This is a genomic window from Streptomyces acidiscabies, from assembly GCF_020010905.1.
GTDB lineage: Bacteria > Actinomycetota > Actinomycetes > Streptomycetales > Streptomycetaceae > Streptomyces > Streptomyces acidiscabies.
The window spans coordinates 1322494-1380164 of the sequence record NZ_JAGJBY010000002.1; the positions used below are offsets into that span (position 1 = coordinate 1322494).

Sequence of the window (57671 nt, forward strand, 5' to 3'; positions counted from 1 at the left end):
GCTCGCCCAGGAGGGCAAGGCCAGGAAGGCCCGGGACGCCGCGCTGGCCGCCGAGACCCGCCGCGACACCCTGGTCGCGAAGGCCGAGGCCGCCGAGGCACTGCTCGCCGCCGTCGACGGCACCACCGACGCCATCGAGGCCCGGCAGGCCGCCGTCAAGGCGCGCGGCGCCGCCGACCGGGCGACCGCCGCCGCGACAGCGGCCCGCAGCGCGGCGGACGACGCCACCGAGGCCGCGACCGAGGCGCGAGCCGCCGCCACTCGTGCCGAGGGTGCGCACCGCAGGGCCCAGGCCGCCGCCGACGGAGCCAAGGCCGACGTGGCCGTCACCGGCGCCGCCGTACAGAAGGCCCACGCCGCGGCGGCCGACGCCATCGACGCGGCCGAGGCCGCCAAGTGGAACGCGACCACCGCGAAGGCACAGGCGCAGACCGCCCAGAAGGCGGCCGAGAAGGCCAAGGCCGATGCCGTGGTGGCCCGTTCCGAGGCACGCCTCGCGGGAGCCGACGCCGTCCGTACCGCCGGCCACGCCTACGCCACCGCGCAGGCCGCCGCAGCCGCGCGCGACTCGGCGGCACAGGTCGTCAAACCCGCCAACGACGCCATCGAACTCGGCTCGCCCTACGCGGAGACCGACTCCTCGGCGGGGCTGGCCGTACTGACCGGGCAGGCCGCGAAGACGGCCGCCGAACAGCAGCGGGCACTGGCCCAGGCGAAGGCCGCGCAGGCCGCCAAGGCGGCGGCCGAGGCCAAGGCACTGGCCGCCAAGGCCGACGCCGACGCCAAGGCAGCCGCTCAAGCGGCGGCGGGCGCCGCCGAGTACGCCGCGAACGCGATCCGCTCCGCTGCGGCTGCGCAGACGTCGGCGAACGCGGCCGACACCTCCGCGAAGGCCGCCCAGAAGGCCGAGGCCGACACCGTCGCCCACCACGAGCGGGCCACCGCGGACGCCGCCGCCGCGCAGCAGGCCGCCGACACGGCCGGGGAACACGCCTCCCAGGCGGACGCCTCGGCCACCGAGGCCGAGCGGGACGCGGCCGGCGCCCGCAGCGCCGCCGACGCGGCCGAGAACGACGCCTCCACCGCGCGCGGCGTCGCCGACCGGGCGGAACGGGACGCCACGACCGCCGAGACCGCCGCCGCGAACGCCCGCAATCTCGCCGTCGAAGCCGCCTACGCCGCCGTGCGCGCCGAGCAGGTGGACTTCGAGGCCGCGCAGGAACGGCAGCGCACCGGGGACGGCGGCGGTACCGGAGTCGACGGCGTCGTCATGAAGCCCAGCGACGACACCCGGGTCGACATCGATCCCAAGAGCGACTGCGTGGGGACACACAGCGGCTCCGGGATCGGCTGCGAGATCGACCTCCAGTTCCACATCTACGGCGAGATGGACTTCTACCTGGAGTCCTGCCCCCTGCCGGGCGTGGACCGGGCCAAGTGCGGCAAGGCGCTCCAGCGGGACTACCTGATGAGTTCCCCGCTGGACGTCACCTTCCGCGAGAACGACGTCCACGTCGACGGTCTCGAACTCACCGCCTCCGTCCTCAAGGCCATCGCCACCGGCGCCGTCGCCGACATCGTCGGCTGCTGGAACCGGAAGATCAGCAGCTGCGCGTGGCTGGCGGGGAGCATCATCCTGCCCACGGTGCTGATGAAGGGCGTGCAGGCGGCGTTCGCCGTACGCACCGCGATGCGGGACGGGGCGCGGATCACCACCGCGCTGTGGGGCCTCAAGGGGTCCGGCCTCGTGGCCTCGGCCGTCGCGCGGCTCGAACAGCTCGGTACGCGGGCCCTGTTGGCGCGGTGCTTCCCGGCCGGTACGAAGGTCGCCACCGCCGACGGGGCCAAGCGCATCGAGGACGTCGAGGTCGGCGACCTCGTCTGGTCCCTCGACCAGGCGACCAGCCGCAAGTCCCTCCAGCGGGTCGCGAAACTCTTCGAGCGCACCGTCGACCAGCTGATCCGGGTCCGCACCGACTCCGGCCAGGTCGAGGCCTCCGACACCCACCGCTTCTGGGTGACCGACCGGGGGTGGGTCGAGGCTCGTGACCTCAGGGCGGGCGACACCTTCGAGACCCGAACCGGCACAACGGACCGAGTCCTCGGCACGTCCGTCGTACCGGGCCACGTCAAGGTCTACAACTTCGAGGTCGAGCGGGCCCACACGTACTACGTGTACGCGGGGGACACGCCGGTCCTGGTGCACAACGAGTGCGTCGACGACCTGCTCAGGGACCTGGTGCGGGACGGGGACCACATCGTGCTCGGGGTGAACCCGTTCTCGGACGGCCTCGCCGGTCAACTGAGCGGCTCTGCCCGGACGTTCAACGGAAAGGCATTCGGAGCGGAGTTGACGGAGGACAGAGGAATGGGGGTGCGTGCCCTCTGGACCGTCGGTGTCGAACGTGCGGTGGCCAACCCCAATGTCGAACTGGCGGTGACCCTGGACGGTGTGGAGGGGGCAAGGACGGCGGACGAGGCGCTGGAGGCGCTTCTCCAGCGAGGGGAGAAGATCAAGCCGGGTGACTGGGCGACCGTGCAGTCCAGCGGGTATGGCACGGCGTGGGAGATGACCAAGCTGCGTACGGCAGTGCGGACCGGGGACCGGGAATGGAGCTCGATCACCTGGTACATGAACGACGGGAAAGAGTTCGTGAAGGTCTACCCGCAGAAGTTCCGGCTCCCCAACGGCGAGCCGATACCGGAGTGACGGGAAGAGAGGGCGCAGGCATGACGGATCTTGTCCGCGAGGGTCGGCTGTTTCGTGTCGTGGGATTCAATCCGTCGCACCGGCAGCTCTACCTCGCCAGTGAGGCGCTGGCGATCGACCGGACCACGACGCGGGTCGAGGTGTACATCGGGCATGTCGAGCTGATGCTTCTCAAGCCCTTCTACCGGGACGGCGTTCATGTCCGGCGGGCCTCTCCCGAGGAGTTCGCCGTTCTGCGGGAGCGGCACAGGCTTGAGGCGGCCGACGCCGAGTACACCTGGATGCTGGAGCCCGACGGAGACAGCTTCGTCGTCGGCGGGAGACCGAGCTGGCGGGAGGCCGAGTACGAGGCGATGGGCGATCGGGAGGCTCTGTACGACGCCTCTCTGCCCTGGCCGCCCGAGTTCCCCGCACAGTGGGGGACCGTCGGCTGAAACCGCTGAGGGCGCCCCCTGTCCAACAGGGAGCGCCCTCAGCGTCGTTCAGGCCGGACTCACTCCGTCGAGCCGCCCGCGATGTGGTGGACGCGGAGCATGTTCGTCGTGCCGGGGACGCCGGGAGGGGAGCCCGCCGTGATGATGACCGTGTCGCCGGGGGTGAAGCGGTTGATCTTCGCGATCTCCTGGTCGACCATCTCGACCATTTCGTCGGTGGAGTTGACGAAGGGGACCACGTGGGACTCCACGCCCCAGCTCAGCGTGAGCTGGTTGCGGGTGTTCTCGTCCGTGGTGAAGGCGATGATCGGCTGCTGGGCGCGGTAGCGGGACAGACGGCGCGCCGTGTCGCCGGACTGCGTAAAGGCGACCAGGCCACGGCCACCGAGGAAGTCGGCGATCTCGCAGGCCGCACGGGCGATCGAACCGCCCTGCGTACGCGGCTTCTTGCCGGGGACGAGCGGCTGAAGACCCTTGGAGAGCAGCTCCTGCTCGGCCGCCGTGACGATCTTCGACATCGTCTTGACGGTCTCGATCGGGTACGCGCCGACGGAGGACTCCGCGGACAGCATGACCGCGTCCGCCCCGTCGAGGATCGCGTTGGCGACGTCGGACGCCTCCGCGCGCGTCGGACGGGAGTTGGTGATCATCGACTCCATCATCTGGGTCGCCACGATCACCGGCTTGGCGTTGCGGCGGCACAGCTCGATGAGGCGCTTCTGCACCATCGGGACCTTTTCGAGCGGGTACTCGACGGCCAGGTCGCCGCGGGCCACCATGACGGCGTCGAACGCCATCACGACGTCCTCCATGTTCTCCACCGCCTGCGGCTTCTCCACCTTGGCGATGACGGGGACCCGGCGGCCCTCCTCGTCCATCACGCGGTGGACGTCCTCGACGTCCTTCGCGTCCCGGACGAAGGACAGCGCGACCATGTCGCAGCCCATGCGCAGCGCGAACCGCAGGTCCTCGATGTCCTTCTCGGACAGCGCGGGCACGTTCACCGCGGCGCCCGGCAGGTTGATGCCCTTGTGGTCGGAGATGACGCCGCCCTCGACGACGGTCGTGCGGACCCGGGGCCCGTCCACCGCGAGGACCTTCAGCTCGACGTTGCCGTCGTTGATGAGGATCTGGTCGCCCGGCGCCACGTCACCCGGCAGGCCCTTGTACGTCGTACCGCAGATCGTCTTGTCGCCCGGGACGTCCTCGGCGGTGATGGTGAACTCATCACCGCGCACCAGCTCGACGGGGCCCTCGGCGAAGGTCTCCAGGCGGATCTTGGGGCCCTGGAGGTCGGCGAGGACGCCGATCGCCCGGCCGGCCTCCTTGGAGGCGGCGCGGACCCGGTCGTACCGGCCCTGGTGCTCGGCGTGGGAGCCGTGGCTGAAGTTGAAGCGGGCCACGTTCATGCCGGCCTCGATCAGCGACACCAGCTGGTCGTGGGAGTCGACCGCGGGGCCGAGAGTACAGACGATTTTCGAACGGCGCATGAGTCGATCCTATCGGTTTGTTTCGCTACGGAATATTCCGTCTGGCGGAATGTACAAATGGGCGGGTTCGCGCTCAGTTGTCAGACGCCGGATTTCTCGGACCGGCCCCGACCAGTGCGTACGTCTGGCTCGCTATCTCCAGTTCCTCGTCCGTCGGCACGACGGCCACCGCCACCCGCGCGCCCTCCGGCGAGATCAGCCGCGCCGCACCGCTGCGTACGGCGTTGCGCGCCGGGTCCACCGCGAGGCCGAGCCCCTCCAGGCCCGCCAGCGCCGCTGCCCGCACCTCCGCCGTGTTCTCCCCGACCCCGGCCGTGAACGCGACCGCGTCGACCTTTCCGAGCACCGCGTAATACGCCCCGATGTATTTCCGCAGCCGGTGGACGTAGATCTCGAAGGCGAGTTCCGCCGCCTTGTCGCCCTCGTCGACCCGCCGCCGGATCTCCCGCATGTCGTTGTCGCCGCAGAGCCCGACGAGCCCGCTCCTCTTGTTGAGGAGAGTGTCGATGTCGTCCGTGGACATTCCGCCAACCCGCGCCAAATGGAAGATGACGGCGGGGTCCAGGTCACCGGAACGCGTACCCATCACGAGCCCCTCCAAAGGCGTCAGCCCCATCGAGGTGTCCACGCACCGGCCCCCGCGCACGGCCGACGCCGACGCCCCGTTGCCCAGGTGCAGCACGATCACGTTCACCTCCTCCGGCGCCTTCCCCAGCAGCTCCGCCGTCGCCCGGGACACGTACGCGTGCGACGTGCCGTGGAAGCCGTACCGGCGGATGCGGTACTCGTCCGCCGTCGCCACGTCGATCGCGTACCGGGCCGCCGACTCCGGCATCGTCGTGTGGAACGCTGTGTCGAACACGGCGACCTGCGGGAGGTCGGGGCGCAGCGCCTGGGCCGTGCGGATGCCCGTCAGGTTCGCCGGGTTGTGCAGCGGGGCGACCGGGATGAGGCGCTCGATCTCCGCGAGGACGGCGTCGTCGATCACGGTCGGCTTCGTGAACGTCTGGCCGCCGTGCACCACCCGGTGGCCGATCGCCGCCAGCTCGGGGGAGTCGAGGCCCAGGCCGTCCGCCGCCAGCTCCTCGGCGACGGACTTCAGCGCCGCCCCGTGGTCGGGGATCGGGCCCGTGCGCTCGCGCGTGACGTCGGTCGTCAGGTCCGTGTGCTTCAGGCGGGACGTCTCCTCGCCGATCCGCTCGACCAGGCCCGTCGCGAGACGGCTGCCGTCGGCCATGTCGAGGAGCTGGTACTTGACCGACGACGAGCCGGAGTTGAGGACGAGGACGCGGGTCGCGGTCACTGGGCTGCCTTCTCTGCGAGCGGGGTCTGGGCCTGGATGGCCGTGATGGCGACGGTGTTGACGATGTCCTGGACCAGCGCGCCCCGGGACAGGTCGTTGACCGGCTTGCGCAGCCCCTGGAGGACCGGCCCGACCGCGATCGCGCCGGCCGACCGCTGCACCGCCTTGTACGTGTTGTTCCCGGTGTTGAGGTCCGGGAAGATCAGCACCGTCGCCTGCCCCGCCACCTCCGAGCCGGGCAGCTTGGTCGCCGCGACCGACGGCTCCACCGCCGCGTCGTACTGGATCGGCCCCTCGATCTTCAGGTCGGGACGGCGCGAGCGCACCAGCTCGGTCGCCTCGCGGACCTTGTCGACGTCCGCGCCCGAACCCGACGTCCCCGTCGAGTACGACAGCATCGCGATCCGCGGCTCCACCCCGAACTGGCCCGCCGTCGCCGCTGCCTGGATCGCGATGTCCGCGAGCTGCTCCGCGTCCGGGTCCGGGTTGACCGCGCAGTCGCCGTACACGAGGACCTTGTCGGCGAGGCACATGAAGAACACCGACGACACGATCGAGGCGTCCGGCTTGGTCTTGATGATCTCGAAGGACGGGCGGATCGTCGCCGCCGTGGAGTGGACCGAGCCGGAGACCATGCCGTCGGCCAGGCCCTCCTTCACCATCAGGGTGCCGAAGTAGTTGACGTCCGAGACGACGTCGTACGCCAGCTCGACCGTGACGCCCTTGTGTGCGCGCAGGGACGCGTACGTCTCGGCGAAGGTGTCGCGCAGCTCGCTCGACGCCGGGTCGATCAGCTGGGCGTCGCCGAGGTCGATGCCCAGGTCGGCGGCCTTCTTGCGGATCTGGTCGACCGGGCCGAGGAGCGTCAGGTCGCACACCGAGCGGCGCAGCAGGACCTCCGCCGCGTGCAGGACGCGCGCCTCCGTGCCCTCCGGGAGGACGACGCGGCGGCGGTCCGAGCGGGCCTGCTCCAGGAGCTTGTGCTCGAACATCATCGGCGTGACGCGGTCGCTGCTCGGAGCCGATACGCGGGTGAGCAGGTCGGCGGTGTCGACGTACCGCTCGAACAGGCCCAGCGCCGTCTCCGCCTTGCGCGGGGTCGCCGCGCCCAGCTTGCCCTCCAGGGAGAAGAGTTGCTCGGCGGTCGGGAAGCTGGTGCCCCGCACGGACAGCACCGGCGTCCCGGGCGCGAGGCGGGCGGCCAGCGTGAGGATGTGCTCGTCCGGCACCTCGTCCAGCGTCAGCACCACCCCCGCGATCGGCGGGGTCCCGGCGCTGTGCGCGGCCAGCGCGCCGACGACCAGGTCCGCGCGGTCCCCCGGCGTCACCACCAGGCACCCCGGGGTCAGGGCCGCCAGGAAGTTCGGCAGCATCGCGCCGCCGAAGACGAAACCGAGCGCATCCCGAGCGAGCCCCGAGTCGTCGCCGAGCAGGACCCGCGCGCCCAGCGCGTGCTGCACCTGGGAGACCGTCGGAGCCGAGAGGGCCGGCTCGTCCGGCAGGACGTGACACGGCACCGGGAGCCTGTTCGCGAGGCGGTCCGCTATCTCGTCCCGGTCCTCGCGGGCCACCCGGTTGACGACCATCGCCAGCACGTCGCAGCCCAGGCTGTCGTACGCGCGGAACGCGTTGTGGGTCTCCGCGCGCACCGACTCCGCGGTCTGCCGCCGGCCGCCGACCACCGGGATCACCGACGCCCCGAACTCGTTCGCCAGGCGGGCGTTCAGCGACAGCTCGTCCGGGAACTGGGTGTCCGCGTAGTCCGTGCCGAGGACCAGGACGACGTCGTACTCCCGCGCGACCTTGTGGAAACGGTCGACCAGCGTCGACACCAGCTCGTCCGTGCCCCGCTCGGCCTGGAGCGTCGACGCCTCGTGGTAGTCCATGCCGTACACCGACGACGCGTCCTGCGCCAGGCGGTAGCGGGCGCGCAGGAGCTCGAAGAGGCGGTCCGGGCCGTCGTGGACCAGCGGGCGGAAGACGCCCACGCGGTCGACCTGGCGGGTCAGCAGCTCCATGACCCCCAACTCGACGACCTGGCGGCCGTCGCCGCGGTCGATCCCGGTCACGTACACGCTGCGCGTCACCCGTCGTCTCCGTTTCCTGTCGATCTCGTGCTGTTGTGAGGGGATCGTTCCGAGCGGCCCGATCGGTTCACGAAGAGTCACCCACACAGGTGAGCAGAACCCTCTTGACAATACCCTCGGGCCTGGATAAGGCGCCCGCCAGTCCCTGGAGGGACACAGCGGCATGAAAGAATCGAAGAAGGCTCACACACCCCGACAGCGAGCAGGAGACACAGCACGATGCGCATCGGAGTTCTCACAGCGGGCGGCGACTGCCCCGGCCTGAACGCAGTGATCCGGTCGGTCGTGCACCGGGCGATCGACAACTACGGCGACGAGGTCATCGGCTTCGAGGACGGCTACTCCGGCCTCCTCGACGGCCGCTACCGCGCCCTCGACCTGGAGTCCGTCAGCGGCATCCTCGCGCTCGGCGGCACCATCCTCGGCTCGTCCCGCCTGGAGCGCGACCGCCTGCGCGAGGCGTGCGAGAACGCCTCCGACATGATCCACGAGTTCGGCATCGACGCGCTCATCCCGATCGGCGGCGAGGGCACCCTCACGGCCGCGCGCATGCTCTCCGACGCCGGCCTGCCCGTCGTCGGCGTACCCAAAACCATCGACAACGACATCTCCGCCACCGACCGCACCTTCGGCTTCGACACGGCCGTCGGCGTCGCCACCGAGGCGATGGACCGGCTCAAGACCACCGCCGAGTCCCACCAGCGCGTCATGGTCGTCGAGGTCATGGGCCGGCACGCCGGGTGGATCGCCCTCGAATCCGGCATGGCCGCCGGCGCGCACGGCATCTGCCTGCCCGAGCGCCCCTTCGACCCCGCCGACCTCGTCAAACTGGTCGAGGAACGCTTCGCGCGCGGCAAGAAGTTCGCCGTCATCTGCGTCGCCGAGGGCGCGCACCCCGCCGAGGGCTCCATGGACTACGGCAAGGGCGCGATCGACCAGTTCGGCCACGAGCGCTTCCAGGGCATCGGTACGGCGCTCGCGCGCGAGCTGGAGCGCCGGCTCGGCAAGGAGGCCCGGCCGGTGATCCTCGGCCACGTCCAGCGCGGGGGCACCCCCACCGCGTACGACCGTGTCCTCGCCACCCGCTTCGGCTGGCACGCCGTCGAGGCCGCCCACCGGGGGGAGTTCGGCCGCATGACCGCCCTGCGCGGCACCGACATCGTCATGGTCCCGTTCGTCGAGGCCGTCACCGAGCTGAAGCGCGTCCCCGTCGAGCGGATGGACGAGGCCGAGTCGGTCTTCTAGGCGCCGGTTCCGGGCAGGCTTCCTTCATGGACGCTCTGTACGAAGCCGGCGGCACCCTCGACGAACACGCCCGCGCGCGCCTTCTGGCCCCCAACTTCTGGCACCTCGCCACGGTCGGGCCCGATGGCGCGCCCCAAGTCTCGCCGATGTGGGCGGACTTGGTGGACGACCAGGTGGTCGTCAACACGTCCATCGGACGGGTGAAGGAACGCAACCTCCGCCGTAATCCGTGGGTTTCGCTCTCCCACCACGATCCGCAGAATCCGTACGACCGGGTCGAGATCCGGGGGCGGGTCGTGCGGTTCGTGGAGGGGGAGGAGGCGGAGCGGGGGATGGATCGGCTCACTCAGAAGTATCTGGGGGTGGAGCGGTATCCGTGGTTGATGGCGGGGGAGCGGCGGGTGGTCCTCGTCATCGAGCCGGTGCGGGTGCGGCACGTTGTGGGGGTGGAGCCGTTTTCGGCGGGGTCAGGGGGATAGGTCGGTGGCTTGGGCGCGGGCTTGGGCGGCATCGGCGGGGGAGTTGGCCAGGGTGTAGGCCTCGGCGGCTTCCAGGAGGAGGGCGCGTGCGTCGACGGCCGGGCTGACCTCGGCCAGGGCTTCGAGGGTGAAGCCGACCCAGTACCAGTTCTCGAACTCCCGGTAGATCTCCAGCGCTTCGGTGTACGACTCGATCGCTTCCTCGGTCCGTCCGGCGTCGCCCAGGCTGTCACCGAGGTAGCGGAGAGCCAGTGCCGTACCCACTCGGTCCGCGGCAGCCCGGAACAGTTCATGGGACCGGACGTGGGCGTCGATCGCTTCGTCCGTCCGGCCGCTCCTCCGGAGGGAGTTGCCGACGTTGACCAATGCTCTGGCCTCACCGAGGAGGTCCCCGTCGGCCTGGAGCAGATCCCTCGCCTTCATGCCGGCGTCGAGAGCTTCCTCGTTCCGGCCGGCCTCGTCGAGTGCCGCGCTGAGGTTGGTCCATGTCATGGCGATGGCGTGGCGTTCCCCGTCGTCCTGGAACAGGTGGAGCGAGCGGGTGTGGGCGTCGACCGACTCCTCGAACCGGCCGGTCCAGAACAGGCCGGTGCCGAGGATTCCCCACGCGAAGGCCTCGGCGTAGGGGGCCCTCATACGCTGTGCGGCTTCCTGCGCGGCCCGGCTCACAGCGATCATGTCCTCGTAGTACCGCCGCCAGTCGAGGTACGTCCACAGCAACCAGGCCAGTTCCACCACCTGGATCGCAGACTGTTCCTCGCGGGACCACTCCGCCACCGCGACGAGTCCCGCGCGTTCGCTGTCGCACCACGCGAGAGCCTCCTCCCGGCTCCCCAGCAACTCGGGTACGTCCTTCCCCGGCTGCCACTTGAGCCAGGCATCGGCTGCCCCCAACCACCGTGTGTAGTACGCCAGAAGCCGCTCCCGAGCCGGCCCCGCCTCCCCCTCCCTCACCACCCCCACCCCGAACGCCCGCACCAGGTCGTGCACCCGCCACCGGTCGGCCTGCCCCTCGACCACGGAGACCAGACACCGCGCCGCGAGATCCTCCAGCAGACCGGTCACCGTCCTGGCGGAGAGGTCGGCAAGGGCTGCGACGGACTCCGTTCCGGTCTCCGCTCCTGGTGCCAGGCACAACAGCCGCAGCAGGCGGGCGAGTTTAGGTGACAGGCGGCGGTACGAGGTCTCAAGTACCGGGCGCAGGACGAGGGAACGGCCGTAGAGGTCCGTGCCGGGGCTCGCGTTGTCGAGGACGGTCGTCGCGTCGCCGGTCTCGCGGATCTCGGTCACCAGGGACGCGATGTCCCGGCGTCGGCGCCGACGGAGCATCGCCGCCGCGATCTGGAGCGCCAGCGGCAAGTGGCCGCACAGATCGGCGAGTTCGCGGAGTTGCTGCGGCTCGCGTTGGGGGCGGTCGTCGCGTTCGTCCGTCGTGTGGAGGGCCCGGGTGATGAGGGTGACGGAGTCGTCCGGGGGCAGGGTTTCCAGGTCGATCAGGCGGAGGGGGAGGGAGTCGGGGCGGTCGCGGGAGGTGATGAGGATGCGGTGGTGGGCGGTGCTCGGGAGGAGGGGGAGGTACTGCGCCGGGTCCGAGGCGTTGTCCAGGATCAGGAGGGTTCGATCGTCGCGGGTCGCCAACAGGTCGGCATACAGGTCGTGTTGGCGCTCCGGCGTCGGTGGGAGGTCCTGGCCTTGTACGCCCAGTGCGTCGAGCAGCGCCAGGATCGCCTGGTCCGCCGTGACCGGGTCGTCGTCGTAGCCCCGTAGGTCTACGAACAGGGTCCCTCCGGGGAACCAGCCGTCGCCCCGGGCTTGGTGGGCCGCCTCGACCGCCAGGGCCGTCTTGCCGATGCCTCCCATGCCTGTGACCGCGAAGATCAGGACCGGGTGCGACGCCGAGTCCGGTGCCAAGTGGGGGAGGAGGCGGGCCAGTTCGGTGGTGCGGCCGGTGAAGCCTGGTGGGCGGGGTGGGAGGGTCGTGGTCGCTCGGGGGACCGGGCCGTGTTTACGGGGTGCCGGTCTGCTTTCCGATGACGGGGCCGTTGAAGGTGCCGCCGCTGAAGTCGATGTGGTCGCCGCCGTACGTGTGGCCTCCGCTTTTGGGGCCCTCCTGGGTTGTACGCGGCTGGTGCTTGCGCAGGATCGCGATCGCTACCTTCGCCGCCTGTTCCGCCGCGCGTTTCTGGGAACCCGAGGCGTCTGCTTTGTGCTTGTCCGGGTTCGCGAAGTCGCTGATGCCTCGGATCACCAGGGCGTCCAACTGGCCGCTGAGGTGGGCCGCGTGGGAGGCGCCGGAGCCTTCCATCTCGATGGCGTAGGCGTCGTTGTAGGAGCGGCGGATGCGGGCGGCGAAGTCGGAGCGCTGGTCCGCGAGGACCACGTCGCCGCAGGCGATCGGCTTGCGGTGGCCCCGTACCTCCGGGCTCAGGTCCCGCAGCGCCGAGCGGGCCGCCTGGACCAGGGCGTGGGAGCCGTGCCAGCTCTCCGGGCGTTCCAGGTGGCCCTCGGGGGTGATTTTGCCGCCCTGGACGGCGTACACCTTCGTCCCCACGACCACGTCGCCGAGCTCCAGGTCGTCCTTCAGGCCCCCCGCCACGCCCACGAACAGGAGTGCCTCGGGGTGGAGTTCGGTGATGATCTGCTTCGCGAGGATCGCCGTCGTGAGGGCGCCCTCGCCGAGTTCCGCGACGGCGAGGGTCCAGTCGGTGCCATCAAGTCGGCCTTGTTCCAGGCGAGTTCCATCGGGCAACGTGATTTCCGTCGGCTCCCCGAGGTACGGGTGCACGGCGTCGTACTCGACGGGCAGGGCGGTGAGGATCACGGCTGTGTGCGGCACGCCTTTAAGGTACTGCCAAGTCGTCGGGGGAATGGGGTAGGACGGGAATGTCGGAACAAGACGTCAGCGCGGGGCAGTTGCTGCTCGCGGAGTACGAGAGCATCAAGGACGAGCAGAAGGCCCGGATCGGGTTCCGGGACAACCTGCTGTACGTGACCCTGACCGTCGTCGCGGCGGTCATCGCGGCGGCGGCTCAGGCCAAGCGGGGCGAGATGCTGCTCGCGTTGCCGCCGGTGTGCGTGGTGCTGGGATGGACGTACCTCGTCAACGACGAGAAGATCTCGGCGATCGGCCGGTATGTACGGGAGGAGTTGGCGCCCCGGCTCTCCGAACTTGCGGTGCCCGGTGGGGGGTTCACCGCATTCGGGTGGGAGGTCGCGCATCGGGGGGACAGGCGGCGGAAGTCCCGTAAGCGGGTTCAACTGGCCGTGGATCTCCTGGCGTTCTGCGTCGTACCGCTTGCCGCGCTGGTGGTGTTCTGGGTGGGGGCCGGTGGGCAGCCGATGCTGGTGGTGCTGTCGGGGGTGGAGGCGTTGACTGTGGTGGGGTTGGGGGCTCAGGTCGTGGCGTACGCGCGGTGAGCGTGGGTGAGCGGTCGTACGGTGGGGATCACGCGGATTTTCGGGGTGGGGTGTTTTTGGGGGAGACCATCGGTGTGCAGGTTGTCGTGCCGCCGGGGGAGGTTGTGGAGGCGGCTGCCGCCTTGCCGGGGAGGGTGGTTGGGTTCACCGGGAGGGGGGTGGAGAGGGAGCGGCTGTTGGGAGCGTTGGAGGCCGGGGACGTGATCGTGTCCGCCGTCTCCGGGCTCGGCGGGATCGGGAAGACCGCGCTCGCTGTGGAGGCGGCGCACGAGGCTGTGGCACGGGGGTGGTTTCCCGGTGGAGTTCTCTTCCTCGACCTGCACGGGTACGACCGTGAGCCGGTCGGTGCCGAACACGCACTCCAGTACCTGCTCGGCGCGCTCGGTGTCCGCCCCGAGAGCATGCCCGGCACCTTGGACGAACGGGCCGCGCTGTACCGGTCCGTGCTCGCCACCAGGCCGGCGGCGCTCGTGCTGGCCGACAACGCCTCCTCCGTCGACCAGGTCCGGCACCTGCTCCCCGGCGACTCCCGGCACAGGGTGCTGGTCACCTCCCGTGACCGGCTGCCTCAACTCAAGGCCAGGCTCGTGCCGTTGACCCAGCTCGCGCCGGAGGAGTCGTACGAGCTGCTGGACCGGGCGTTGCGGATCGCGGACCCGGACGACGCTCGGGCCGCTGCGGACGACACCCGTCAACTGGCCGACCTGTGCGGACACTTGCCGCTGGCGTTGCAGATTGTGGCGGCGTTGCTCGCGGAGGACTCCGAGCGGCCGGTGGCCGAACTCGTCGAGGAACTCGCCGGGTTGCGCAATCGGCTTACGGGACTCGATGACGGGGCGCGGAGTGTGCGGGCGGCCTTCGACCTGTCGTATCGCAGGCTGACTTCGGAGCAGGCGCGGGTGTTGCGGTTGATTTCCGTCGCGCCGGGGGTGGATGTGGGGGAAGGGGTGTTGATGGCTCTCGCCGATGCGGAGGTACTGCCGCTGGAGGAGCTGAGGGGGTTGCGCCGGGCGCATCTCGTGGAGCGGGTGGGGAAGCGGTGGTGGATGCACGACCTGGTGCGGGAGTTCGGCGCGGAGATCCTCGGGGAGAGCGAGGAAAGGGGTGCGCGAGAGCGGGTGCTGGAGTTCTACCGGCGAGGCTCGCGCGCGGCCGATGCGTGGCTGAGACGGCTGCCCGGTGAGGAACGGCCCCCGCTGTTCTCGGGACGCGAGGAGGCTGTGGCCTGGTTGGACGCCGAGAGGCCGGGACTTGTGGCGGCGGTTCGGCGGGAGAGGGGGAAGGAGTTCGCGCAGGACGATATGAGCGTGGCGCTGGACCTTGCGGAGTACTTGAACTGGCGGCGGGCCTTCGACGACCTGTGTCTGGTGATGGAGGTGTCACGGGAAGAGGCCCGAGCCACGGGGCAGACGTACGCGGAAGCCGCCTCCTGGTACAACTTCGGCACGGCGTTGGAGTGGTTGAGCCGCTACGAGGAAGCGATCGAGGCGTATGAGCGGGCGCGGGCCCTCTTCGCGGAGGCCGGGAGCCGGGACGATGAGGCAGCGGCCTTGAGCAGCATAGGGAGCGTGCTGGCGGCACTGCGACGGTTCGACGAGGCGCTCACCGCGCACACCCGAGCGCGTGCCCTGCACGAGGAGACCGGGGACCGGGCCGGCGAGGGACACGCGTGGGGAAAACTCGGCCAGACCCTGACCAGGCTGGGACGGATACAGGAAGCGGCCGAGGCCCATACGTACGCCCGGGACCTCTTCGTCGAAACAGGGGATCGCGCCATGGAAGGCGCGGCGTGGTCCAACCTCGGCATCGCCCTCAGAAAGCTGGGCCGGCCGCAGGACGCGATCACGGCCTACGACAAGGCACTCGCTCTCCACGACGAGTTCGACGACATGTACGAGATCGGGGTGGTTCTGCACAACCTCGCGCTGGTCCATGAGGACGACAACGCTCTCGACCGGGCCCGGGACGCCTACCGTCGGGCCGCCGAGGCGTTCATGCGAGCGGACGAACCTAACCTCGCCACCCTCTGCCGTATCCGCGCCTTCCCCTTCACCGCCGATCCCCCCGAACCCACCGATAAACCAACTCCGGCCTCCCCACCTGCCCATACAACGGCTGCCGCTCCGCCCTCCCCGCCTCCACCAAATGCTCCAGATACCGCCGAGCAGTGATCCGCGAGATCCCCACCGCCTCAGCCACCCCCGCCGCAGTCAACCCCTCCCCAGCCTCCCGCACCGCCCCGGTGACCCGCTCCAACGTCGGCCCACTCAATCCCTTGGGCAACGCCGCAGGACTCGGCGCCCGCAGAGCCGCCAACGCGCGATCCACCTCGTCCTGACCGCTCGCCTCCCCGGCGGCCCCCCGGAACTCCGCGTACCGCACCAACCGATCCCGCAGCGTCGCGAAGGTAAACGGTTTCAGTACGTATTGCACGACCCCCAGCGACACCCCCTCGCGCACGACCGTCAGATCCCGGGCAGACGTCACCGCGATCACGTCCGCGTGGTACCCGGCGGCACGCAGAGAGCGGGCGAGCTGCAAGCCGTGGCCGTCCGGCAGGTGGAGGTCCAGGAGCAGCAGATCCACCGGCGTACGGTCGAGCTGACGCCGCGCCTCCGCCCCCGTATGCGCCTTCCCCACCGCGACGAACCCCGGCACCCGCCCCACGTACAGCACATGCGCATCCGCAGCGACAGGGTCGTCCTCGACGACGAGGACACGGATCGGCTCCGCTCCCGTACTCATGCTCCGCCTCCAGAAACCGGCACGCGCAAGGGCAGGCGCGCCACGAACTCCGCGCCACCCCCCTCGGCGGCGGACACCGTCAGCGTCCCGTCATGCCGGTGTACGGCCTGTCGTACCAGAGCGAGGCCGAGTCCGCGCCCCCCGGGACCGGAGGGTTTCGTGGTGAAGCCGCGTTCGAAGACCTTCTCCGTGTCGCCGGGGGAGACGCCGGTGCCGGTGTCGGAGACCGACAGGACCAGTTCCGCGTCCGTTGTGTAAGCGGTTACCGAAACGCGCGCACCGACACTCCCCTGAGCCGCGTCCACCGCGTTGTCGATGAGGTTCCCGAGGATCGTGACGAGGTCGCGCGCGGACAGGGACGCGGGCAGGACGCCGTCGTCGAGGCGGCTGGACTGCGAGACCTCCAACTCGACGCCCCGCTCGTTGGCCTGGGCGGTCTTGCCCAACAGCAGGGCGGCGAGGACGGGTTCGCTCACGGCGGCGACCACCTGGTCCGTCAGCGCCTGCGCCAACTCCAGTTCAGCGGTGGCGAATTCGACGGCCTCGTCGGCCCTGCCGAGTTCGATCAGCGACACCACCGTATGGAGCCGGTTCGCCGCCTCGTGCGCCTGCGAGCGCAGCGCCTGCGTGAAGCCGCGTTCGGAGTTCAACTCGCCCATGAGGGACTGGAGTTCGGTGACGTCGCGCAGCGTCACGACCGTACCGCGCTTCTCGCCGCCGGAGACCGGGGACGTGTTGACGACGAGGACCCGCTCGGCCGTGAGGTGGACCTCGTCGACGCGCGGCTCGGAGGCGAGGAGGGCGCCCGTCAGCGGTGCGGGCAGGCCGAGTTCGGCGACGGAGGCGCCCACGACGCCGGTGGGGCCGACGCCGAGCAGTTCGCGTGCGCCGTCGTTCATGAGAGCGACGCGGTACTGGCCGTCGAGCATGAGCAGCCCTTCGCGCACGGCGTGCAGGGCGGCCTGGTGATAGTCGTGCATGGCGCTCAGCTCGCCAGCGTTCATGCCGTGGGTGTGGCGGCGCAGGCGCGCGTTGATGACGTACGTACCGATGCCGCCCAGCGCGAGGGCGCCGACGGCTACGCCGAGGAGGGCGGTGACCTGTTCCTGTACGCGCTTGCTGATGACCTCGATCTTGATGCCGGCGCTCACGAGGCCGATGATCTGATCATCGGACCGTGAGCTCTCGGCGGAGTCGCTCGCCCAGATCGGCGTCACCGCCCTGACCGACTCCCCCAGCGTCCCCGTGTACTTCTCCGTGAACGACTGACCCCTCAGCGCCCGCTCGATGTGCCCCAGAAACTTCTGCCCGATCTGCGCCCGCTCCGGATGCGTCCACCGGATCCCCTGCGGATTCATGATCGTGACGAAGTCGACCTCGGTGTCCTTCATGACCTTGAGCGCGTACGGCTGGAGCCGCGCCGAGGTGTCCCCCGCCGTGATCGCCTCCCGCACCGACGGTGAATCGGCCACCGACCGCGCGACGGCCATCGCCTGCCGGCGCGCCGCGTCCTCCGCCTGCCGCTCGTCGCTGATGTAGCTGAACAGCGCGTACCCGGCCACGACCACCGCTATCAGCACCGCCTGCATACCGAAGAGCTGGCCTGCGAGGCTGCGGGGGCGGGGGACGCGGAGGTGCATGTGGCCAGTCTGCCTCCCGTCCGTGGCGTGAACTAAATGAACGGAAGGGTGACCGCCCTCACAGGGCGGGAGATAGTCACCGCATTCCCTTATCTCCCCGGGCCGTGAGCCGCACGCCGGTGTGATGCCGACGAAGACGTCAAGGAGGGCAGCCGTGGCCGCCAGCACCCCCGATACGGCACCTGCCGCTCCCGCTGTGAAGCGGGACCGCACCCACTATCTCTACATCGCCGTGATCGCCGCGGTCGCCCTCGGTATCGCTGTCGGGCTGATCGCCCCCGACTTCGCCGTCGAGCTGAAGCCGATCGGGACCGGATTCGTCAACCTGATCAAGATGATGATCTCGCCGATCATCTTCTGCACGATCGTGCTCGGCATCGGGTCCGTCCGCAAGGCCGCCAAGGTCGGCGCGGTCGGCGGGATCGCGCTCGGCTACTTCGTGGTCATGTCGTTCGCGGCGCTGGCCATCGGCCTGGTCGTCGGGAACATCCTGGAGCCCGGCAGCGGTCTGCACATCACCGAGGCGGTCCGGGAGTCCGGTCAGTCGCAGGTGGCGGCGGAGTCCAAGGACACCACCGAGTTCCTGCTCGGGATCATCCCCAAGACGATCGTCTCCGCGTTCACCGAGGGCGAGGTCCTCCAGACCCTGTTCGTCGCCCTGCTGTGCGGTTTCGCGCTCCAGGCGATGGGGAAGGCCGGTCAGCCGGTCCTGCGCGGTGTCGAGCACATCCAGCGCCTCGTCTTCCGCGTCCTCGCGATGATCATGTGGGCCGCTCCGGTCGGCGCGTTCGGCGCGATGGCCGCCGTCACCGGTTCGGCCGGTGTGGACGCGCTGAAGAGCCTCGCCGTCCTGATGGTCGGCTTCTACATCACCTGCTTCCTCTTCGTCTTCGTGGTCCTCGGTACGATCCTGAAGCTCGTCACCGGCCTGAACATCTTCACCCTGTTCAAGTACCTGGGCCGGGAGTTCCTGCTGATCCTGTCGACCTCCTCCTCCGAGTCGGCGCTGCCGCGGCTCATCGCGAAGATGGAGCACCTGGGCGTCAGCAAGCCGGTCGTCGGCATCACCGTTCCGACCGGTTACTCCTTCAACCTCGACGGCACCATGATCTACATGACCATGGCGTCTCTGTTCATCGCCGACGCCATGGGTACGCCGATGGCCCTCGGCGAGCAGATCCCGCTGCTGCTCTTCCTGTTCGTCGCCTCCAAGGGCGCGGCGGGCGTCACCGGCGCCGGTCTCGCGACCCTCGCGGGCGGTCTCCAGTCCCACAAGCCGGCGCTGGTCGACGGCATGGGCCTGATCGTCGGCATCGACCGCTTCATGAGCGAGGCCCGCGCCCTCACGAACTTCGCGGGCAACGCCGTCGCCACGGTCCTGATCGGCACCTGGACCAAGGAGATCGACAAGGAGCGCGTCCAGCAGGTCCTCGCGGGCGAGCTTCCCTTCGACGAGAAGACGCTCCTCGACGAGCACGCCTCGGTCGTCCCGGACGACGACGAGACGGACGAGCAGCCGGCGTCCGGCGAGAAGGAACTCGCCAAGGCGTGACCCGAAACTCCGGATGTCCGGCCCCGCCTGAACCGGGGCTGGGCATCCGGTAGAGAGAAACACGGAACCCCCGGACCACCTCGGTCCGGGGGTTTTGTGCAACCGTTTTCAGCGCGTTGCTACGACTGCGCCGTCACGACGCGATCGAGTCCGCCGCCTTCTCCACCAACGCCTCCGCCACCCCCGCCGGCACCCCCGAAGCCGTCAGCACCGTCACCGCCGCCGATCTCCCCGCCTCGCCCGCGTCGAGGTGCCCGTCGTTCACCGCCTCCATCAGCCCGAACAGGATCTGCTCGTGCACGTACGAGAGCGCGGGCGCGCTGAGCGGTGAGACGAAGATCCCTTCGTCCAGGGCGAGTTGAGTGATCTGTACGGCCGTCTCGCGCAAGGGGCCGAGCCGTTCGCGGATGCCCTGCATGGTGACCGTCCGCTGCGCGAGCGCGACGAGCAGCCGGTACCGGTCCGCGATCGTCCAGATCGCCAGCACCGACCGCGCGCACGACTCCGCCGGATCGTCCACCCCCTCGCGCGCCGCCGCGTGCACCGCCGTCACCGACTCCACGGCGTCGTCGACGAGCGTCGCGATCAGCGCCTCGCGGCTCGAGAAATGGCCGTACACGGTCCGCCGTACGACGCCTGCCGCGCGCGCGATCTGGTCCATCGAGGCGTCGGGGTCGCGCAGCAGCTCGGCGAGGGCGACGTCGAGGATGCGGCGGCGGTTGGCGTCGGCGCGGGTGCCTGCGGCGCTCGTGCGGGGGGCGTGGGGGTCGGCCGGGGTCGGTGGCGGGCTCGCGGGGGTCATGGCGGCCATTCTGCCTCTCTGTGATCTGCACGGCAGCGTGCAGATCGAGTTGCACACGGCTGTGTAACAGCGTAACTTTCACAGTGTTGTGCAATTGCTCGGCGCTGTGCAAATCCCCTGCTTCGAAGAAGGTGAACCCCCCATGCGACTCGTCATGAACCAACCGGTCGAGGAGATGGAGCGGCCCTACCCCCGCCGCTGGTGGGCCCTCCTCGTGCTCTGTCTGAGCCTCCTGATCATCGTGATGGCCAACACGGCGCTCACGGTCGCCGCCCCCGACATGACCCGTGACCTGGGGCTTTCCAGCGCCGACCTGCAATGGGTGATCGACGGCTACACCGTCCCGTACGCCGCGCTGATGCTCGTACTCGGCGCGATAGGCGACAAGTACAGCCGCCGCGGCGCTCTCATCCTCGGCCTGGTGATCTTCGGCGGCGGCGCGGTCTTCGGGTACGTCGCCGACTCCTCCGCGACCGTCATCGCCGCTCGCGCGGTCATGGGCGTGGGCGCCGCCATGATCATGCCGGCCACGCTCTCGCTGCTCGCGGCGACCTTCCCGCGCGCCGAACGCGCCAAGGCGATCACCCTCTGGACGGCCACGGCGGGCCTCGCGATCGCCGCCGGGCCCCTCGTCGCGGGCGCCCTCCTGGAGCACCATGGCTGGTCCTCGACGTTCCTCATCAACGTCCCGGTCGCCGCGCTCGCCATCGTCGGCGCCCTCACCCTGGTCCCGCCGTCGAAGGCGCGCGGCAAGGGCCGTATCGACTACGCCGGCGGCCTGCTGTCCGTCGTATGGATCGCCGCGCTCGTCTACATGATCATCGAGGGGCCGCACTTCGGCTGGCACGCGAAGGCGATCGCGGCGGCGGTCGTGGCTGCGGTGGGTCTACTGGCCTTCGTCGTACGGGAGTTGCGTACGGCGCACCCCATCGTCGACGTCCGCCGCTTCACCGACCGCCGCTTCGCCGGGTCCAACCTCGCCGTCGCCCTCTTCTTCCTCGCGGTCTTCGGCGCCTTCTACTACCTCACCCAGCACCTCCAATTCGTCCTGGGCTACGACGCGTTCGACACCGGCGTACGCATGCTGCCGCTGGCCGGCGCGGTGTTCGTCGGCTCGGCGCTCACCGCCGTCTTCACCCCGCGCCTCGGCATGAAGTGGACTGTCGGAGCAGGCATGTTGGGCGGTACGACGGCCCTGGCGCTGCTGACGCAGGTCGACTCCGGTTCCACGTACGGCGATCTGGTCGCCCCCCTGGTCATCCTCGGCCTCGCGATCGGCCTCGCGCTCTCGCCCTGCACCGACGCCATCATGGGCGCCTTCCCCGAGTCCGAACTCGGCATCGGGGGCGCGGTGAACGACACGTCCCTCGAACTCGGCGGCTCCCTCGGGATCGCCGTCCTCGGTTCCCTGTTGGCGACGTCGTACTCCGACCACCTGTCGACGGCGGCGAAGGGCAGCGGCGTACCGGCCGACTCCCTTGCCACGGCCCAGGATTCGGTGGGCGCGGGGTACGCCGTCGCGCAGGGCGTCGCCGAGAAGGCGCAGCAGCTCGCGGCACAGGCCGCCCACACCACCGACCCTCAGCAGGCGGCCCAGTTGAAGACCCAGGCGGCCGAACTCGCGCGGGGGGCGCGGCAGATGGCGGACGCGGTGGGGTCGTCCTTCTCGGACGCGGTGGCGCACACGAGCCTGATCGGGGCGGTGATCCTCGGGGTGGGGACGGTGGTGGTGACGTTGCTGCTGCCTCGTAAGGAGCGGGTTGTGGAAACGGTTGCTGAAACTCCCGCGGAGGCTGAGGAGGCTGTTGCCAGCGGGGCACGCTGATCCTCCGACGTGCCGCTCCCGGGTGAACCGGAGCGGCTTCGGGGACTCAGGCTCAGGCGAGTGGGACTTCGGCGTACGTCTCCCACTCGTACATCTGATGGTCCCGGTGCAGGACGATCAACTCGGCGCTGGAGATGTGTGCTTGAGCGGGAGTGGGGTCGAAGTCGGTGAGGGCCTGGGAGATCGGCTGTGCCGGTCCGTCGCCGGCGCTGTAGGCCACGGAGACGTGTGGGGTGAACCCACCTTGTTTTTCCGGGACTTCGGGGAGGACGTCCCCGATCGCGGCCCGGATGGAGTCGCGGACAGCGCGTACGGGGCCGTCGGGGCGGACCGGCAGGAGCACGGCTTCCGGGTCCAGGACGGCCGGACCGATCCGGACGTCGAAGGCCGGGACGCGGGCAAGGCGGTCACGGGCCGCCGCGACGACGGCACGGACGTCCTCCTCGTCGACCTCGCCGACGAAGCCGATGCCCTGCATGGTCAGGTGAAGCCATCGGTCGGGAATCGGGGTGAGGGCGTCTCCCGAGGGGGCGAGGGCGGTTCGGTACTGCCGGGCGAGGCGGTGTACGTCGGTCTGGCCCACGAAGGTCAGATGCCAGGTGTAGAAGCGGCGCCCGACGGTCCAACCGGGGCGCCACCACCAGTGGTTGCGCATGGTCTCGGTCTCGGCTGCCATGCCCCGGATTTCACCATGGAGGAGTCCGCCGGGTGAAGGGGCCGGTGAGCGCGGTCGCCCTCCGTCAGGCGTCCGGTGTGGCTTCGAAGCTGTACTCGTAGCCGACGGCCAGCCGGTACGGCAGGCACCACTCGCCGTACTCGATGACGCCCTCGTCGTCCCACAGTCGGTGGACGCCGGCCAGGATCGGGGAACCGATGCGTACGGCGAGGTAGCCCGCCTCGCGGGCGTCCGCGTCCCGGCCGTGGAGGTCGTCGCGGCCCGCCTTGATCTGCCGGCCGGTCGCCTGCTGGATCTTCAGGAGCAGGCCGGGGGCGGAGATCCGGGAGGTTGAGAGCAACTCGGGTACGGCCGCGGCGAAATGGGCTGGGTGCCAGGTCACGTACAGGCCGGTCCGCTGCTGTCCCCTGCCGGTGTGCCACTGCCGTCGTACGACCTGGTCGCCCTCGGCGAGGTCGAAGATCTCGGCGACGTACTGCGGCGGCTTGATGAGTTCGGCGGCCGTCACGACCATCGTCTCGCCCTCGGCCAGGACGGATCCTGTGCGCAGGACGCGGGTGATCCGGTCGTACGAACTCGGCGCGACTTCGGGTGCGTTGGCGACGAACGTGCCCTTGCGGGAGGTCGTGATGTAGCCCTCGACCTGGAGTTGGTCGAGCGAACGGCCGAGGGTGGCGACGGATACGCCTTCCTGCTTGGCGAGTTCACGGACGGGCGGGAGTTTCTCGCCCTCCTTGAGGACGCCGTCGAGGATACGACGGCGGATGCGCTCGGCGACCTGCATGTAGGGGTGTTCGGCGTCCGGCACGAGGCCTCCAGGTGTGTCCTAGGTCAGGGGTGACTGTACTAGGACACGAGTAATTCGGGAGGGGGAAAGGCGCGGGATTTGCTGGCGCACTGTCCTAGGTCACGCTAGCTTCTGACCTAGGACAGCCTTGAAGGGCTCGGCGGTCGCGTATGTGGCCTGCCGTCATTCAACTGCGAGGGGACACCAGCATGTTGGACGCTACAGATCGGCCCGAGGACAGTTCCCGAGGCCCTGGCATGACGATGCACGTCTACACCGTCGACCGCCACGGCACCGTCACCAGTGATCGCGGCACCGTCTTCGTGTCGTCCGAGCCGCCTCGGGCACCTCAGCCGCTGATCGTCAGGCCCGCGCCGTGCGCCTGCCCGGGGTGCCGGGCGGAGGTGAAGGGGGACGTGGGGGAGGCTCAGTCCCCGTCCCTTCCCGCGCTGCGTGCCGAAGCCGCCTGGGTTCTCGCGCAGGAGACGTTGCCTCGGCATCAGACCGTGACGCTGATCGGTACGGAGCTTGCCGATTGTCTGGCGCGGCTGATTCCGCAGGTCGAGCAGGGCGCCGAGCCGAGTGTTCTCGCCGAGGCCCGGCGCAGCCTCGACGTCCCCGAACAGCCGGGGTTGGCCGGGGAGGTGGAGCGGGTGAGGGGGCTTGCGCGGTCTGTTGTGGCGTTGGGGGAGTGCTACGACGCGGTCGCCGGGGTCAGGGGACGCGGCCGTGGGCGATAGGCGTAGGCGCTTGCTCGCCGTCGTCTACTTCGCGGTTCTGCTGACGCTCGTGTCAGCCCTGGTGTGGGGAATCGCCGACTCGCGATGACCGTCGCTCGCGTTTCACGTCAAGTTCTCACCTCGTACCGCTACCGTGCCGCTCCGTGACCAAGCGGAGCGTATGGAGGCACGGGGGATGAAGGTCGACTGGGACAGGCGGACGTGTGCGCGGAAGGGGCATGTGACGTATGCGCCGACCGAGGGGCTGTTCGCGGAGCGGTTGCATGCGGTGACCGCGTTGGGGGACGCGTGGCGGTGTCTGCGGTGTGGGGACTTCGCGTTGGGGGAGCCGTTGGGGCGGGGGCCGGCCGTTGAGGCGCCGCTTGTTGCGCGGGGGAAGGTGTTGCGGGATCTGTTCATTCTGCGGTTTCTTGCCGTGGAGCGGGCCGTGCGGGGGGTGTTCATCGTGCTCGTCGCCGTCGCCGTGTGGAAGTTCAGCAATAGTCAGGACTCCGTGCGGCGGCTGTTCGACGAGTATCTCGACGTCTTCCGGCCCGTCTTCCGGCACTTCCACTACGACCTCGACCACTCCCCGGTCGTCGGCTCCGTCCAGAAGGTGTTCGGGTACAAGCACGGCACCCTCGTCCTCGTCGCCGTCCTCCTGCTCGTCTACGCGCTGATCGAACTCGTCGAGGCGGTCGGGCTCTGGTACGCGAAACGGTGGGCGGAGTACCTGACGGTGGTGGCGACGGCCGCGTTCCTGCCGCTGGAGATCTACGAACTCACCGAGCGCGTCAGCGGGTTGAAGATCGCGACGCTGGTGCTGAACCTGCTGGCGGTGCTGTACATCGCCGTCGCGAAGCGGCTGTTCGGGCTGCGGGGCGGGCGGAAGGCGTTCGAGGAGGAGCGGCAGAGTGCGTCGCTGCTGGAGGTGGAGGAGTCGGCGGGGGTGGTGGCGTAGGAGTACGGCGCTGGGGGCGCGCAACAAACCCGGCGACGCAGGCGATCACCCCCGGAATACTGGTCGCCCATGGATGAGGTCGAAGTCGTCGTCGCCCATTCCGAGCGCGTGACGCTGCGCGTCGGCGACGTGTTCCTGAAGGTGGACGCCGATCCGGCGCGCATCGACGCCGAGGCCGAGGCGATGGCCCGGGCGCCGGTCCCGACCCCGGAGGTCCTGTGGCGCAAGCCGTCCGTGCTCGCGCTCGCGGCGCTTCCGGGGGCGACGCTCGGGCGCCTCGGCGGGCCGTCGACCGGTTCGCCGTCGGCGTGGGGCGCGGCGGGCGCCGCCATCCGGCAGTTGCACGACGCGCCGCTGCCGTCCCGTACGGGCCAGGCCGGCCGGAGCATCCCCGCGCTGACGGCGGAACTCGACGGCGAGTGCGAGCGGCTCGTGACGGACGGCGTCCTGCCCGCGGACCTGGTCGCCCGCAACCGCCAGGTCGCCGAGGCCGCGCTGAGGCCGTGGACCGAGGCGTTCACGCACGGCGACCTCCAGATCGCGCACGTCTTCCTGGACGGCGACGAGGTCACGGGCATCATCGACTGGTCCGAGGCGGGCCGGGGCGATGCCCTGTACGACCTCGCCACCTTCACGCTCGGGCACGAGGACCGCCTCGGCGACGTCATCGCCGGTTACGGCGCCGACGTCGACCTCGACGTGATCCGCGCGTGGTGGTCGCTGCGGAGCCTGCTGGTGGTCCGCTGGCTGGCCGGGCACGGCTTCGACCCGTTCGCGCCGGGCTGCGAGGTCGACGTGCTGAGGTCCCGGATGTGAGGCGGGTCGGCTGTCAGGAACCGTGCGGGGCGAGGACGCAGAACTCGTGGCCGTCCGGGTCGGTGAGGCAGGTCCAGGGGACGTCGCCCTGGCCGATGTCGAGGCCGGTTGCGCCGAGGGCGCGCAGGCGGGTCACCTCCGCTTCCTGGTCGGCGCCGGGGAGCAGGTCGAGGTGGACGCGGTCCGGGACCGTCTTCGGGGTGGGCTTGCGGAGGAACTCCAGGTAGGGGCCGGTGCCCTGGGCGGAGCGCAACGTCGCCTGGGCGTCGGTCAGTTCGAGCGGGGTCCAGTCCATCGCCTCGCCCCAGAAGCGGGCCATGGCGTACGGGTCGGCGCAGTCGACGACGATCGAGGCGATCGGCCCCGTGTCCCGGTAGATCTCCCGGGGCTCCAGCACACAGAACTCGTTGCCTTCCGGGTCGGCGAGTACGACCCACGGGACGTCGTCGCCCTGGCCGATGTCGACGGGTTTCGCGCCGAGTTGCTTGAGGCGGTCCACCAACTCCGCCTGGTGGTCGAGGGAGTCGGTGGCGAGGTCGAGGTGAATCCGGTTCTTCACCGGGGTCTTGGCGTCCGGCACGGGGACGACGTCGATGCCGACGAGGACCGGGTCCGGCCACCGGAGTCCGCCGGAGGGGCCGACGTACGTGGTCGCACCGGGGCTGTACGCACTCCACCCCAGCGCCTCCGCCCAGAACCGCCCGACCGCCGGGGCGTCGAGGGCCTTGATGTTCACGTGAACGGGTCGCAGAGCCATACGGACGATCGTAGGCGGGCCCTCTGTCAACGCCCTCAACGCCCAACGTCCCCTCTCAACCCCCTTGCCTTGACGCCCACGTCAACCCCTACGTTCGTGGACATGCGCATCGGCGAGCTGGCCGCCCGCACGGGCACCACGACACGGACACTCCGCTACTACGAGGCACGCGGCCTGCTCTCCGCGCGCCGCGACCCCCACGGCCACCGCGCCTACGACGAGAACGACGTACGCCTGCTCGAACAGATCCGCACGCTGCGGGACTTCGGGTTCGGGCTGGAGGAGACGCGGCCGTTCGTCGAGTGTCTGAGGGCGGGGCACCCGGAGGGGGACTCGTGTCCGGCGTCGCTGGCGGTCTACCGGCGGAAGCTGGACGAACTCGACGGGCTCATCGGGGAGTTGACGGCGGTCCGGAAGAAAGTCGCCGGACAGCTCGCGCGCGCCGAGGAGGCCAAGGACGCGCTGGCCGCCGGCGAAAGGGATCCGGAATGCGAACTGGGAGGCACACCATGGTGATCGACGTGACGGACGGGAATTTCGAGGACGAGGTGATCAGGGCCGAGCTGCCGGTGCTGGTGGAGTTCACGGCCGACTGGTGTCCGCCGTGCCACCAGATGAAACCGGTGCTGAAGGCGCTGGCGGAGGAGGAGGGCGAGCGCCTCAAGGTCGTACAACTCGACGTGGATTCCAACCCGCTGACGACGCAGGCGTACCGAGTCCTCTCCATGCCCACGTTTGTCGTCTTCCGGGGCGGTGAACCGGTGAAAGCGATGGTCGGGGCACGGGCCAAGAGGAAGCTGCTCGCGGAGCTGGAGGAGGTCCTTCCGCTCAGGAACGCATAAAGACCGAACGCAGAAACCCCCGAGCGATTGCGCTCGGGGGTTTCTGCTGCGTATATTCAATGGTTCGTGACTTCCTTCACGGAAATCACAGAAGAAGCTCAACGAGCACAGTATATCCGGCCGGGAGTGGAATTGTCAAACACCGACTTTCAAGACGGTGAAATGCGTGCGGAACAGGAATTCATCGACGGGATGTACGTACGGGTCGACGCCCTGCGCGGCGACACCGAGACCTCCGTCACGGCGGCCCTCGCCCAGGGCAACACCCCGATGCAGGCGAGGCTGGAGCGGGACATCCTGGTCGCCGAGCGCTCGGGCCTGCTCGCCGCGCTGAACGCGGTCGACGGCTCGCTCTGCTTCGGCCGGATCGACCTCTCCCGGGGGGACGCCCACCACATCGGCCGGATCGGGCTGCGCTTGGACGACGCCGAACGCACCCCCCTCCTCGTCGACTGGCGCGCCGACGTCGCCCGCCCCTTCTACCTCGCCACCGGCCACACCCCGATGGGCCTGCGCCGACGACGGCACATCACGACCGACGGCCGTACGGTGACGGCGCTGCACGACGAGATCCTCGACCTCGGCGACCACGAGCGCACCGGCCACGAGGACCCGACCGGCGACGCCGTCCTCCTCGCGGCGCTCGGCGCGGCCCGCACCGGCCGGATGAACGACATCGTGCAGACCATCCAGGCCGAACAGGACGAGATCATCCGCGCCCCGCACAAAGGCGTCCTGGTCGTCGAGGGCGGCCCCGGCACCGGCAAGACCGCCGTCGCCCTGCACCGCGCGGCCTATCTCCTGTACGAGCACCGGGAGTTGCTCGCCAAGCGGGCCGTCCTGATCGTCGGCCCCAACCCCGCCTTCCTCGGCTACATCGGCGAGGTCCTGCCCGCCCTCGGCGAGACCGGCGTACTCCTCGCGACGGTCGGCGAGCTGTACCCCGGCGTGAAGGCGACGGCCACGGACACCCCCAAGGCGGCTGCGGTGAAGGGGAGTTCAACCATGGCCGACGTCCTCGCCGCCGTCGTCCGCGACCGGCAGGCGCTGCCCGACCCGGTGATCGCCGTCGTCCACGACCGCGAAGTCCTCATGCTGGACGACGGGTTGGTGAAGGTCGCCCGCGAACGCACCCGCGCCGCACGGCTGCCGCACAACGTGGCCCGCGAGCACTTCGAGGGCCACATCCTCAACACGCTGACCGAGATGTACGCCGAACGCGTCGGCACCGACCCGTACGACGGGAGCAGCCTCCTCGACGCCAGCGACGTCACGCAGATCCGCGACGAACTCGCCGAGAACCCCGAAGTCTGGTCGGCCATCGAGCAGTTGTGGCCGCTGCTCACCCCGCGCCGGGTCCTGGCCGACTTCCTCGCCGAACCCGACGCGTACGTCGCCGACGCGGACGCCGACGCCGTACGCCGCTCCGTCACCCGGGCGTGGTCGGTCGCCGACGTCCCCCTGCTCGACGAACTCGCCGAACTCCTCGGCGTGGACGAACGCCGGGCGCGGGAGCTGGCCGAGAAGGAGCGGGAGGAGCAAGTCACGTACGCGCAAGGCGTGCTGGACGTCTCGTACGCGTCTAGGACCTACGAGTTCGAGGACAAGGACGAGGAGGACTCCGAGGTGCTGTCGGCGCACGACATCATCGACGCCGAGCGGTTCGCCGAGCGGCAGGAGGAGGAGGACTTCCGCAGCGCCGCCGAGCGCGCGGCGGCCGACCGGACCTGGGCGTTCGGGCACATCATCGTCGACGAGGCGCAGGAACTCTCCCCGATGGCCTGGCGGTTGCTCATGCGGCGCAGCCCGACGAGGTCGATGACCCTGGTCGGCGACCCCGCGCAGACCGCCGAGGCGGCCGGCGTCGGCTCCTGGCAGGGCATCCTCGGACCGTACGTCGAGGACCGCTGGGAACACGCCCGGCTCGGCGTCAACTACCGTACGCCCGCCGAGATCATGGACGTCGCCGCAGCCGTCGTCCGCGCCGAACGCCCCGACTTCGAACCGCCGAAGTCCGTACGGGCGACGGGAGTTCAGCCCTGGTCGTGGCACGCGGACGACTTGCCGGCGGTGGTGGACAAGGCCGTTGCCGAGCTCACCCCGCACGAAGGCAGGCTGGCGGTCATCGCGCCGCGCGCCCTGCACCCGGCGATCGCCGCACGGCTCGACGGAGTGACCGCCGGAGAGGAACCCGACCTCACCCGGACCGTCGTCCTGCTCGACCCCCGGCAGTCCAAGGGCCTCGAATTCGACTCCGTCCTCGTCGTCGAACCCGGCGAGTACGGCACGAGCGACCTGTACGTGGCCCTCACCCGGGCCACCCAACGGCTCGGCGTGGTCCATACCAAAGAGCTGCCGGGGGCGCTCGCGGAGACGCTCGCGCCGCGAAGGATCACACCGGCGTAACAGTTCCTGTGAGCGTCACTGCGCGTGTATGGCCGGTGCGGTAAGCGTGTGCACTATGAACACCCCTGCGCACTCCACCCCACCGGCCGACCGCCCCACCCTCGACTCCCTGCCCGTCGAGCCGCTGCTCACCGCCGAGTTCGACGCCGACCCCGGCGCCGTCTACACCCGGCTGCGCGGTACGTACGGCTCCGTCGCGCCCGTCGGACTGATGGGGGTGCCGGTGTGGCTCGTCCTGGACTACCGGGACGTCCTGGAGGTGCTGCGCAACGAGAACCAGTGGCGGCGCGACGTCCGCTACTGGCGCGCCCGCGCGCACGGTGAACTACCGCCGGACTGGCCCCTGTTGGCCGGGTACGAGGTGCGGCAGACCATGTTCATGGACGACGAGGAGCACCAGACGGCCCGCCGCGTCCTGCACACCGCCCTCGGCCCCTTCCAGAACGCGCGCAGCCCCGAGGGCTGGGAACTGCGCTCGGCGGTCGCCAAGTACGCCGACGAACTCGTCGCGACCCTCGCCGCCGAGTCCGGACCCACCGGGCACGTCGACCTCGGGGCGCAGTACACCCGGCCGCTGCTCCTCATGGTCACCACCAAGCTGTTCGGCTGCCCCGTCGACCTCGGCGACGAACTCGTCATGGACCTCTGGCGGATGCTCGACGGCGGACCCGACGCCGGGCTCGCCACCGCGCGGGCCCTCGGCGCGTTCACCCGGCTCGCGGCGCACCGGCGGGCCCGGCCGGGGGACGACCTGACCTCCTATCTCCTGCTCGCCGACCCGGAGTTGAGCGACGAGCAGCTCGGGCGGGAGCTGTTCATGCACGCGGTGTACCTGAACGACATCACCGGGAACATGGTCCTCAACACGCTCCTTGAGGTGCTGCGCGGCAACGCGACCGTCCGACGCAGCCTGTCCGCCGGGCAGTTGGGGGAGACCGTGAACCGGGCGGCCCTCGCCAATCCGCCGGTCGCCAACATGTGCTTCCGGTTCGCGGCGCGGGACATGGGGCTCGGGAGCTACCTGATCAGGGCCGGGGACGTGGTGTGTCCCTCGGCCGCCGCCGCGCACCAGGATCTGCTCGAGATCGGGGCCTCGCACATGGTGGGGTCGACCGTCTCCACCCGGGCACACCTCGGGTGGGGTGCCGGGTCGCACCAATGCCCCACCGCCGCGCGGGAGTTGGGGATGCTGATCGTCACCACGGCCGTCGGCAAGCTCTTCGATCACTTCGCCACGGTCGAACTCGCCCTCCCGCACGACCAGTTGCCCTGGCGCTCGGGCGCGGTCGTGCGGGGGCTGCGGGTGCTGCCGGTGCGGTACGAACTGGCGCCGGGGGCGGTGCCTCGGCGGGTGGAGCCGGTACGGGAGGTCGGGGGCGAGGGGAAGGGGTTGCTGGGGGCGTTGCGGCGGATGATGTTCGGGTCGAAGAGAGAAAGCTGACCCTTATGCCGGGCGCAGCCAGATCGTCGCCAGTGGGGGCAGGGTCAGGGTGAGAGACGCCTCGCGGCCGTGCCACGGTGTCGACTCCGGCTTCAGGGCATCCGGGTGCGTGATCCCGCTGCCGCCGTACAACACCGCGTCCGTGTTGAGGAGTTCGTGCCAGGCCAGGACCTCGCCGGGGACGCCCACGCGGTAGTCGTGGCGGACCGTGGGGGAGAGGTGGGTGATCGCCAGGAGTGGGGTGCCGTCGGCGGACCTGCGCAGGAACGCGAACACGTTGTCGTCCGCCGCGTCGCCGACCAGCCACTCGAAGCCGTCCGGCGTCGTGTCGCGCTGCCACAGCGAAGGGTGCGTACGGTACGCCGAGTTGAGGTCGCGGACCAGGTCCCGGACGCCCCGGTGGTCGGCCTCCGCGCCGTACGCGGGGTCCAGGAGCCACCAGTCCGGGCCGTGCGCCTCCGACCACTCCGCGCCCTGCGCGAACTCCTGGCCCATGAAGAGGAGTTGCTTGCCGGGGTGGGACCACATGAAGGCGAGGTAGGCGCGGAGGTTCGCGCGCTGCTGCCACCAGTCGCCCGGCATCTTCGACACCAACGAGCCCTTGCCGTGCACGACTTCGTCGTGGGAGATCGGCAACACGTAGTTCTCGCTGTACGCGTAGACCATCGAGAACGTCATCTCGCCGTGGTGGTAGGCGCGGTGGATCGGGTCGTGCGCCATGTAGCCCAGCGAGTCGTGCATCCAGCCCATGTTCCACTTCAGGCCGAAGCCGAGGCCCCCGGAGTCCGTCGCCCGGGTCACGCCGTCCCAGGCCGTGGACTCCTCGGCGACCGTCACGACGCCCGGACAGCGCCGGTACACCGTCGCGTTCATCTCCTGGAGGAACGCCACCGCGTCCAGGTTCTCCCGGCCGCCGTACGCGTTCGGCGACCACTGGCCCGGCTCGCGCGAATAGTCCAGGTACAGCATCGAGGCGACCGCGTCCACGCGCAGCCCGTCGATGTGGAACTCCTCGCACCAGTAGACGGCGTTCGCCACCAGGAAGTTGCGCACCTCGCGGCGCCCGTAGTCGAACTCCAGCGTCCCCCAGTCGGGATGCGCGGCGCGCTGCGGGTCCTCGTGCTCGTACAGGGTGCGTCCGTCGAACTCGGCCAACGCCCAGTCGTCGCGCGGGAAATGGGCGGGGACCCAGTCCATCAGGACGCCGATCCCGGCGCGGTGCAGGGCGTCCACCAGGTGCCGGAAGTCGTCCGGGGTGCCCAGGCGGGCGGTGGGGGCGTAGAAGCCGGTGACCTGGTAGCCCCAGGAGCCGCCGAAGGGGTGCTCGGCGACGGGCAGGAACTCCACGTGGGTGAAGCCCAAGTCGTTGACGTAAGAAGGGAGTTGGTCGGCGAGTTGACGGTACGTCAATCCGGGGCGCCAGGACGCGAGATGGATCTCGTACACCGAGAACGGGGCCTCGTGGACCGGGGTTTCGGCGCGCTGGGCCATCCACTCCGTGTCGCCCCACGCGTAGTGCGAGGCCGTGACGATCGACGCCGTCTCCGGCGGGGTCTGCGTACGGCGGGCCATCGGGTCGGCGCGCAGGGTCTTCGAGCCGTCGGGGCGGGTGATCTCGAACTTGTACAGCTCGCCCTCGCCGATGCCGGGGACGAACAGCTCCCAGACGCCGGTGGAGCCCAGCGAGCGCATCGGGAAGCCGGTGCCGTCCCAGAAGTTGAAGGTTCCGGCGATGCGGACGCCGCGCGCGTTCGGGGCCCACACCGCGAACCGGGTGCCGATCACGCCGTCGTGCGTCGTGGGGTGCGCGCCGAGCGCCGTCCAGAGCTGCTCGTGGCGGCCCTCGCCGATCAGGTGCAGGTCGAGGTCGCCGAGGGTGGGCAGGAAGCGGTACGCGTCGTGGGCGTCGTGCGTGGTGCCGTCGTACTCGATCAGCAGGCGGTACGCGGCGGTCGCAAGGCTGGGCAGCAGCACCGAGAAGAAGCCGCTGCCGTCGTCCTTCAGAGGGTGGCGCAGGCCGTCCGCCGTCACGGCGGTGACCGCGCGGGCGTACGGGCGGAAGGCGCGGAGCGCGGTTTCGCCGGTGGGGGTGAGGTGCGGGCCCAGGACCGAGTGGGGGTCGTGGTGGGTGCCGGTGAGGAGACGGTCCTGGTCGGGGCGGGGGACGGCGGGGTCGAACAGGGGTGCGGGTACGGGAGTTGGCTGCGGGGTCTGTTCGGTCGGGGGAGCCGCCGCGCTCTTGCGTGCAGGACGGCCGGACGCCGTCTTCTTCGCCGGTGTCCGTTCGGCGGCCTTCTTCGGCGCCGCCTTTTTCGCAACCGCCTTCTTCGCGGCGGCAGCTGCCTTCTTCTTGGGGTTCGGCGCACCGGACGTCACGGGCGGGGCCTCCTGGGAGTCGAGGGGTTTCAGGTGAGTTCGTGCGCGGCGAGCCGCCGGATCGCGGAGAGGGGTACGGGGAGCCAGTCGGGCCGGTGCCGGGCCTCGTACACGACCTCGTAGATCGCCTTGTCGGTCTCGTACGCCCGGAGTAGTACGGGGTCGGTACGCGGGTCCACCCCCGTCACCTCCGCGTACCCCGAGCAGTACGCCGCCCGGCAGGCCGCCGCCCACTGCGGTACGGGGGGTTCCGTCGAGTGCGCGGCGTAGTCGAACGACCGCAGCATCCCGGCGACGTCCCGCACAGCCGGCTGCGGCATCCGCCGCTCGGCGAGGGGCCGCGCGGGCTCCCCCTCGAAGTCGATGAGCAGCCAGTTCCCGGCGGGCGTCCGCAGACACTGCCCCAGGTGCAGGTCACCGTGTATCCGCTGGGCCACCCAGGTATGCCCCTCGGCGGCCAGCTCCGCGAGCGCCCCGAACGCCGTCCGCAACCCCGTCTCGTACGGCCGCAGCGACGGCACCGCCTGCACGGCCGCCTCCAGCCGCGCGATCATTCCCGCGACGAGCGGCTCCAGGTGGGCGTGCCCGAGGGTGACGGTGGGCAGCGCGCGGGCGAGAGCCTGGTGGACCTCGGCGGTGGCACGTCCGAGGGCGCGGGCGTCTTCGACGAAGTGGACGGGGCGGGACCTGTGGGGGAGGGGTACTACACCCTCAGGTATGACACTCCCAGGTATGACACCCCCGGGTACGCCATCGGCGAGCGAACCGGCGTCCGCCCCACCCCCGTCGTACCCCCCACCGTCATACCCCCATACCTCGAACTCTCCCGGCTCCTTCCCCACCCCCTGCAACGCCAGCTCCCACCCGTCCACCGCTCCGGCGACATACTTCTGAGCTACTCCCAGCACCCACGCCTCTCCACCCACCTCCGCCCCGATCCACCCGACAGGATCAGGCACCCGATCGCAGCCCTCCCGGGTGAGGGCCAGTGGTAGCTCCAGATCGGGGTTGACGCCGGGAAGGACCCGGCGCAGGAGTTTCAGGATGAACGTATCTCCATAGGTCACCGAGGAGTTGGACTGTTCGGCGGTGATCAGGCGGGGGACCAGATCGGGCTGGATCTCGGCGCCGGGGGCGCGGGAGAAGCGCAGCGCGCCCACCCGGGCCTCCGAGCGGATCGCTTCGAGGAGGACTTCGGCGGGCCAGGGGTCGTGGAGGGCGTCGTAGTACGTACGGCCGTCGAGTTCGCCGATGCGGGCGCCCGCCAGGTGGGGCGGGAGGGTCTCGCGTCCGGCGATGAGGAGCTGGTAGCAGTCGCCGGGGCCCGCGCCCTGCTCGGCGTGGGTGAGGACGTGGTGGAGGGACAGCCGTCCCCCGGGCGGCAGGAGCTCCGTCACGGTAACCGGCGTGAAACCGGTTACCGGGAGCCCCTTCCCGGCGAACCACCGCTGCCGGGGCAGCCATTCGCGCAGCAGGGGGGCCAGCGACGTGAGCAGGTCGGGGCCGGGACGCAGAGCCGTGTCCGCCATGACGTCGTCCTTTCCCCGGGGACCTGAACGGGCCGTGAGGGGTAGGGGTTTAGTGATGCGTGCCCCGGGCGGGGCGGGGGAAACCGCCCCGCCCGGACCTTCTAACCCGGGTTCCCCCGCAACCGGAACCAGTAGAAGCCGTGCCCCGCCAGGGTGAGCAGGTACGGGAGTTCGCCGACCGCCGGGAAGCGGACCCCGCCGAACAGCTCCACCGGATGGCGTCCGTTGAAGCGGCTGAGGTCCAGCTCGGTGGGCTGTGCGAAGCGGGAGAAGTTGTGGACGCACAGGACGAGGTCGTCCTCGTACTCCCGCAGGAACGCGAGCACCGCCGCGTTGCTGGACGGGAGTTCGGTGAACGAGCCCAGACCGAACGCCGAGTTCTGCTTGCGGATCTCGATCATCCGGCGCGTCCAGTGCAGCAGCGACGACGGCGACGACATCGACGCCTCGACGTTGGTGACCTGGTAGCCGTAGACCGGGTCCATGATCGTGGGGAGGTACAGCCGCCCCGGATCGCAGGACGAGAAACCGGCGTTGCGGTCCGGCGTCCACTGCATCGGCGTACGCACCGCGTCCCGGTCGCCGAGCCAGATGTTGTCGCCCATGCCGATCTCGTCGCCGTAGTAGAGGATCGGCGAGCCGGGCAGGGACAGCAACAGGGCCGTGAACAGCTCGATTTGGTTCCGGTCGTTGTCGAGCAGCGGCGAAAGCCTGCGCCGGATACCGATGTTGGCGCGCATCCGCGGATCTTTCGCGTACTCCGCGTACATGTAGTCGCGTTCCTCGTCGGTGACCATCTCCAGCGTCAACTCGTCGTGGTTGCGCAGGAAGATGCCCCACTGGCAGTTCGACGGGATCGCCGGGGTCTTGGAGAGGATCTCGGAGACGGGGTAGCGCGACTCGCGCCGTACGGCCATGAAGATGCGCGGCATGACCGGGAAGTGGAACGCCATGTGGCACTCGTCGCCGCCGGAGGAGTAGTCGCCGAAGTAGTCGACGACGTCCTCCGGCCACTGGTTGGCCTCGGCGAGCAGGACCGTGTCCGGGTACTGCGCGTCGATCTCCTTGCGGACCCGCTTGAGGAACTCGTGGGTTGCAGGAAGGTTTTCGCAGTTCGTTCCTTCGGCGGCGTACAGGTACGGCACGGCGTCGAGCCGGAAGCCGTCGATGCCGAGGTCGAGCCAGAACTTCAGCGCCGAGATCATCTCGTCCTGCACGGCCGGGTTCTCGTAGTTGAGGTCCGGCTGGTGGGAGAAGAACCGGTGGAAGAAGTACTGCTTGCGCACCGGGTCGAAGGTCCAGTTGGAGACCTCGGTGTCGACGAAGATGATCCGTGCCTCGTCGTACTGCTTGTCGTCGTCGGCCCACATGTAGTAGTCGCCGTACGGGCCTTCGGGGTCCTTGCGGGACTCCTGGAACCACGGGTGCTGGTCGCTCGTGTGGTTCATGACGACGTCGATGATGACGCGCATCCCGCGCTGGTGCGCGGAGTCCACGAACTCCACGAAGTCGGCGAGGTCACCGAACTCCGGGAGCACCGACGTGTAGTCGGAGACGTCGTAACCGCCGTCCTTCAGCGGCGACTTGAAGAAGGGCGGCAGCCAGAGGCAGTCGACCCCCAGCCACTGGAGGTAGTCGAGTCTGGCCGTCAGACCCTTCAGGTCGCCGACGCCGTCGCCGTTGGAGTCCTGGAAGGAGCGGACCAGCACTTCGTAGAACACGGCGCGTTTGAACCACTCGGGGTCGCGGTCCTTGGCCGGGGTGTCCTCGAAGGTGTCCTGTACGGGCTCGTTGACCATCATCGTGTGGCTGACCCTCCGATCTGCGGGTGGGACGGTCGCAGGACCGTCAGCACGTGCGCGGGACGCGAACCCGGTTCCAGCCGCACGTAGTTGGCCCTGCCCCAGTCATAGGTCTCGCCGGTCAGCTCGTCGCGCACCGGCACCGACTCGTGCCAGTCCAGGCCGAGTTGCGGCATGTCCAACGAGACCGTGGCCTCCTGGGTGTGGTGGGGGTCGAGATTGACGATCGTGAGAACCGTGTTCGACCCGGACGTCTTCGAGTAGGCGATCACCGCGTCCTTGTCCGCGTGATGGAAGTGCAGGTTCCTGAGCTGGCGCAGCGCGGGACTGGACCGGCGCACCTCGTTCAGGCGCGTGATCAGCGGCGCGATGCTCGGCGCCGACTCCCAGTCTCTGACCCGGAGTTGGTACTTCTCCGAGTCGTGGTACTCCTCGCTGCCCGCGCGCAGCGGCGTGTTCTCGCACAGTTCGTACCCGCTGTAGATCCCCCACGACGGCGACAGCGTCGCGGCCAGCACCGCGCGCGCCTCGAACGCCGGACGGCCGCCGTGCTGGAGGTACTCGTGCAGGATGTCCGGGGTGTTCGTGAAGAAGTTCGGCCGCATCGAGGCGGCCGTCTCCCGCGACAACTCCGTGAGGTACTCGGTGAGTTCGTCCTTCGTGGTGCGCCAGGTGAAGTACGTGTACGACTGCTGGAAGCCGATCTCGCCGAGCGTGCGCATCATCGCCGGACGAGTGAACGCCTCCGCGAGGAAGACGACGTCCGGATCGGTGCGGCCGATCTCGCCGATGACCCGCTCCCAGAACACGACCGGTTTCGTGTGCGGGTTGTCGACGCGGAAGATCCGGACGCCGACCGCCATCCAGTGCCGCAGCACCCGCAGCGTCTCCGCGACCAGCCCTTCCATGTCCGCGTCGAACGCCAGGGGATAGATGTCCTGGTACTTCTTCGGCGGGTTCTCCGCGTACGCGATCGTCCCGTCCGGCCGGTGGTGGAACCACTCCGGGTGCTGGTGCACCCACGGATGGTCCGGCGAGCACTGCAACGCGAAGTCCAGCGCGACCTCAAGTCCCAGCTCACCGGCCCGACTTACGAACCACGCGAAGTCGTCCAGTGTCCCCAGCGCCGGGTGCACCGCGTCGTGGCCGCCCTCCGGGGAACCGATCGCCCACGGCACGCCGACGTCGTCCGCCGTGGGGGTGAGGGAGTTGTTGCGGCCCTTGCGGAACGTCGTCCCGATGGGGTGGATCGGCGGCAGATAGACGACGTCGAAGCCCATCGCGGCGATCTCCGGCAGCCGCCGGGCCGCCGTGCGGAACGTGCCGTGCGGTACTTCCGACGTCCCCTCCGAACGCGGGAAGAACTCGTACCACGAACCGAACAGCGCGCGTTCCCGCTCCACCAGCAGCGGCAACTCCTCGGAGGAGGTGACCAGTTCACGCAGCGGATGGGCGGCGAGCACCGCGTCGACCTCGGGGGTGAGGGCGGCGCGCAGGCGTTCGGCGGGGGGCAGGGAACCGTTGCGGAGTGCTGATACGGCGCCGGCGAGGACGCCGGACGCGACGGGGACCCGCTCGTACAGCCGCGCCCCCTCCTCCAGGACCAGTTCGGTGTCGATCCCCGCCGGGATCTTGATCCGCGCGTGGTGGCGCCAGGTCGAGACGGGGTCGCTCCACGCCTCCACGGCGTACGTCCACAGGCCGGGCGCGTCCGGGGTGACGTCCGCGCCCCACCGGTCGGTGCCGGGGGCGAGTTCACGCATGGGGGTCCAGGGACCGGGGTTACCCCGGTAGTCCTTGAGTACGACATTGGCGGCGACGGCGTCGTGGCCCTCGCGGAAGACGGTGGCCGAGACCTCGAAGGTCTCGCCGGTGACCGCCTTGGCGGGCCTGAGGCCCCGCTGGACGACCGGGCGGACGTCCAGCACGGGTATCCGGCCGGTCACCGGGGTCACCGGGATCGGCGGGGGGACTGTCCGGGCGGCCTCGGTACCGGTACCGGCCTCGGCGCCGGTCCTGGTGTCGGGGGCCGCTTGCGGACCTGCTCGGGAACCGGAGGGTCGCTCCGGCGCGGGACGGGGTGTCGGGGGTGCCGACGGGCGTTGTGTGGCGGGCATGACCGCTCCTGTCCGCGTCAACGAGGGGTGGGCGCAGGGTGTGGGGAGGTGGGCCTGCGGGGGTGGTGCGAGTCGGATACCTGAGATGTAGCGGGGTAGTACCGCAGGAGCCTTCCCACAGTATTCGGGTGAGCAATCCGGCGCGCAGCTAACTACTCACGCGTAGTCCCGTATCCGGGTATGCCGCCATTCGGGTGAACGGCGGCCGTCGCGCTATTCCTTTGTCATGGAGCCGGAATCTGGAGGAGTTTGTCCGGTGAACCAACTCCTCGGCCGGAAACCTTCCCGTTCACGGCGTCCCGGACGAGTTCTCCGGCGACCTGGGCGGGCGTGGCTTTCGGGTGATCCGCCAGAAACAGCGCCGCCGCCCCCGCCGCGTGCGGCGCCGCCATCGACGTACCCGAGTACACCGCACGCCCGGTGTCATTCACGTTCGACGCGGACACGATCGACCCGCCCGGCGCGAACAGGTCCACGGACGAACCGTAGTTCGAATAGCTCAGCCGCGCGTCCTGCCGGTCGGTCGCCCCGACCGTGACCGCCTCCCGCACCCGCCCCGGCGAGTACCCGCCCGCCGGCCGCCCCTCGTTCCCCGCCGCGACCGTGTACGTCACCCCGGCCCGGATCGAGGTGCGTACGGCGGCGTCGAGCGCCGCGTTGGCGGGGCCGCCCAGGCTGAGGTTGGCGACCGCGGGCTTCTTCGCGTGCCGGGTGACCCAGTCGATCCCGGCGATCGTCCGCGCGATGGTCCCGGCGCCGGAGTCGTCCAGGACCCGCACCGACACGACCCGCGCCTTCCGCGCCACGCCCAGCGTCGAGCCCGCGACCGTCGCCGCGACATGCGTACCGTGCCCGTTGCCGTCCCCCGCGTACGGGTCGCCGCCCACGAAGTCCCAGCCGTAACCGGCCCTCCCCGCAAGCTCCTTGTGCGTGATCCGGACCCCGGTGTCGATGACGTACACCGTCACGCCCGCCCCCTGCGAGGCGGGCGCGCGATACGCGCCGTCCAGCGGCAGCGACGGCTGATCGACCCGGTCGAGCCCCCAACTCGCCGGAGCCGGACCCGGAGCCGGACCCGCCTCGACGTCCACCCGCGTGTCCTGGACGACCGACGCCACCCGGGGATCGGCGGCCAGACGCCGGGCCGAGCGCGGATCGGCATGCACGGCACAGCCGTTGAGGACGGTGCCGTACGTGTGGGTCACCCTCGCGCCGTACCCGGCGGCCACCCGGCGGCCCTCCTGCGGGGCCGTCCCCGCTCTCAGCGTGACCAGATAACTGCCCTCCACCGCACCGGACCCACCGGCCCCGACGACGACCCCCTCGGGTACGGCGTGCGCGGTCGTCGAGAGCAGCAGCGCCAGGACGACCGCGCCCAGCCCCGAACTCCCCACCCGTGTCCACCCCATGGGTTCCCCTCCCTGCCCGGCGCCCGCGGCGCCGCCCCGGCCGCACCCCTCCCCGGCACCCTCTCGTGCGCCGGGAGGAGTCACAAGGTGGCCTGCACGGAGGGAATCGGCCATATCGACCGGAGCCGGACGAGGAAAGGGTTGCGGTGTTTTTCGGACGGGACCGCGGGGAGCCATTACCGTCGAAGGGACGACGAGACGCACATCGCGGTGTGTCCCCCCTCTGCATGCGCGACGAGGTGGAAATTGAAGGCGATACGTCGGTTCACCGTCCGGCCCGTACTCCCCGAACCCTTGCGCCCCTTGACCGAGTTGGCCAGAAACCTCAGGTGGTCGTGGCACGAGGAGACCCGTGAACTGTTCCGGTCCGTCGACCCCGAACGCTGGGCCGCGACCGGCGACCCCGTCAGCCTCCTCGGCGGCGTCGGCGCCGAGCGGTTCGCCGAACTGGCCGACGACCGGAGTTTCCTCAGAAGGCTCGACTCCGTCGCCGGGGACCTCGACGACTATGTGAGCAACGGGCGTTGGTACCAGGAACAGCGCGAGGCGGGCGAACTCCCGGCCGCCGTCGCCTACTTCTCGCCCGAGTTCGGCATCACCGCCGCCCTGCCGCAGTACTCCGGCGGGCTCGGCATCCTCGCCGGCGACCACCTCAAGACCGCCAGCGACCTCGGCGTCCCGATCATCGGCGTCGGACTCCTGTACCGGCACGGCTACTTCAGGCAGACCCTGTCCCGGGACGGCTGGCAGCAGGAGCACTACCCCGTCCTCGACCCGCACGAACTCCCCCTCACCCCCCTCCAGGAGACCGACGGCACCCCCGCCCACGTCAGCCTCGCCCTCCCCGGCGGACGCCGCCTGCTCGCCCGCGTCTGGGTCGCGCAGGTCGGCCGCGTACCGCTGCTGCTGCTCGACTCGGACGTCGAGGAGAACGACCTCGGCGAGCGCGGCGTCACCGACCGGCTGTACGGCGGAGGCAGCGAACACCGGCTGCTCCAGGAGATGTTGCTCGGCATCGGGGGCGTGCGTGCCGTGCGCGCCTACTGCCGGATCACCGGGCACCCCGCGCCCGAGGTGTTCCACACCAACGAAGGCCACGCCGGGTTCCTCGGCCTGGAGCGGATCGCCGAACTCCGCGCCGAGGGGCTGGACTTCGCGGCGGGGCTCGAAGCCGTCCGCGCGGGCACCGTGTTCACCACCCACACGCCGGTCCCCGCCGGCATCGACCGGTTCGACCGGGAGCTGGTCGCCCACCACTTCGGCACCGACGCCGAACTCCCCGCCATCGACGTACAGGACGTCCTGAGCCTCGGCATGGAGACGTACCCCGGCGGGGAGCCCAACCTCTTCAACATGGCGGTGATGGGGCTCAGGTTGGCCGGGCGCGCCAACGGGGTCTCGCTGCTCCACGGCAGCGTGAGCCGCGAGATGTTCTCGGGGCTGTGGCCCGGGTTCGACGCGGACGAGGTGCCGATCACCTCCGTCACCAACGGAGTTCACGCGCCGACGTGGGTGGCGCCCGAAATGCTGCGGATCGGGGACGTGTCCGGGGTGCCGGACGGTGAACTGTGGGCGTTGCGCCGGGAGTTGCGCGGGCAGCTGGTGACGGAAGTACGGGAGCGGCTGCGCGCGTCCTGGCGGCAGCGCGGCGCCGGGACCGCCGAACTCGGCTGGATCGACGGGGTGTTGGACCCCGACGTCCTGACCATCGGGTTCGCGCGGCGCGTCCCCTCGTACAAACGCCTCACGCTGATGCTGCGCGACCGCGACCGGCTGATGGAACTCCTGCTCCACCCCGAGCGGCCCCTACAGATCGTCGTCGCGGGCAAGGCGCACCCCGCCGACGACGGAGGCAAGCGGCTCGTCCAGGAGCTGGTGCGGTTCGCCGACGATCCCCGGGTGCGCCACCGGATCGTGTTCCTGCCCGACTACGGCATGGCGATGGCCCGCAAGCTCTACCCCGGCTGCGACATCTGGCTCAACAACCCGCTGCGTCCCCTGGAGGCGTGCGGGACCAGCGGGATGAAGGCCGCGCTCAACGGCTGCCTCAACTTGTCGGTGCTGGACGGCTGGTGGGACGAATGGTTCCAGCCCGACTTCGGCTGGTCGATCCCCACGGCCGACGGGGACGCCATGGACGTGGACCGGCGCGACGACATCGAGGCCGCCGCGCTGTACGACCTCCTGGAGCAGCGCGTCGCCCCCCGCTTCTACGAGCGCGGGCCCGCCGGACTCCCCGACCGCTGGACCGAGATGGTCCGCCAGACCCTGACCCGGCTCGGCCCGAAAGTGCTCGCCGACCGGATGGTCCGCGAGTACGTCGACCGCCTCTACACCCCGGCCGCCCTCGCCCACCGCGCGATGACCCCCGACCGATCCCGCGAACTCGCCGACTGGAAAGGCCGGTTGCGCGCGGGCTGGCACCGGGTCGCCGTCGGCCACGTCGAGACGTCCACCACGACCTCCACCCCCGAACTCGGCTCCACCCTCGCGCTGCGCGTCCGCGTCCGGCTCGGCGAACTCGGCCCCGAGGACGTCCAGGTGCAGGCCCTCTCCGGCCGCGTCGACCCGGACGACCGCATCACGGACGCCACCCCCGTCGCCCTCAAGCCCGTCAACGGGCCCGACGACGAAGGGGGTTGGACGTACGAGGGACCGCTCGCGCTGGACCGGACGGGACCGTTCGGATACACGGTCCGCGTCCTGCCGTCGCACCGACTGCTGGCGTCGGACGCGGAGTTGGGGCTGGTGGCGGTGCCGGCGGAGGAACTGGTGGAAGGGGGCGGGGTGTTGATGAGGTGAGTTATTCGGACACCGGCGCGCACATCGCCTTCAGTACCTTCCCGCACCTGCGTGCGTACGCCAGCTGAAGCCCCCGAACCGCCGGACCCCCCGCCTTCGCGTACCACTTCGCCGCCCTGCTGAACGCCGTCACCGTCAGCCACACCGTCCCGTCCCCCGTGCGGTCCACGAGGAACGACTCCTCGCCGCACTCGGGATGGCCGGTGAGCGTGCCGTACGCCCAGCCCGCGCGCCGGGGTTCCTCCACGGTCCACACGATCCGGCAGGGCGCCTTGATGACCCCGGCGAGGGTGACGGTGACGTCCACGTCGAGCGCGGCGCGTTCGGCGGAGGCGTTGACGCCGACGCCCATCGCGCGGTGCATCTCCCAGGTGAGCACCGCCTCGGAGGCCCGCCGGAACACCGCCTCGCCCTCGCCGAGCCGCGTGCGCTCCCGCAGATGGTGGAAGCCGGGAGGGCAGAAGTGGGGATCGCGGGTCGCGCCCACGTGGTCGTACGAGAAAGGCCGTTCGGACATGGGCGCAAGAGTAGAGCGGCACCCGGGGATGCCTTCGTCCCGGGTGCCGCCCTGTTCACCTGTCCGTGACCACTAGCTGACGTTCACGGCCGACCACGCGGCGGCGACCGTCGCGTACTCGGTGGAGGTCGAGCCGTACAGGGCCGACGCCGCGCTCAGGGTCGCGGTGCGGGCGCCCTTGTAGTTGGTCGTCGAGGTCATGTACGAGGTCAGCGCCTTGTACCAGATCTGGACGGCCTTGGCGCGGCCGATGCCGGTGATCGTGGAGCCGTTGGACGTCGGGGAGTTGTAGGACACCCCGTTGATGGTCTTCGCGCCGCTGCCCTCGGACAGCAGGTAGAAGAAGTGGTTCGCCGGGCCGGACGAGTAGTGCACGTCCAGGTTGCCGAGGGTCGAGGACCAGCTGTCCTTGGACGAGCCGTCCTTGCTGGGCTTGTCCTGGTAGCGCAGCGGGGTGCCGTCGCCGTTGATGTCGATCTTCTCGCCGATGAGGTAGTCACCGGGGTCAGAGGCGTTGTTGGCGTAGAACTCGACGGCGGTGCCGAAGATGTCCGAGGTCGCCTCGTTCAACCCGCCGGACTCGCCGGAGTAGTTGAGGCCCGCGGTGTTGGAGGTGACACCGTGCGTCATCTCGTGCCCGGCGACGTCGAGCGAGGTCAGCGGGTCGGTGTTGCCCGAGCCGTCGCCGTACGTCATGCAGAAGCAGGAGTCGTCCCAGAACGCGTTGACGTACGCGTTGCCGTAGTGGACGCGGGAGTACGCGGCGACGCCGTCGTTCTTGATGCCGCTGCGGCCGAACGTGTTCTTGTAGAAGTCCCAGGTGACCTGCGCGCCGTAGGCGGCGTCGACGGCGGCCGTCTGGTCCGTGGAGGAGCTGGACGCGGTGCCGGTGCCCCACGTGTCGTCCGCGTCGGTGAACAGCGTGCCGGCCGAGGAGGACGTCGCGCGGGCCTTGTTGTACGTCTTGTGGCCGCCGCGGGTGCCGTCGGTCAGGTTGTACGTCGTACCCGACTTGGTGGTGCCCAGCGTGACGGTGCCGGAGTACAGGCTCTTGCCGGTGCCCGTCTCGATGCCCTGCCACTCGTACAGCTTCTTGCCCGTGGCCGCGTCGGTGATGACGTGCAGCTCGTTGGGGGTGCCGTCGTCCTGGAGGCCGCCGACGACGGTCTCGAAGGCGAGGGTCGGGGTGGAGCCGTTGCCGGCCCAGATCACCTTGCGGGGCGCGTTGTCCGCGGTGGTCTCGGCGGAACCGGCCGCCTTGGCGAGGCCGAGGGCCTGCTTCTCGGCGGTGGTCGGGGCGACCTTCGCGGTCAGCGAGGCGACCTTGATGGTGGCCGAGGTCGCCTTGGTGACGCCCTTCTCGGCGCCCGACGGGGTCGCGTGGACGACGAGGTCGCCGCCGAGGACCGGCAGGCCCGCGTAGGTGCGCTCGTAGCGGGTGTGCGTCGTGCCGTCGACGTCCTTGACGACGTCGCGGACGACGAGCGCCTCCTTGGTGCCGAGACCTATCTGCTGCGCGGTCTCGCTCGCGTCGGCCTGCCGGTCCTTGATCAGCGCGGCCCGGTCGGGCGCGGACAGGGACAGCGGGGCGGCGGCGAGGGTCCGGGCGGCCTTGTTGGCGTCGACCTTGGTGTCGGTCGCGTTGGCCGTGGTCAGCCCGGTGGTCAGCAGCGCTCCGGCGGCAACCGCGGTCGCGATGGCCAGCGTGGTGCGCTTGTGACGCGTGTAGACGGGGGTCACACAAGCTCCTTCGTGGGGGAGTCCGGGTGGTCCGGCGATGGGGAGTGCCGGCCGGAGTTGTCGTGAAGTTGTGCGGCGGGTGGGGGAAGAGTGACATCGAGGGCGCGTACATGTCAGGACCCTGAATCGATGTTGGCCGAAAACCGCCTGTCCGGTAAACGTTTCTGGAATGTAAACCGGATCAACTTCGGTAAAGGGGCCACTGGATACCAGTAAGGGACTGGCAAAGAAGTTGCCTGGTAAGGGAGTTGGTCCGCCCTGCATGAGGGGCTCTAGGACGGCCCTTACGCTGCCCTTACGTGCGCAGAATGCCGGAAGGTCGGATTCCGGCCGGTGGAGCGGCGCTTCGACGCGGGGGATGCGCGGTCGGTTCCCGCGGGCCCGGAAGTGATGACCGGAAACGATCGGGCGCCGCCCCCGAGGGAACGGCGCCCGACGTTCAGAGCATCACCGGCTTACGGGAAGGTGACCTTCCAGCTGTTGATCTGCCCGGTGTCCCGCGCCGCCTGGTCCTGGACGCGCAACTGCCAGGTCCCGTTGGCCGTTTCGGTGGACGCGTTGACCGTGTACGTCGCCACCACGTTGTCCGCCGAGTCCGACGAGCTGAACGCCTTCAGCAGGTACGTCGTCCCGCTCGGCCCCACCAGGTTGATCGCCAGGTCGCCCCGGAAGGTGTGCGTGATGTCCACCGACACCGACAGGTTGGACGGCGCGTTGCCGGTCCGCCCGGTCACCGCGATCGACGAGTTGACCGCCGCCCCGTTGTCCGGGATCGCCACGACGGTGCCGTTCTCGTACGAGGTGCCGGTCCCGCCACCGCCGCCGCCCGTCGAGCGCGCGCCGACCGCGATCGCCGCCCACGCGTCCTGTACGGCGCGGTACTCGGCCGACGTCGTGCCGTACAGCTCACCGGCCGCCGCCAGCGTGCCCGTGCGCGCGCCCGCGTAGTTGGTGTTCGTCGTGAACTTCGTGGCCAGCGCCCGGAACCAGATCTTCTCCGCCTTGTCCCGGCCGATGCCGGTCACCGGAAGCCCGTCCGAGGTGGCCGAGTTGTAGGTGACACCGTTGATCGTCTTGGTGCCGCTGCCCTCGCTCAGCAGGTAGAAGAAGTGGTTCGCGGGACCCGACGAGTAGTGCACGTCGAGACCGCCGAGACCGGAGTACCAACTGTCCCTGGACGAGCCGTCCTTGCTCGGCTTGTCCATGTAACGCAGCGGCGTGCCGTTGCCGTTGATGTCGATCTTCTCGCCGATGAGGTAATCGCCCACGTCCGAGGCGCTGTTGGCGTAGAACTCCACCGACGTCCCGAAGATGTCGGAGGTTGCCTCGTTCAGGCCGCCCGACTCCCCGCTGTACACCAGGCGCGCGGTGTTGGCCGTCACGCCGTGCGACATCTCGTGCCCGGCCACGTCCAGCGACGTCAGCGGCTTGTTGTTGCCCGCGCCGTCGCCGTACGTCATGCAGAAGCAGGAGTCCTGCCAGAACGCGTTGACGTACGCGTTGCCGTAGTGCACCCGCGAGTACGCCCCGACGCCGTCACCCTTGATGCCGTTGCGGCCGTGGACGTTCTTGTAGTAGTCCCACGTCACCGCCGCCCCGTAGTGCGCGTCGGCGCCCGCGGTCTCCGCGTTGGCCGGCAGCCCGTTGCCCCACGTGTCGTCCGGACCGGAGAACAGCGTCCCGGTGCCCGACGAACCCCGGTTCAGGTTGTACGTCTTGTGGTTGCCGCGCGCGGCGTCGGTCAGGTTGTACGTCGACCCCGACTGTGTCGTCCCCAGCGTCACCGAACCGCTGTACATCGTGTTGCCGATGCCGTTCTCGACGGCCTGGTACTCGTACAGCTTCTGGCCCGTGTTCGCGTCCGTGATCACGTGCAGCTCGTTCGGCGTGCCGTCGTGCTGGAGGCCGCCGACGACCGTTTCGTACGCGAGCGTCGGGGTGCCGTTCGCCGCCCAGACCACCTTGCGGGGCGCCCGGTTGGTGTCCGCCTTCTCGGCGCCTTCCGCCGTCGCGCGCGACAGGGCCTGCTTCTCGGCCGCGTTCGCCGCGATCTTCGGGGTGAGGGAGGCGACCTTCACGGCCGCGTTCGTCGCCTTGACGACGCCCTGCGTGACACCGGCCGCGTTCTCCTTCACGACCAGGTCGCCGCCGAGCACCGGCAGACCGGCGTACGTGCGCTCGTAGCGGGTGTGCGTCGTGCCGTCGGCGTCCTTCACGACGTCCCGCGCGATCAGCGCCTCCTGGGCGCCCAGGCCCAGGCTCTTCGCCGTCGCCGTCTTGCTCGCGTCCGCGTCGCGCAGCAACTCCGCGCGCTGCGAGGGGGTCAGGCGGATCGACTCGGTCTTCGTCGCCGACGACTCGGGGGCCGCCGTCGCCGCGCCGGACTGGATCGCCGTCGCGACAAGAGCCGCCACGCCCAACAGGGCCGCGGCGGCTGTTCTGCGATAGGGGGAGGTGCGTCTGGGGGTGGTACTGCTGCTCACCACTGAACTCCTTCGGGGAGACCGTCGGTCAACTGGTGTGGTGGTGCTGTGGGGTTGCTGTGCAGCGGTTGTGGGAAGGGTGGCAGGAGAGTGGGGGTTGTGTCAGGAGCACCTCAACAAGTTGGCCGGAAACCCTTTGTTGACCGACGCTTGGGGATCTCTGTACGCGGGGGGTCCGGGGGGCCGGGGCTCCAGCTGGGGCCGTGGAGAAACCGCAGGTAGTAGGACCATCGGACGAGCGGGTACCGGCCGAAACTCAGTGGGCGTTGTCAGTGCCGGTCCGTAGGCTCGCGAGCGTGACGTCAGTGAAGCCTGCCTCGGAGAAACGGCCCCCGGAACAGCCGGCCGTACGAACGCTGCTGCGGCTGTGGCCGTACGTACGGCCCGCGCGGGCGCGGCTGTTCAGCGCCGCGTTCGTCGCCGTGCTGGCCTCCTGCGTCGGGCTCGTCATCCCCCTCGTCCTGAAGTGGATGGTCGACGGGCCCATCGCCTCCCGCGACACGCGGGGCGTCTGGCTCGGGGCGCTCTGGCTGCTCCTCCTCGGGTTCGCCGAGGCGCTGCTCTTCGGGCTGCGGCGGTGGCTCGTCGCGCGGCCCCTGTCCCACGTCGAGGCATCGATGCGGGCCGACCTCTACCGGCACCTCCAGCGGCTGCCCGTCTCCTTCCACGACCGGTGGGCCTCCGGCCAGCTCCTCTCCCGCGCGACCACCGACCTCATGCTCCTGCGCATGTTCCTCGCGTTCCCCCTGACCTTCCTCTTCGTCAACGCCGTCACCATCCTCGTCGGCGTCGTCATCATGCTCCTCCAGGACTGGACCCTCGGGCTCGTCATCCTCGGGCCCGCGATCCCCGTCGTCCTGGTCTGCGTCGTCTTCGAGTCCCGGTACGCGCGCGTGGCCCGCCTCGCCCAGGACCAGGTCGGCGACCTGACGACCGTCGTCGAGGAGAGCGTCCTCGGGGTCCGGATCATCAAGGGGTTCGGCCGCCACCGCAGCCAGGCCCGGGTGTTCCGCGAACTGGCGGGGACCCTGCGAGGCACCGAGCTGCGCAAGGGGCGGCTGCTGGCGGCGATCTGGGGGGTCATCGTGACGCTGCCGGAGGTCGCCATCGGGGTGGCGCTGGTGGTGGGGGTGGTGCAGGTGGCCGACGGGGGCTTGTCGGCGGGGACGCTGGTGGCGTTCCTGTCGACGGCGCTGGCGTTGCGGTGGCCGGTGGAGTCGATCGGGTTCCTGCTGGCGATGAGCCAGGAGGCGGCTACTGCTACGGCTCGGTATTTCGAGGTGATGGATGAGGAGGCGGAGGGGGTTTCCGGCGGGGGTGGGGTCGGCGGTTTCGTGAAGGGTGCGGTGCGCGGGGGCGGGGTGAATGGTGCTGTGGCGGCGGCCGGAGGTGCTGGCGGCGGGGGTGCGGCCGGTGGGGCGGTGCCGGTGGAGGACAGGGCCGCTCCGGGCGGCGGGGCCGGTGACGTCGGGCGGGACGCGGTGGGAGCTGGGGCCGAAGGCGTGGGCGTCGGCTTCGGCTTCGGGAAGGACGCGGCGGCTCTCGGCGGTGGGGTTCGGGGAGCCGCTGACGGCGACCCGGTGGCTTCCGTCGGCGGGGTCCGGCAGCCGGGCGGAGTTCCGGCGCGGCTGCCGGTCGTGGCCGGGGGCGATTCCGCGAGGGCGGCTCGTGCGGACGCGGCGGTCGTCGATGGTGGTTTGCGGTTCGATGGGGTCTCCTTTCGGTATCCCGACGCCGATCCCGACTCGCCGCCCGTCCTCGCGCGGATCGACCTGCACATCCGGCCCGGTGAGTCCCTCGCGCTCGTCGGGGCGACCGGGAGTGGGAAGACGACGCTCACCGCGCTCGTGCCGCGCATGTACGACGCCACCGGTGGGCGGATCACCCTCGACGGGGACGACATCGAGGGGATGACCCGGGAGGAGCTGCGGTCCCGGGTCGCCGTCGCCTTCGAGGAGCCGACGCTGTTCTCGGCCAGCGTCGGGGAGAACGTACTGATGGGCGGAGCCGACGGCGACCTCGCGCGGGCGCTGGACGTCGCCCAGGCCGGCTTCGTGTACGACCTTCCCGGCGGCGTCGACACACAGGTCGGCGAGCAGGGGCTCAGCCTCTCCGGGGGCCAGCGCCAGCGCCTCGCGCTCGCACGCGCGGTCGTCGGACGGCCACCGTTCCTCGTCCTCGACGACCCGCTGTCCGCGCTGGACGTCCACACGGAGGCGGCGGTGGAAGCGGCACTCCGCCACGTCCTCGCGGACACGACCGCACTGATCGTCGCCCACCGCCCGTCGACGGTCCTGCTCGCGGACCGGGTGGCGCTGCTCTCGGAGGGACGGATCAAGGCGGTGGGCACGCATCAGGAGCTGTTGCGGACGAATGCGGAGTACGCGCACTTGATGGCAGGCGCCGAGCACCCCTCACTCTCCGATGAATCCCCCCTGGACCAGGAGGACGTCCGCCGATGACCGCCCCCACGACGACCCCGGCGCCCACGGCCCCCGCGCCCGACCCCTTCGACCAGGACGACCTCCCCACCCCGCCCGGTGCCACCGGCATCCTGCTGCGGTCGCTGCTCGCGCCCATGAAGGTCCGCGCGAGCCTCACCGCGCTGCTCCTCCTCGTCCAGCAGGCCGCCGTACAGATCGGCCCCCTGCTCGTCGCGTACGCGATCGACACCGCCGTACCCGCGTACCGGAACGGCGACAACGGGCCGTTGATCGCGGCCGGGGCCGGGTACCTGGGCGGCGCCCTGCTCTCCGGCGTCCTCCAGTACGCGTTCATCAACGCCTCCGCCCGCGTCAACCAGGACGTCCTGCTGGACCTGCGCGGCAGGATCTTCCGCCACGCGCAGGCGCTGAGCGTCGACTTCCACGAGCGGTACACGTCGGGCCGCCTGATCTCCCGGTCCACGACGGACGTCGAGTCGCTGCGGGAACTCCTCAGCGAGGGCCTCCAGGAACTCGTCACCGTCATCCTGTCGTTCGTCTACATCTCGGCGATGCTGCTCTGGCTGGACCTCGGCCTCGGCGCGGTCGCCGTCGCCTCGTTCGGCCCGCTGTACCTGATGATCCGGATGTACCGCCGCCGGGTGGGCCGCGTGTACGGCAGGCGGTCGACGGCCATCGCCTCGGTGATCGTCAAGTTCGTCGAGACGATGAACGGCATCCGCCCGGTCCGCGCGTTCCGCAGGGAGGCCGTGAACGACGCCGAGTTCGCGGCCCTGAACCGCGCGCACGAACGCTCCAACGGCGACGCCCTGCTGGAGATGGCGCGGTACGTCACCGGCTCCCGCCTGATCGCGAACACGGCCGTCGCGGTGATCGTCCTGTGGGGCGCGTACCGCGTCTCGGACGGCTCGCTCGAACTCGGCGTGCTCGCGGCGGCGGTCCTGTACCTGCGCCGCCTGTACGACCCGATCGACCGGCTCGGCATGTTCCTCAACTCGTACCAGTCCGCCGCCGCCTCCCTGGAGAAGATCGCCGGACTCCTCGCCCAGACCCCGTCCGTCCCGGAACCGGCGGACCCCCGCGAACTGCCCGTACGGCAGGGCGAGATCCCGGGCCGCACGGTCGAGTTCGACGGCGTCTCCTTCGGCTACCGCACCGGCGGCGAGATCCTGCCCCGCTTCGACCTGACCCTCCCGGCCGGCCAGACCGTTGCGGTCGTCGGCTCGACCGGCGCGGGCAAGTCGACGCTCGCGAAACTCCTCGCCCGCTTCTACGACCCGTCCGCAGGCCGCGTCACCCTCGACGGCGTCGACCTGCGCGACCTCCCCGTACCCGAACTGCGGCGCGGCGTCGTCATGGTGACCCAGGAGGCGTTCCTGTTCTCCGGCACCGTCGCCGAGAACATCGCGATCGGCCGTCCCGACGCCACCCGCGAGGAGATCGAGCGCGCCGCGAAGGCCATCGGCGCCCACGAGTTCATCAGCGCCCTGCCCGACGGCTACGACACGGACGTCCGCAAGCGCGGCGGCCGGATCTCCGCCGGCCAGCGCCAACTCGTCGCGTTCGCACGGGCGTTGCTCGCCGACCCGGCCGTACTCATCCTCGACGAGGCCACCAGCTCCCTCGACATCCCCGGCGAACAGGCCGTCCAGCGCGCCATGTCGACGGTCCTGCGCGGCCGTACCGCCGTCGTCATCGCGCACCGGCTGTCCACCGTCGAGATCGCCGACCGGGTGCTCGTCATGGAGCGGGGCAGGATCGTCGAGGACGGCCCCCCGGCCGAACTGATCGCCGGGACAGGCCAGTTCGCGGGCCTGCACCGCGCCTGGCGCGACAGCCTGGTGGCCGGCACGGGGGAGGGCCTGTGATCGACGCGTACGCCGATCCGGGGACGCCGGACTGCAAGGGCGGCGCCGGGTACCTGTGGTGGCTGACCCGATGCCAGCTCGGACGCGCCCTCGCCGGGGCGGCGCTGGCGTCCGTGTGGATGGTCCTCCTCGCGGCGACTCCCTGGATGATCTCCAAGGCCGTGGACGAGGGACTCGAACCCGGCGACCTGGGCGCGCTCGTCTGGTGGAGCACCGCGCTCTTCGTCGTCGGCGCGTTCAACGCGTGGCTCAGCATCATGCGGCACCGCACGATGACGCGGCTGCGGATGGATGCCAACTACCGCACGGTGAAGGTCGTGGTGCGCCAGGCCGTACGGCTCGGCGCCGCGCTGCCCCGGCGGACGGGCGCGGGAGAGGTCGTCACCATCGGGGTGGGCGACGTCCAGACCATCGCGTTCGCCCTGACCCCTATCGGGCCGGGGATCGGGGCGATCGTCATGTACGTCGTCGTCGCGGCCCTCCTGCTGGACGTCTCGCCGCTGCTCGCCGTCGTCGTCCTCACCGGCATGCCCGTACTCGCCCTGCTCGTCGGGCCGTTGATGGCCCGGCTCCAGGGCGCGGAGACCGAGTACCGCGAACGCCAGCGGCTGCTGACCGCGCGCATCGGGGACCTCGCGGGCGGGCTGCGCGTCCTCAACGGCCTCGGCGGCAAAGGGCTGTTCGCGGACGGGTTCCGGCGGGACTCCACGCGCCTGCGCGAACAGGGGTACCGGGTCGGCGCGGTGACGAGCTGGATCCAGGCGCTCGGGGTCGGGCTGCCGACGCTGTTCCTGTCCGTGGTGACCTGGCTCGCCGCGCGCCTCGCCGCGCAGGGGGAGATCACGGTCGGCCAACTCGTGTCCGTGTACGGGTTCGTGGCCGTCCTCGTCGTGCCCGTGTCCTTCCTCGTCGAGCTGGGGTACCAGCTGAGCCGGGGGGTCGTCGCGGCGCGGCGGGTCGTACGGCTGCTGGAGCAGGAACCCGATCCGGACGTGCCGTCCGCCGAAGCGCCCCTCGGCGCCGCCGAGTTGTACGACCCCGTGTCCGGCGTGCGGGTCCGGCCCGGCGAGTCGACCGCCGTCGTCTGCGCGCGGCCCGCCGACGGCGCCGTGATCGTCGACCGGCTCGGGCGGTATCTGCCGTCCGACGTCATGTGGGGCGAAGTCCGGCTGGACTCCGTGCCGTTGGCGTCCGTGCGGGCGCGGATCCTCGTCGCCGACAACGAGGCCGACCTCTTCGCCGAGACACTGCGCGAGATGGTGTCGGGGCGGGAGGCGCGTGACGTCGAGGAGATCACGCGGGCCGTGTGGGGTGCCGCGTCCGAGGACATCGTGCGCGGGCTGCCGGACGGGCTCGACTCCGCCGTCTCCGCGCGGGGGCGCAACCTCTCCGGGGGCCAGCGCCAACGCGTGCGCCTCGTACGGGCGTTGCTCGCCGACCCCGAGGTGCTGCTCGCCGTCGAACCGACATCGGCACTCGACGCCCACACGGAGGCGGCGATCGCCGCGCGGCTGCGGGAGGGGAGGGCGGGGAGGACGACGGTGGTGACCTCCACGTCGCCGTTGCTGCTGGACCGGGTGGACCGGGTGCAGTACGTGGTGGAGGGGCGGGTGGTCGGGGTGGGGACGCATCGGGAGCTGCTCGAAGGGGAGGCGGGGTACCGGGAGTTGGTGGCTCGGGACGCGGGGGCGGAGTACGCGGGAGAGGTGGTCCGGTGATGGCGGGGGAGTGTTGGCGGGGGCTGGAACGGGGCGTGGGGGATCGGGAGTTGGGCGGTCGGGTCGGCCTGGTGGCCCGGGTCGCTCCGGTGGTTCGCGTCGGCCGGGCGGTTCGGGTCGGTTCGGTGAGAGGAGCGGTTCTGTGAGCGGCGGCGAGAACTCCGGGCGGTTGCCCATTGCCGGGGCCCGTGAAGTCCGGCGCGCCGTCGGGCGGTTGGTGCGTGCCGATCGCCGTGCGCTCGGGATCGTCGTCGGCGTCAATGTGCTCGCCGCCCTCGTGGGGCTCGTCGGGCCCTGGCTGCTCGGGCGGATCATCGACGAGGTGCGCGACGGGGCCGGGGTCGAGACGGTGGACCGGCTCGCGTTCGGGATCCTCGTCGCCGCCGTCGCCCAACTGCTGCTCGCGCGCTGGGGGCGGTACGTCGCGCACCGGTTCGGGGAGCGGACGCTCGCCCGCGTGCGCGAGGAGTTCGTGGACCGGGCGCTCGCGCTGCCCGCGTCCGTCGTCGAACGCGCCGGGACCGGCGACCTCACCACGCGCGGCACCGCCGACGTGGCGAGCGTCGGGACGACCCTGCGCGACGCCTGGCCCGAGATCATGGTCGGCAGCGCGCAGGCCCTGTTCCTGCTGGCCGCCGTCTTCTTCGTCGACCCGCTCCTCGGCCTCGTCGCCGCGCTCGGGCTCGCGCCGATCTGGGCCGGCGTGCGCTGGTACCTGCGGCGCGCCCGCACCGCCTACCTCGCCGAGGGCGCGGCCACCTCCGAGGTCTCCGAGATCCTCGCCGAGACCGCCGGCGGCGCCCGCACGGTTGAGGCGTTCCGCCTCGGCGAACGACGAACGGCGGCCAGCCGTACGGCACTTCACGAGTCCAAGCGCACCCGCTTCCACACCCTCTACCTGCGCACCGTCTTCTTCCCGATCGTCGAGGTGTCGTACGCCCTGCCCCTGTCGGCGATCCTGGTCCTCGGCGGCGTCCTGCACGCGCACGGGGCGATGAGCGTCGGCGCGGTCGTCACCGCGACCCTCTACACCCGCCAGTTCTTCGAACCCATCGACCAGGTGATCATCAAGGTCGAGCAACTCCAGTCCAGCGGGGCCTCGTTCGCCCGCGTCGAGGGGATCGCGCAGGCGCCGGGGGCGGCGAAGGAGGACGCGCCGACGCCGGTGGACGACCGTATCGACGTGACCGGCGTGCGGTTCGCGTACGAGCGGGGCGGCGAGGTCCTGCGCGGCGTCGACCTCACGGTCCGCCCCGGCGAACGGCTCGCCGTGGTCGGCCCGTCCGGCGCGGGCAAGACGACGCTCAGCCGCCTGCTCGCGGGCGTGGACGCGCCCACGGAAGGCACGGTCACCGTCGGCGGCGTCCCCGTCGCCGGCCTCGGCCCCGAACAACTCCGCCGCCAGGTCGTCCTCGTCACGCAGGAGCACCACGTCTTCCTCGGCACGGTCCGCGACAACCTCCGCATCGCCGAACCCGGCGCGAGCGACGAGGAGTTGTGGGCGGCGCTGCATGCGGTGGGGGCGGGGGAGTGGGTACGCGACCTCCCCGGCGGGCTGGACGCCGAACTGGGCACGGGCGCACGTACGTTGGACGGCTCCCAGGCCCAACAGCTCGCGCTGGCACGGGTGGTGCTGGCCGATCCGCACACCCTCATCCTCGACGAGGCGACAGCCCTCCTGGACCCCACCACGGCCCGCCACACCGAACGCGCCCTCGCGGCCGTCCTCAAGAACCGCACGGTCATCGCGATCGCGCACCGCCTCCACACGGCCCACGACGCGGACCGCGTCGCGGTGATGGAGGGGGGCCGCCTGACGGAACTGAGCACACACGAGGAACTGATGAACGCCGGGGGAGCGTACGCGGACCTGTGGGGGACGTGGCACGGGGAGCGGGTGGGGGTGGAGTGAGGGACCCCGCGCGCGGATCAGCCGAGGATCTTCCGTTCGTACGCCACCGCGACCGCCGCCGCCCGGTCGTTGACGCCCAACTTGGCGTAGAGGTGGGCGAGGTGGGTCTTCACGGTGGCCTCGCTGATGAACAGCTCGCGGGCGATCTCCCGGTTCGACGTGCCCTTCGCGACGAGGGCGAGCACTTCGCGTTCCCGTGCGGAGAGGGGCTCGGTCGTGGGGGTGCGTACGGCGCTGACGAGCCTTGTCGCGACCGCCGGGGACAGGACCGTACGGCCGTCCGCCGCCGCCCTGACCGCCGTGAACAGTTCGTCGCGCGGGGCGTCCTTGAGGAGGTAGCCGGTCGCGCCCGCCTCGATCGCGGGGAGCGTGTCGGAGTCGGTGTCGTACGTCGTGAGGACGAGCACCTTCGCGCGGGCTCCCGTACGGGTGAGGCGCGCGATCGCCTCGACCCCTCCGCCGCCCGGCATCCGCAGGTCCATCAGGATCACGTCGGGGTCGAGCGCGGCGGCCTTCTCGACGGCCTCGACGCCGTTCGCGGCCTCGCCGAGGACCCGGAAGCCGGAGGCCGAGGCGAACATGCCGCGCAGGCCGTCGCGTACGACGGGGTGGTCGTCGACGATGAGGAGGGAGATCTGCCGGGCGTCCGGCGTGCGGTCATCGGTCATGGCGGACCAACGGTACGCGAGCCGACAGTGCCGTGCCCTGGCCCGGTTCCGACTCGACCGTGAAGGAGCCCGCGATGCGCTCGGCGCGGGCGCGCATGCCGTCGAGGCCGAAGCCTCCGGCGCGGGTGCGCTCGGGGAGGGCGAGGGGGGCGAAGCCGCGGCCGTCGTCGCGGATGTCGAGGATCACCTCGTCGGTGAGGAAGCTGAGGGTGACGCCGAGGCGGCTCGCGCGCGCGTGCCGGGCCGCGTTCGAGAGGGCCTCCTGGGTGATGCGCAGGAGCGTCGCGGAGACCTCGTCGTGGAGTTGCTCCACCACCCCGGTGACGGTGAACTCGGCCCGTACGCCCGTGCGTTCGCCCCACTCCGTGACCGTGCCCTTCAGCGCCTCGGGCAGTCCCGCGTCGGCCAGCGCGACCGGCGCGAGGTTGTGCACCGAACGCCGGGCCTCGCCGAGGCTGTGCCGGGCGAGATCGATCGCGCGGACGGTGTGCTCGCGCGCCGCCGCCGCGTCCGGCGTGTTCGTCACGACCTGGAGCTGGGCGATGATGCCGGTCAGGCCCTGCGCGATGGTGTCGTGGATCTCGGCGGCGAGGCGCCTGCGCTCGTCGGCGACTCCGGCCTCCCGCGCCTGGACGAGGAGTTGGGCGTGCAGGGCGGCGTTCTCGTCGAGGGCCTGCTGGAGGGCGGCGTTGGTGCGTTCGAGCTCGGAGATGGTGGCGGAGCGTTCGACGGCGCGGCGCGCGTCCTGCTCGGTGAGGTGGGCGATCACCGCCTGGAGCGCGAACTGGAAGAGCAGCAGCGCCATGAACACGGCCCACTGGCCGATGTTCTTCGGCGGCATCCCGCCGGCCTGCGCGCCCGCCACCGGGACCGCGCTGGCGAACAGGCCGGCCCTGCGCCATCTGCCGGGGAGCAGTTCGTCGGAGTCCATGTAGCCGGTGGCCGCGTAGAACGCGAAGAACGGGTTGAGCAGCGTGAGCGCGAAGGCGAGCGCCCAGCGCAGGACGTAGTACGCCGTCCCGGCCGGGGAGGGGGTCCGGCCCCGGTCGGGGCGGCGGTGGCGGGTGGTGTGCCACCAGAGCTGGAGCAGGACCGCGGCGACGACCAGGCCTGCCGCGGCGTACCGCGCGGCGGGGCCCGCCATGAGCCCGG

At 70.6% G+C, this 57671-nt stretch carries 40 protein-coding genes and 1 pseudogene (2 of these 41 only partly in view); 20 read left to right on the top strand and 21 right to left on the bottom strand.

What is annotated here, in order from left to right; genetic code table 11:
- Positions 1-2710 carry the 3' portion of a polymorphic toxin type 27 domain-containing protein gene (locus J8M50_RS49820; protein ID WP_059045532.1) on the top strand. Its footprint begins 1736 nt before the window's first position, so the window shows 2710 of its 4446 coding nt (coding positions 1737-4446); its start codon lies off the left edge, out of view; the stop codon is at positions 2708-2710.
- Between the two features lie 20 nt (positions 2711-2730).
- Entirely contained in the window at positions 2731-3144 is a 414-nt protein-coding gene (locus tag J8M50_RS32960) for a hypothetical protein (RefSeq protein WP_010358164.1), read from the top strand.
- Between the two features lie 59 nt (positions 3145-3203).
- Here J8M50_RS32960 and pyk read toward each other — a convergent pair whose 3' ends face one another.
- From pyk to pta, 3 genes are all read right to left on the bottom strand, one after another.
- Positions 3204-4634, bottom strand: a complete 1431-nt coding sequence (pyk, locus tag J8M50_RS32965) for a pyruvate kinase (RefSeq protein ID WP_010358166.1) — start codon at positions 4632-4634, stop codon at positions 3204-3206.
- A gap of 73 nt (positions 4635-4707) precedes the next feature.
- A complete protein-coding gene (locus J8M50_RS32970; protein ID WP_010358168.1) occupies positions 4708-5937 on the bottom strand; it encodes an acetate kinase in 1230 nt (409 codons plus the stop codon).
- On the bottom strand, positions 5934-8024 hold the full coding sequence (gene pta, locus J8M50_RS32975) for a phosphate acetyltransferase (protein WP_010358170.1): 2091 nt from the start codon (positions 8022-8024) through the stop codon (positions 5934-5936). Before pta ends, J8M50_RS32970 begins: the two co-directional genes overlap by 4 nt.
- A 219-nt stretch (positions 8025-8243) precedes the next feature.
- Here pta and J8M50_RS32980 point away from each other — a divergent pair, with 219 nt between their 5' ends.
- Complete coding sequence (locus J8M50_RS32980) at positions 8244-9269, top strand: ATP-dependent 6-phosphofructokinase (RefSeq protein WP_010358171.1); 1026 nt, start codon at positions 8244-8246, stop codon at positions 9267-9269.
- 26 nt (positions 9270-9295) lie between these two features.
- Positions 9296-9748: a PPOX class F420-dependent oxidoreductase gene (locus J8M50_RS32985; RefSeq protein ID WP_010358172.1), complete on the top strand. Its 453-nt coding sequence runs from the start codon at positions 9296-9298 to the stop codon at positions 9746-9748.
- Here the strand turns inward: J8M50_RS32985 and J8M50_RS32990 are convergent.
- Together J8M50_RS32990 and J8M50_RS32995 are read right to left on the bottom strand one after the other, a co-directional pair.
- Positions 9737-11659, bottom strand: coding sequence for a tetratricopeptide repeat protein (locus tag J8M50_RS32990; RefSeq protein ID WP_010358173.1), 1923 nt, complete (start codon positions 11657-11659; stop codon positions 9737-9739). The genes J8M50_RS32985 and J8M50_RS32990 overlap by 12 nt on opposite strands.
- 94 nt (positions 11660-11753) lie before the next feature.
- On the bottom strand, positions 11754-12584 hold the full coding sequence (locus J8M50_RS32995; protein WP_010358174.1) for a 5'-methylthioadenosine/S-adenosylhomocysteine nucleosidase: 831 nt from the start codon (positions 12582-12584) through the stop codon (positions 11754-11756).
- A 47-nt stretch (positions 12585-12631) separates the two neighbouring features.
- Between J8M50_RS32995 and J8M50_RS33000 the strand changes: the two genes are divergently transcribed.
- Entirely contained in the window at positions 12632-13165 is a 534-nt protein-coding gene (locus J8M50_RS33000) for a hypothetical protein (RefSeq protein ID WP_010358175.1), read from the top strand.
- Positions 13166-13323: 158 nt separating this feature from the next.
- A pseudogene (locus J8M50_RS33005) lies at positions 13324-15147 on the top strand (tetratricopeptide repeat protein); the annotation flags it as partial.
- A 67-nt stretch (positions 15148-15214) separates the two neighbouring features.
- Here J8M50_RS33005 and J8M50_RS33010 read toward each other — a convergent pair.
- Together J8M50_RS33010 and J8M50_RS33015 are read right to left on the bottom strand one after the other, a co-directional pair.
- Positions 15215-15910, bottom strand: coding sequence for a response regulator (locus J8M50_RS33010; protein WP_050369153.1), 696 nt, complete (start codon positions 15908-15910; stop codon positions 15215-15217).
- Positions 15907-17550: a sensor histidine kinase gene (locus tag J8M50_RS33015; protein WP_010358179.1), complete on the bottom strand. Its 1644-nt coding sequence runs from the start codon at positions 17548-17550 to the stop codon at positions 15907-15909. The genes J8M50_RS33010 and J8M50_RS33015 overlap by 4 nt, the downstream gene beginning before the upstream one ends.
- Positions 17551-17674: 124 nt before the next feature.
- On the opposite strand from J8M50_RS33015, the gene J8M50_RS33020 reads away from it, so the two are divergent.
- Positions 17675-19102 carry a cation:dicarboxylate symporter family transporter gene (locus J8M50_RS33020; protein ID WP_050987367.1) on the top strand — a complete coding sequence of 476 codons (1428 nt, stop codon included), beginning with the start codon at positions 17675-17677 and terminating at the stop codon, positions 19100-19102.
- A gap of 133 nt (positions 19103-19235) precedes the next feature.
- Here J8M50_RS33020 and J8M50_RS33025 read toward each other — a convergent pair whose 3' ends face one another.
- Positions 19236-19913, bottom strand: a complete 678-nt coding sequence (locus J8M50_RS33025; protein WP_010358182.1) for a TetR/AcrR family transcriptional regulator — start codon at positions 19911-19913, stop codon at positions 19236-19238.
- A 133-nt stretch (positions 19914-20046) separates the two neighbouring features.
- On the opposite strand from J8M50_RS33025, the gene J8M50_RS33030 reads away from it, so the two are divergent.
- Positions 20047-21729 carry an MFS transporter gene (locus J8M50_RS33030; protein ID WP_010358184.1) on the top strand — a complete coding sequence of 561 codons (1683 nt, stop codon included), beginning with the start codon at positions 20047-20049 and terminating at the stop codon, positions 21727-21729.
- Between the two features lie 52 nt (positions 21730-21781).
- Here the strand turns inward: J8M50_RS33030 and J8M50_RS33035 are convergent, their stop codons facing one another.
- Together J8M50_RS33035 and J8M50_RS33040 are read right to left on the bottom strand one after the other, a co-directional pair.
- Positions 21782-22405: a 2'-5' RNA ligase family protein gene (locus J8M50_RS33035; RefSeq protein WP_010358185.1), complete on the bottom strand. Its 624-nt coding sequence runs from the start codon at positions 22403-22405 to the stop codon at positions 21782-21784.
- A 64-nt stretch (positions 22406-22469) separates the two neighbouring features.
- Entirely contained in the window at positions 22470-23213 is a 744-nt protein-coding gene (locus tag J8M50_RS33040) for a GntR family transcriptional regulator (protein ID WP_059045540.1), read from the bottom strand.
- Positions 23214-23449: 236 nt separating this feature from the next.
- Here J8M50_RS33040 and J8M50_RS33045 point away from each other — a divergent pair, with 236 nt between their 5' ends.
- From J8M50_RS33045 to J8M50_RS33055, 3 genes are all read left to right on the top strand, one after another.
- Positions 23450-23932, top strand: a complete 483-nt coding sequence (locus J8M50_RS33045) for a DUF6415 family natural product biosynthesis protein (RefSeq protein ID WP_010361127.1) — start codon at positions 23450-23452, stop codon at positions 23930-23932.
- A 175-nt stretch (positions 23933-24107) separates the two neighbouring features.
- Positions 24108-24872, top strand: coding sequence for a DUF2127 domain-containing protein (locus J8M50_RS33050; RefSeq protein ID WP_059045543.1), 765 nt, complete (start codon positions 24108-24110; stop codon positions 24870-24872).
- Positions 24873-24941: 69 nt separating this feature from the next.
- Positions 24942-25688, top strand: coding sequence for a phosphotransferase family protein (locus J8M50_RS33055; RefSeq protein WP_010350061.1), 747 nt, complete (start codon positions 24942-24944; stop codon positions 25686-25688).
- Between the two features lie 13 nt (positions 25689-25701).
- On the opposite strand, the gene J8M50_RS33060 is transcribed toward J8M50_RS33055, so the two are convergent.
- A complete protein-coding gene (locus J8M50_RS33060) occupies positions 25702-26445 on the bottom strand; it encodes a VOC family protein (RefSeq protein ID WP_010350059.1) in 744 nt (247 codons plus the stop codon).
- A gap of 102 nt (positions 26446-26547) precedes the next feature.
- On the opposite strand from J8M50_RS33060, the gene J8M50_RS33065 reads away from it, so the two are divergent.
- From J8M50_RS33065 to J8M50_RS33080, 4 genes are all read left to right on the top strand, one after another.
- Complete coding sequence (locus J8M50_RS33065) at positions 26548-26961, top strand: MerR family transcriptional regulator (RefSeq protein ID WP_029183326.1); 414 nt, start codon at positions 26548-26550, stop codon at positions 26959-26961.
- A complete protein-coding gene (locus J8M50_RS33070) occupies positions 26955-27287 on the top strand; it encodes a thioredoxin family protein (RefSeq protein ID WP_010350056.1) in 333 nt (110 codons plus the stop codon). Before J8M50_RS33065 ends, J8M50_RS33070 begins: the two co-directional genes overlap by 7 nt.
- Positions 27288-27449: 162 nt before the next feature.
- The gene (locus J8M50_RS33075; RefSeq protein WP_010350055.1) at positions 27450-29693 is read left to right on the top strand and encodes a HelD family protein; all 2244 of its coding nucleotides are present in this window, start codon (positions 27450-27452) and stop codon (positions 29691-29693) included.
- A 55-nt stretch (positions 29694-29748) separates the two neighbouring features.
- Complete coding sequence (locus J8M50_RS33080) at positions 29749-31134, top strand: cytochrome P450 family protein (protein ID WP_010350054.1); 1386 nt, start codon at positions 29749-29751, stop codon at positions 31132-31134.
- A 3-nt stretch (positions 31135-31137) separates the two neighbouring features.
- On the opposite strand, the gene glgB is transcribed toward J8M50_RS33080, so the two are convergent.
- The 5 genes from glgB to J8M50_RS33105 all read right to left on the bottom strand — a co-directional run bounded on the left by glgB (position 31138) and on the right by J8M50_RS33105 (position 40367).
- Positions 31138-33510: a 1,4-alpha-glucan branching enzyme gene (gene glgB / locus J8M50_RS33085; protein WP_010350053.1), complete on the bottom strand. Its 2373-nt coding sequence runs from the start codon at positions 33508-33510 to the stop codon at positions 31138-31140.
- 29 nt (positions 33511-33539) lie between these two features.
- Positions 33540-35039 carry a maltokinase N-terminal cap-like domain-containing protein gene (locus J8M50_RS33090; RefSeq protein ID WP_010350052.1) on the bottom strand — a complete coding sequence of 500 codons (1500 nt, stop codon included), beginning with the start codon at positions 35037-35039 and terminating at the stop codon, positions 33540-33542.
- 101 nt (positions 35040-35140) lie between these two features.
- Positions 35141-36841 (bottom strand): maltose alpha-D-glucosyltransferase, encoded by a 1701-nt coding sequence (treS, locus tag J8M50_RS33095; protein WP_010350051.1) that lies wholly within the window; start codon positions 36839-36841, stop codon positions 35141-35143.
- A complete protein-coding gene (locus J8M50_RS33100; RefSeq protein ID WP_029183323.1) occupies positions 36838-38958 on the bottom strand; it encodes an alpha-1,4-glucan--maltose-1-phosphate maltosyltransferase in 2121 nt (706 codons plus the stop codon). Before J8M50_RS33100 ends, treS begins: the two co-directional genes overlap by 4 nt.
- A 224-nt stretch (positions 38959-39182) precedes the next feature.
- The gene (locus tag J8M50_RS33105) at positions 39183-40367 is read right to left on the bottom strand and encodes a S8 family peptidase (RefSeq protein ID WP_010350049.1); all 1185 of its coding nucleotides are present in this window, start codon (positions 40365-40367) and stop codon (positions 39183-39185) included.
- Between the two features lie 246 nt (positions 40368-40613).
- Between J8M50_RS33105 and glgP the strand changes: the two genes are divergently transcribed.
- The gene (gene glgP, locus J8M50_RS33110; RefSeq protein ID WP_010350048.1) at positions 40614-43169 is read left to right on the top strand and encodes an alpha-glucan family phosphorylase; all 2556 of its coding nucleotides are present in this window, start codon (positions 40614-40616) and stop codon (positions 43167-43169) included.
- Position 43170: 1 nt separating this feature from the next.
- Here glgP and J8M50_RS33115 read toward each other — a convergent pair whose 3' ends face one another.
- The 3 genes from J8M50_RS33115 to J8M50_RS33125 form a co-directional block, all read right to left on the bottom strand.
- On the bottom strand, positions 43171-43686 hold the full coding sequence (locus J8M50_RS33115) for a DUF1990 domain-containing protein (protein WP_010350047.1): 516 nt from the start codon (positions 43684-43686) through the stop codon (positions 43171-43173).
- Between the two features lie 72 nt (positions 43687-43758).
- Entirely contained in the window at positions 43759-45426 is a 1668-nt protein-coding gene (locus J8M50_RS33120) for a M4 family metallopeptidase (RefSeq protein ID WP_010350046.1), read from the bottom strand.
- 455 nt (positions 45427-45881) lie between these two features.
- Positions 45882-47909: a M4 family metallopeptidase gene (locus J8M50_RS33125; RefSeq protein WP_029183322.1), complete on the bottom strand. Its 2028-nt coding sequence runs from the start codon at positions 47907-47909 to the stop codon at positions 45882-45884.
- 305 nt (positions 47910-48214) lie between these two features.
- Here J8M50_RS33125 and J8M50_RS33130 point away from each other — a divergent pair, with 305 nt between their 5' ends.
- The 4 genes from J8M50_RS33130 to J8M50_RS33145 all read left to right on the top strand — a co-directional run bounded on the left by J8M50_RS33130 (position 48215) and on the right by J8M50_RS33145 (position 55851).
- Complete coding sequence (locus J8M50_RS33130; protein ID WP_010350044.1) at positions 48215-50371, top strand: ABC transporter ATP-binding protein; 2157 nt, start codon at positions 48215-48217, stop codon at positions 50369-50371.
- The gene (locus tag J8M50_RS33135; RefSeq protein ID WP_010350043.1) at positions 50368-52221 is read left to right on the top strand and encodes an ABC transporter ATP-binding protein; all 1854 of its coding nucleotides are present in this window, start codon (positions 50368-50370) and stop codon (positions 52219-52221) included. The genes J8M50_RS33130 and J8M50_RS33135 overlap by 4 nt, the downstream gene beginning before the upstream one ends.
- The gene (locus J8M50_RS33140; RefSeq protein WP_010350042.1) at positions 52218-53939 is read left to right on the top strand and encodes an ABC transporter transmembrane domain-containing protein; all 1722 of its coding nucleotides are present in this window, start codon (positions 52218-52220) and stop codon (positions 53937-53939) included. The genes J8M50_RS33135 and J8M50_RS33140 overlap by 4 nt, the downstream gene beginning before the upstream one ends.
- Positions 53940-54081: 142 nt before the next feature.
- Positions 54082-55851, top strand: coding sequence for an ABC transporter ATP-binding protein (locus J8M50_RS33145; protein ID WP_010350041.1), 1770 nt, complete (start codon positions 54082-54084; stop codon positions 55849-55851).
- 17 nt (positions 55852-55868) lie between these two features.
- On the opposite strand, the gene J8M50_RS33150 is transcribed toward J8M50_RS33145, so the two are convergent.
- Complete coding sequence (locus J8M50_RS33150) at positions 55869-56519, bottom strand: response regulator (protein WP_010350040.1); 651 nt, start codon at positions 56517-56519, stop codon at positions 55869-55871.
- Positions 56509-57671, bottom strand: partial view of a sensor histidine kinase gene (locus tag J8M50_RS33155; RefSeq protein WP_010350039.1) — the 3' portion only. 103 nt of this gene lie beyond the right edge of the window; 1163 of the gene's 1266 nt are visible here — the last part of the coding sequence; its start codon lies off the right edge, out of view; the stop codon is at positions 56509-56511. Before J8M50_RS33155 ends, J8M50_RS33150 begins: the two co-directional genes overlap by 11 nt.

What these genes read in the sequence shown, in the direction of transcription:
- pyk (WP_010358166.1), bottom strand. Translation starts at nt 4,634, where the DNA reads ATGCGCCGTTCGAAAATCGTCTGTACTCTCGGCCCCGCGGTCGACTCC.
- J8M50_RS33035 (WP_010358185.1), bottom strand. Translation starts at nt 22,405, where the DNA reads ATGGCAGCCGAGACCGAGACCATGCGCAACCACTGGTGGTGGCGCCCC.
- J8M50_RS33100 (WP_029183323.1), bottom strand. Translation starts at nt 38,958, where the DNA reads ATGCCCGCCACACAACGCCCGTCGGCACCCCCGACACCCCGTCCCGCG.
- J8M50_RS33080 (WP_010350054.1), top strand. Translation starts at nt 29,749, where the DNA reads ATGAACACCCCTGCGCACTCCACCCCACCGGCCGACCGCCCCACCCTC.
- J8M50_RS33015 (WP_010358179.1), bottom strand. Translation starts at nt 17,550, where the DNA reads ATGCACCTCCGCGTCCCCCGCCCCCGCAGCCTCGCAGGCCAGCTCTTC.
- treS (WP_010350051.1), bottom strand. Translation starts at nt 36,841, where the DNA reads ATGATGGTCAACGAGCCCGTACAGGACACCTTCGAGGACACCCCGGCC.
- J8M50_RS33105 (WP_010350049.1), bottom strand. Translation starts at nt 40,367, where the DNA reads ATGGGGTGGACACGGGTGGGGAGTTCGGGGCTGGGCGCGGTCGTCCTG.
- J8M50_RS33010 (WP_050369153.1), bottom strand. Translation starts at nt 15,910, where the DNA reads ATGAGTACGGGAGCGGAGCCGATCCGTGTCCTCGTCGTCGAGGACGAC.
- J8M50_RS32985 (WP_010358172.1), top strand. Translation starts at nt 9,296, where the DNA reads ATGGACGCTCTGTACGAAGCCGGCGGCACCCTCGACGAACACGCCCGC.
- J8M50_RS33075 (WP_010350055.1), top strand. Translation starts at nt 27,450, where the DNA reads ATGCGTGCGGAACAGGAATTCATCGACGGGATGTACGTACGGGTCGAC.
- J8M50_RS33000 (WP_010358175.1), top strand. Translation starts at nt 12,632, where the DNA reads ATGTCGGAACAAGACGTCAGCGCGGGGCAGTTGCTGCTCGCGGAGTAC.
- J8M50_RS33020 (WP_050987367.1), top strand. Translation starts at nt 17,675, where the DNA reads ATGCCGACGAAGACGTCAAGGAGGGCAGCCGTGGCCGCCAGCACCCCC.
- J8M50_RS32960 (WP_010358164.1), top strand. Translation starts at nt 2,731, where the DNA reads ATGACGGATCTTGTCCGCGAGGGTCGGCTGTTTCGTGTCGTGGGATTC.
- J8M50_RS33135 (WP_010350043.1), top strand. Translation starts at nt 50,368, where the DNA reads ATGACCGCCCCCACGACGACCCCGGCGCCCACGGCCCCCGCGCCCGAC.
- J8M50_RS33025 (WP_010358182.1), bottom strand. Translation starts at nt 19,913, where the DNA reads ATGGCCGCCATGACCCCCGCGAGCCCGCCACCGACCCCGGCCGACCCC.
- J8M50_RS33150 (WP_010350040.1), bottom strand. Translation starts at nt 56,519, where the DNA reads ATGACCGATGACCGCACGCCGGACGCCCGGCAGATCTCCCTCCTCATC.
- J8M50_RS33065 (WP_029183326.1), top strand. Translation starts at nt 26,548, where the DNA reads ATGCGCATCGGCGAGCTGGCCGCCCGCACGGGCACCACGACACGGACA.
- J8M50_RS33030 (WP_010358184.1), top strand. Translation starts at nt 20,047, where the DNA reads ATGCGACTCGTCATGAACCAACCGGTCGAGGAGATGGAGCGGCCCTAC.
- J8M50_RS33070 (WP_010350056.1), top strand. Translation starts at nt 26,955, where the DNA reads ATGGTGATCGACGTGACGGACGGGAATTTCGAGGACGAGGTGATCAGG.
- J8M50_RS33045 (WP_010361127.1), top strand. Translation starts at nt 23,450, where the DNA reads ATGACGATGCACGTCTACACCGTCGACCGCCACGGCACCGTCACCAGT.
- J8M50_RS33050 (WP_059045543.1), top strand. Translation starts at nt 24,108, where the DNA reads ATGAAGGTCGACTGGGACAGGCGGACGTGTGCGCGGAAGGGGCATGTG.
- J8M50_RS33060 (WP_010350059.1), bottom strand. Translation starts at nt 26,445, where the DNA reads ATGGCTCTGCGACCCGTTCACGTGAACATCAAGGCCCTCGACGCCCCG.
- J8M50_RS33115 (WP_010350047.1), bottom strand. Translation starts at nt 43,686, where the DNA reads ATGTCCGAACGGCCTTTCTCGTACGACCACGTGGGCGCGACCCGCGAT.
- J8M50_RS32980 (WP_010358171.1), top strand. Translation starts at nt 8,244, where the DNA reads ATGCGCATCGGAGTTCTCACAGCGGGCGGCGACTGCCCCGGCCTGAAC.
- J8M50_RS33090 (WP_010350052.1), bottom strand. Translation starts at nt 35,039, where the DNA reads ATGGCGGACACGGCTCTGCGTCCCGGCCCCGACCTGCTCACGTCGCTG.
- J8M50_RS33055 (WP_010350061.1), top strand. Translation starts at nt 24,942, where the DNA reads ATGGATGAGGTCGAAGTCGTCGTCGCCCATTCCGAGCGCGTGACGCTG.